This window comes from Clostridium algoriphilum, from assembly GCF_020443705.1.
In the GTDB taxonomy this organism is placed as follows: domain Bacteria; phylum Bacillota; class Clostridia; order Clostridiales; family Clostridiaceae; genus Clostridium_AD; species Clostridium_AD algoriphilum.
Map to the genome: position 1 here is coordinate 1 of NZ_JAIZZK010000008.1, position 57,671 is coordinate 57,671.

Annotated in this window: 62 protein-coding genes and 1 pseudogene (1 of these 63 running past the window's edge); 22 read left to right on the top strand and 41 right to left on the bottom strand. The window is 30.2% G+C overall.

Annotated features, from left to right (window positions below):
• Window positions 1-171 precede the first annotated feature (171 nt).
• The 3 genes from LGK95_RS08080 to LGK95_RS08090 form a co-directional block, all read right to left on the bottom strand.
• Entirely contained in the window at window positions 172-1,854 is a 1,683-nt protein-coding gene (locus LGK95_RS08080; protein WP_226123949.1) for a ribonuclease J, read from the bottom strand.
• A gap of 87 nt (window positions 1,855-1,941) precedes the next feature.
• Window positions 1,942-2,562, bottom strand: coding sequence for a GGDEF domain-containing protein (locus LGK95_RS08085; RefSeq protein ID WP_226123950.1), 621 nt, complete (start codon window positions 2,560-2,562; stop codon window positions 1,942-1,944).
• 21 nt (window positions 2,563-2,583) lie between these two features.
• Window positions 2,584-4,170, bottom strand: coding sequence for a ClC family H(+)/Cl(-) exchange transporter (locus LGK95_RS08090; RefSeq protein WP_226123951.1), 1,587 nt, complete (start codon window positions 4,168-4,170; stop codon window positions 2,584-2,586).
• Between the two features lie 168 nt (window positions 4,171-4,338).
• On the opposite strand from LGK95_RS08090, the gene LGK95_RS08095 reads away from it, so the two are divergent.
• Window positions 4,339-4,764 carry a hypothetical protein gene (locus tag LGK95_RS08095; RefSeq protein ID WP_226123952.1) on the top strand — a complete coding sequence of 142 codons (426 nt, stop codon included), beginning with the start codon at window positions 4,339-4,341 and terminating at the stop codon, window positions 4,762-4,764.
• Window positions 4,765-4,875: 111 nt separating this feature from the next.
• On the opposite strand, the gene LGK95_RS08100 is transcribed toward LGK95_RS08095, so the two are convergent.
• The 7 genes from LGK95_RS08100 to LGK95_RS08130 form a co-directional block, all read right to left on the bottom strand.
• Entirely contained in the window at window positions 4,876-5,304 is a 429-nt protein-coding gene (locus LGK95_RS08100) for an arsenate reductase/protein-tyrosine-phosphatase family protein (protein WP_226123954.1), read from the bottom strand.
• Window positions 5,305-5,336: 32 nt separating this feature from the next.
• Window positions 5,337-7,079: an arsenical pump-driving ATPase gene (arsA, locus tag LGK95_RS08105; RefSeq protein ID WP_226123956.1), complete on the bottom strand. Its 1,743-nt coding sequence runs from the start codon at window positions 7,077-7,079 to the stop codon at window positions 5,337-5,339.
• 78 nt (window positions 7,080-7,157) lie between these two features.
• A complete protein-coding gene (gene arsD / locus LGK95_RS08110; protein WP_226123958.1) occupies window positions 7,158-7,544 on the bottom strand; it encodes an arsenite efflux transporter metallochaperone ArsD in 387 nt (128 codons plus the stop codon).
• A 38-nt stretch (window positions 7,545-7,582) separates the two neighbouring features.
• Window positions 7,583-8,641 (bottom strand): ACR3 family arsenite efflux transporter, encoded by a 1,059-nt coding sequence (gene arsB, locus LGK95_RS08115; protein ID WP_319001909.1) that lies wholly within the window; start codon window positions 8,639-8,641, stop codon window positions 7,583-7,585.
• A 33-nt stretch (window positions 8,642-8,674) separates the two neighbouring features.
• Entirely contained in the window at window positions 8,675-8,998 is a 324-nt protein-coding gene (locus tag LGK95_RS08120) for an ArsR/SmtB family transcription factor (protein ID WP_226123960.1), read from the bottom strand.
• A gap of 218 nt (window positions 8,999-9,216) precedes the next feature.
• Window positions 9,217-9,714 (bottom strand): GNAT family N-acetyltransferase, encoded by a 498-nt coding sequence (locus tag LGK95_RS08125; RefSeq protein ID WP_226123962.1) that lies wholly within the window; start codon window positions 9,712-9,714, stop codon window positions 9,217-9,219.
• Window positions 9,715-9,729: 15 nt separating this feature from the next.
• On the bottom strand, window positions 9,730-10,185 hold the full coding sequence (locus LGK95_RS08130) for a MarR family winged helix-turn-helix transcriptional regulator (RefSeq protein ID WP_226123964.1): 456 nt from the start codon (window positions 10,183-10,185) through the stop codon (window positions 9,730-9,732).
• 326 nt (window positions 10,186-10,511) lie between these two features.
• Here LGK95_RS08130 and LGK95_RS08135 point away from each other — a divergent pair, with 326 nt between their 5' ends.
• Window positions 10,512-11,330 carry an EFR1 family ferrodoxin gene (locus LGK95_RS08135; RefSeq protein ID WP_226123965.1) on the top strand — a complete coding sequence of 273 codons (819 nt, stop codon included), beginning with the start codon at window positions 10,512-10,514 and terminating at the stop codon, window positions 11,328-11,330.
• Between the two features lie 154 nt (window positions 11,331-11,484).
• Window positions 11,485-11,913, top strand: a complete 429-nt coding sequence (locus LGK95_RS08140; RefSeq protein WP_226123966.1) for a hypothetical protein — start codon at window positions 11,485-11,487, stop codon at window positions 11,911-11,913.
• 66 nt (window positions 11,914-11,979) lie between these two features.
• Here LGK95_RS08140 and lgt read toward each other — a convergent pair whose 3' ends face one another.
• The 4 genes from lgt to LGK95_RS08160 form a co-directional block, all read right to left on the bottom strand.
• Window positions 11,980-12,759, bottom strand: a complete 780-nt coding sequence (lgt, locus tag LGK95_RS08145; RefSeq protein ID WP_226124148.1) for a prolipoprotein diacylglyceryl transferase — start codon at window positions 12,757-12,759, stop codon at window positions 11,980-11,982.
• Between the two features lie 147 nt (window positions 12,760-12,906).
• On the bottom strand, window positions 12,907-13,263 hold the full coding sequence (locus tag LGK95_RS08150) for a NifB/NifX family molybdenum-iron cluster-binding protein (protein ID WP_226123967.1): 357 nt from the start codon (window positions 13,261-13,263) through the stop codon (window positions 12,907-12,909).
• Between the two features lie 20 nt (window positions 13,264-13,283).
• Complete coding sequence (locus LGK95_RS08155; protein ID WP_226123968.1) at window positions 13,284-14,108, bottom strand: Mrp/NBP35 family ATP-binding protein; 825 nt, start codon at window positions 14,106-14,108, stop codon at window positions 13,284-13,286.
• Window positions 14,109-14,220: 112 nt separating this feature from the next.
• A complete protein-coding gene (locus LGK95_RS08160; protein ID WP_226123969.1) occupies window positions 14,221-14,673 on the bottom strand; it encodes a DUF134 domain-containing protein in 453 nt (150 codons plus the stop codon).
• 221 nt (window positions 14,674-14,894) lie between these two features.
• Between LGK95_RS08160 and LGK95_RS08165 the strand changes: the two genes are divergently transcribed.
• Complete coding sequence (locus LGK95_RS08165; protein ID WP_226123970.1) at window positions 14,895-15,533, top strand: histidine phosphatase family protein; 639 nt, start codon at window positions 14,895-14,897, stop codon at window positions 15,531-15,533.
• Between the two features lie 112 nt (window positions 15,534-15,645).
• Window positions 15,646-16,209 (top strand): class I SAM-dependent methyltransferase, encoded by a 564-nt coding sequence (locus LGK95_RS08170; RefSeq protein WP_226123971.1) that lies wholly within the window; start codon window positions 15,646-15,648, stop codon window positions 16,207-16,209.
• Between the two features lie 60 nt (window positions 16,210-16,269).
• On the opposite strand, the gene trxA is transcribed toward LGK95_RS08170, so the two are convergent.
• The 9 genes from trxA to LGK95_RS08215 all read right to left on the bottom strand — a co-directional run bounded on the left by trxA (window position 16,270) and on the right by LGK95_RS08215 (window position 26,004).
• Window positions 16,270-16,587: a thioredoxin gene (gene trxA / locus LGK95_RS08175; RefSeq protein ID WP_226123972.1), complete on the bottom strand. Its 318-nt coding sequence runs from the start codon at window positions 16,585-16,587 to the stop codon at window positions 16,270-16,272.
• A 22-nt stretch (window positions 16,588-16,609) separates the two neighbouring features.
• Complete coding sequence (locus tag LGK95_RS08180) at window positions 16,610-19,087, bottom strand: CoA-disulfide reductase (protein ID WP_226123973.1); 2,478 nt, start codon at window positions 19,085-19,087, stop codon at window positions 16,610-16,612.
• A 36-nt stretch (window positions 19,088-19,123) separates the two neighbouring features.
• The gene (locus LGK95_RS08185) at window positions 19,124-19,408 is read right to left on the bottom strand and encodes an ArsR/SmtB family transcription factor (RefSeq protein WP_226123974.1); all 285 of its coding nucleotides are present in this window, start codon (window positions 19,406-19,408) and stop codon (window positions 19,124-19,126) included.
• A gap of 328 nt (window positions 19,409-19,736) precedes the next feature.
• Complete coding sequence (locus tag LGK95_RS08190; protein WP_226123975.1) at window positions 19,737-21,698, bottom strand: CoA-disulfide reductase; 1,962 nt, start codon at window positions 21,696-21,698, stop codon at window positions 19,737-19,739.
• Between the two features lie 96 nt (window positions 21,699-21,794).
• Entirely contained in the window at window positions 21,795-22,118 is a 324-nt protein-coding gene (locus tag LGK95_RS08195) for a rhodanese-like domain-containing protein (RefSeq protein WP_226123977.1), read from the bottom strand.
• A 176-nt stretch (window positions 22,119-22,294) separates the two neighbouring features.
• Window positions 22,295-23,410, bottom strand: a complete 1,116-nt coding sequence (locus tag LGK95_RS08200; RefSeq protein WP_226123979.1) for a 4Fe-4S binding protein — start codon at window positions 23,408-23,410, stop codon at window positions 22,295-22,297.
• A gap of 23 nt (window positions 23,411-23,433) precedes the next feature.
• Entirely contained in the window at window positions 23,434-23,757 is a 324-nt protein-coding gene (locus LGK95_RS08205; protein ID WP_226123981.1) for an SHOCT domain-containing protein, read from the bottom strand.
• A gap of 119 nt (window positions 23,758-23,876) precedes the next feature.
• The gene (locus tag LGK95_RS08210) at window positions 23,877-25,319 is read right to left on the bottom strand and encodes a sensor histidine kinase (RefSeq protein ID WP_226123983.1); all 1,443 of its coding nucleotides are present in this window, start codon (window positions 25,317-25,319) and stop codon (window positions 23,877-23,879) included.
• On the bottom strand, window positions 25,312-26,004 hold the full coding sequence (locus LGK95_RS08215; RefSeq protein WP_226123985.1) for a response regulator transcription factor: 693 nt from the start codon (window positions 26,002-26,004) through the stop codon (window positions 25,312-25,314). Before LGK95_RS08215 ends, LGK95_RS08210 begins: the two co-directional genes overlap by 8 nt.
• 183 nt (window positions 26,005-26,187) lie before the next feature.
• Between LGK95_RS08215 and LGK95_RS08220 the strand changes: the two genes are divergently transcribed.
• Window positions 26,188-26,691 (top strand): hypothetical protein, encoded by a 504-nt coding sequence (locus tag LGK95_RS08220; RefSeq protein WP_226123987.1) that lies wholly within the window; start codon window positions 26,188-26,190, stop codon window positions 26,689-26,691.
• 371 nt (window positions 26,692-27,062) lie between these two features.
• Complete coding sequence (locus LGK95_RS08225; RefSeq protein ID WP_226123989.1) at window positions 27,063-27,674, top strand: HD-GYP domain-containing protein; 612 nt, start codon at window positions 27,063-27,065, stop codon at window positions 27,672-27,674.
• A gap of 116 nt (window positions 27,675-27,790) precedes the next feature.
• Here the strand turns inward: LGK95_RS08225 and LGK95_RS08230 are convergent, their stop codons facing one another.
• Together LGK95_RS08230 and LGK95_RS08235 are read right to left on the bottom strand one after the other, a co-directional pair.
• On the bottom strand, window positions 27,791-28,078 hold the full coding sequence (locus LGK95_RS08230) for an ArsR/SmtB family transcription factor (protein ID WP_226123991.1): 288 nt from the start codon (window positions 28,076-28,078) through the stop codon (window positions 27,791-27,793).
• A gap of 146 nt (window positions 28,079-28,224) precedes the next feature.
• On the bottom strand, window positions 28,225-28,746 hold the full coding sequence (locus LGK95_RS08235; protein ID WP_226123993.1) for a flavodoxin domain-containing protein: 522 nt from the start codon (window positions 28,744-28,746) through the stop codon (window positions 28,225-28,227).
• Window positions 28,747-28,995: 249 nt separating this feature from the next.
• On the opposite strand from LGK95_RS08235, the gene LGK95_RS08240 reads away from it, so the two are divergent.
• Both LGK95_RS08240 and LGK95_RS08245 read left to right on the top strand, forming a co-directional pair.
• The gene (locus LGK95_RS08240) at window positions 28,996-29,859 is read left to right on the top strand and encodes a cation diffusion facilitator family transporter (RefSeq protein ID WP_226123994.1); all 864 of its coding nucleotides are present in this window, start codon (window positions 28,996-28,998) and stop codon (window positions 29,857-29,859) included.
• A 144-nt stretch (window positions 29,860-30,003) separates the two neighbouring features.
• A complete protein-coding gene (locus LGK95_RS08245) occupies window positions 30,004-30,255 on the top strand; it encodes a hypothetical protein (RefSeq protein WP_226123996.1) in 252 nt (83 codons plus the stop codon).
• 56 nt (window positions 30,256-30,311) lie between these two features.
• Here the strand turns inward: LGK95_RS08245 and LGK95_RS08250 are convergent, their stop codons facing one another.
• Both LGK95_RS08250 and galE read right to left on the bottom strand, forming a co-directional pair.
• Window positions 30,312-31,505, bottom strand: a complete 1,194-nt coding sequence (locus LGK95_RS08250; RefSeq protein WP_226123998.1) for a C40 family peptidase — start codon at window positions 31,503-31,505, stop codon at window positions 30,312-30,314.
• 435 nt (window positions 31,506-31,940) lie between these two features.
• Window positions 31,941-32,927, bottom strand: a complete 987-nt coding sequence (galE, locus tag LGK95_RS08255; protein ID WP_226124000.1) for a UDP-glucose 4-epimerase GalE — start codon at window positions 32,925-32,927, stop codon at window positions 31,941-31,943.
• Between the two features lie 180 nt (window positions 32,928-33,107).
• Here galE and LGK95_RS08260 point away from each other — a divergent pair, with 180 nt between their 5' ends.
• The 4 genes from LGK95_RS08260 (at window position 33,108) to LGK95_RS08275 (ending at window position 35,385) form a co-directional block, all read left to right on the top strand.
• Window positions 33,108-33,245, top strand: coding sequence for a hypothetical protein (locus LGK95_RS08260; RefSeq protein ID WP_226124002.1), 138 nt, complete (start codon window positions 33,108-33,110; stop codon window positions 33,243-33,245).
• The gene (locus tag LGK95_RS08265) at window positions 33,229-33,471 is read left to right on the top strand and encodes a CBS domain-containing protein (RefSeq protein WP_226124003.1); all 243 of its coding nucleotides are present in this window, start codon (window positions 33,229-33,231) and stop codon (window positions 33,469-33,471) included. Before LGK95_RS08260 ends, LGK95_RS08265 begins: the two co-directional genes overlap by 17 nt.
• 404 nt (window positions 33,472-33,875) lie before the next feature.
• Window positions 33,876-34,733, top strand: a complete 858-nt coding sequence (locus LGK95_RS08270) for a MurR/RpiR family transcriptional regulator (RefSeq protein ID WP_226124004.1) — start codon at window positions 33,876-33,878, stop codon at window positions 34,731-34,733.
• Between the two features lie 463 nt (window positions 34,734-35,196).
• A complete protein-coding gene (locus LGK95_RS08275; protein WP_226124006.1) occupies window positions 35,197-35,385 on the top strand; it encodes a DUF1540 domain-containing protein in 189 nt (62 codons plus the stop codon).
• A 158-nt stretch (window positions 35,386-35,543) separates the two neighbouring features.
• Here LGK95_RS08275 and LGK95_RS08280 read toward each other — a convergent pair whose 3' ends face one another.
• Window positions 35,544-35,711, bottom strand: a complete 168-nt coding sequence (locus LGK95_RS08280; RefSeq protein WP_226124008.1) for a RepB family protein — start codon at window positions 35,709-35,711, stop codon at window positions 35,544-35,546.
• Window positions 35,708-35,893 (bottom strand): hypothetical protein, encoded by a 186-nt coding sequence (locus LGK95_RS08285; protein ID WP_226124010.1) that lies wholly within the window; start codon window positions 35,891-35,893, stop codon window positions 35,708-35,710. The genes LGK95_RS08280 and LGK95_RS08285 overlap by 4 nt, the downstream gene beginning before the upstream one ends.
• 232 nt (window positions 35,894-36,125) lie before the next feature.
• Here LGK95_RS08285 and LGK95_RS08290 point away from each other — a divergent pair, with 232 nt between their 5' ends.
• Entirely contained in the window at window positions 36,126-38,675 is a 2,550-nt protein-coding gene (locus LGK95_RS08290) for an FAD-dependent oxidoreductase (protein WP_226124012.1), read from the top strand.
• A 54-nt stretch (window positions 38,676-38,729) separates the two neighbouring features.
• A complete protein-coding gene (locus tag LGK95_RS08295; protein ID WP_226124014.1) occupies window positions 38,730-39,239 on the top strand; it encodes an acyl-CoA thioesterase in 510 nt (169 codons plus the stop codon).
• Window positions 39,240-39,443: 204 nt separating this feature from the next.
• Here LGK95_RS08295 and LGK95_RS08300 read toward each other — a convergent pair whose 3' ends face one another.
• Both LGK95_RS08300 and LGK95_RS22810 read right to left on the bottom strand, forming a co-directional pair.
• Window positions 39,444-39,917: a CBO0543 family protein gene (locus tag LGK95_RS08300; protein WP_226124016.1), complete on the bottom strand. Its 474-nt coding sequence runs from the start codon at window positions 39,915-39,917 to the stop codon at window positions 39,444-39,446.
• 108 nt (window positions 39,918-40,025) lie between these two features.
• The gene (locus LGK95_RS22810; RefSeq protein ID WP_404814413.1) at window positions 40,026-40,532 is read right to left on the bottom strand and encodes a CBO0543 family protein; all 507 of its coding nucleotides are present in this window, start codon (window positions 40,530-40,532) and stop codon (window positions 40,026-40,028) included.
• Window positions 40,533-40,867: 335 nt separating this feature from the next.
• Between LGK95_RS22810 and LGK95_RS08305 the strand changes: the two genes are divergently transcribed.
• The gene (locus LGK95_RS08305; protein ID WP_226124018.1) at window positions 40,868-41,383 is read left to right on the top strand and encodes a DUF2798 domain-containing protein; all 516 of its coding nucleotides are present in this window, start codon (window positions 40,868-40,870) and stop codon (window positions 41,381-41,383) included.
• A gap of 152 nt (window positions 41,384-41,535) precedes the next feature.
• On the opposite strand, the pseudogene LGK95_RS22655 reads toward LGK95_RS08305, so the two are convergent.
• From LGK95_RS22655 to LGK95_RS08325, 4 genes and pseudogenes are all read right to left on the bottom strand, one after another.
• Window positions 41,536-42,075 (bottom strand): annotated as a pseudogene (locus tag LGK95_RS22655) (methyl-accepting chemotaxis protein); the annotation flags it as partial.
• A gap of 109 nt (window positions 42,076-42,184) precedes the next feature.
• On the bottom strand, window positions 42,185-43,252 hold the full coding sequence (locus LGK95_RS08315) for a HAMP domain-containing methyl-accepting chemotaxis protein (RefSeq protein ID WP_226124019.1): 1,068 nt from the start codon (window positions 43,250-43,252) through the stop codon (window positions 42,185-42,187).
• A 201-nt stretch (window positions 43,253-43,453) separates the two neighbouring features.
• A complete protein-coding gene (locus LGK95_RS08320) occupies window positions 43,454-45,682 on the bottom strand; it encodes a HelD family protein (RefSeq protein ID WP_226124021.1) in 2,229 nt (742 codons plus the stop codon).
• Window positions 45,683-46,030: 348 nt separating this feature from the next.
• Window positions 46,031-46,792 (bottom strand): hypothetical protein, encoded by a 762-nt coding sequence (locus LGK95_RS08325; protein WP_226124023.1) that lies wholly within the window; start codon window positions 46,790-46,792, stop codon window positions 46,031-46,033.
• 208 nt (window positions 46,793-47,000) lie between these two features.
• Here LGK95_RS08325 and LGK95_RS08330 point away from each other — a divergent pair, with 208 nt between their 5' ends.
• Both LGK95_RS08330 and LGK95_RS08335 read left to right on the top strand, forming a co-directional pair.
• Window positions 47,001-48,137 carry an SLC13 family permease gene (locus LGK95_RS08330; protein ID WP_226124025.1) on the top strand — a complete coding sequence of 379 codons (1,137 nt, stop codon included), beginning with the start codon at window positions 47,001-47,003 and terminating at the stop codon, window positions 48,135-48,137.
• A 177-nt stretch (window positions 48,138-48,314) separates the two neighbouring features.
• Entirely contained in the window at window positions 48,315-48,953 is a 639-nt protein-coding gene (locus tag LGK95_RS08335; protein ID WP_226124150.1) for a GntR family transcriptional regulator, read from the top strand.
• A gap of 13 nt (window positions 48,954-48,966) precedes the next feature.
• Here the strand turns inward: LGK95_RS08335 and LGK95_RS08340 are convergent, their stop codons facing one another.
• The 5 genes from LGK95_RS08340 to LGK95_RS08360 all read right to left on the bottom strand — a co-directional run bounded on the left by LGK95_RS08340 (window position 48,967) and on the right by LGK95_RS08360 (window position 52,683).
• Window positions 48,967-49,803, bottom strand: coding sequence for a hypothetical protein (locus tag LGK95_RS08340; protein WP_226124027.1), 837 nt, complete (start codon window positions 49,801-49,803; stop codon window positions 48,967-48,969).
• Between the two features lie 30 nt (window positions 49,804-49,833).
• Window positions 49,834-50,463 carry a hypothetical protein gene (locus LGK95_RS08345; protein WP_226124029.1) on the bottom strand — a complete coding sequence of 210 codons (630 nt, stop codon included), beginning with the start codon at window positions 50,461-50,463 and terminating at the stop codon, window positions 49,834-49,836.
• Window positions 50,464-50,645: 182 nt separating this feature from the next.
• Window positions 50,646-51,473 carry a hypothetical protein gene (locus tag LGK95_RS08350; RefSeq protein ID WP_226124031.1) on the bottom strand — a complete coding sequence of 276 codons (828 nt, stop codon included), beginning with the start codon at window positions 51,471-51,473 and terminating at the stop codon, window positions 50,646-50,648.
• On the bottom strand, window positions 51,470-52,150 hold the full coding sequence (locus LGK95_RS08355) for an ABC transporter ATP-binding protein (protein ID WP_226124033.1): 681 nt from the start codon (window positions 52,148-52,150) through the stop codon (window positions 51,470-51,472). Before LGK95_RS08355 ends, LGK95_RS08350 begins: the two co-directional genes overlap by 4 nt.
• Window positions 52,151-52,320: 170 nt before the next feature.
• Window positions 52,321-52,683 carry a hypothetical protein gene (locus LGK95_RS08360; RefSeq protein WP_226124035.1) on the bottom strand — a complete coding sequence of 121 codons (363 nt, stop codon included), beginning with the start codon at window positions 52,681-52,683 and terminating at the stop codon, window positions 52,321-52,323.
• A 421-nt stretch (window positions 52,684-53,104) separates the two neighbouring features.
• On the opposite strand from LGK95_RS08360, the gene LGK95_RS08365 reads away from it, so the two are divergent.
• The 3 genes from LGK95_RS08365 (at window position 53,105) to LGK95_RS08375 (ending at window position 56,424) form a co-directional block, all read left to right on the top strand.
• Window positions 53,105-54,250, top strand: coding sequence for an ABC transporter ATP-binding protein (locus LGK95_RS08365; RefSeq protein ID WP_226124037.1), 1,146 nt, complete (start codon window positions 53,105-53,107; stop codon window positions 54,248-54,250).
• A complete protein-coding gene (locus tag LGK95_RS08370) occupies window positions 54,243-55,823 on the top strand; it encodes an ABC transporter permease/substrate-binding protein (protein WP_226124039.1) in 1,581 nt (526 codons plus the stop codon). Before LGK95_RS08365 ends, LGK95_RS08370 begins: the two co-directional genes overlap by 8 nt.
• A 166-nt stretch (window positions 55,824-55,989) precedes the next feature.
• Window positions 55,990-56,424: a hypothetical protein gene (locus tag LGK95_RS08375; protein ID WP_226124040.1), complete on the top strand. Its 435-nt coding sequence runs from the start codon at window positions 55,990-55,992 to the stop codon at window positions 56,422-56,424.
• Window positions 56,425-56,445: 21 nt separating this feature from the next.
• Here LGK95_RS08375 and LGK95_RS08380 read toward each other — a convergent pair whose 3' ends face one another.
• Entirely contained in the window at window positions 56,446-56,961 is a 516-nt protein-coding gene (locus tag LGK95_RS08380) for a DUF6241 domain-containing protein (RefSeq protein WP_226124042.1), read from the bottom strand.
• A gap of 334 nt (window positions 56,962-57,295) precedes the next feature.
• On the opposite strand from LGK95_RS08380, the gene LGK95_RS08385 reads away from it, so the two are divergent.
• Window positions 57,296-57,671 carry the 5' end (the start) of an ATP-binding protein gene (locus LGK95_RS08385; protein WP_226124044.1) on the top strand. It continues 2,363 nt past the right edge of the window, so only the first 376 of its 2,739 coding nucleotides appear in the window; its start codon is at window positions 57,296-57,298; the stop codon falls past the right edge of the window.

The following is a 57,671-nucleotide window of genomic DNA, read 5'->3' on the forward strand; positions in this document are numbered from 1 at the left end:
CCAAACTGTTTTTTGCCTTTTACTGCTGACATAACAATACCCCCAATCATAGTTTTATTATCCTACAAATGGGGGTGTTTTTGCAATGTCCGTTTTTAGTGGTTCAGTTCACTATTAGGTTGAGGGAACATAAAAACATAATTCAATTTTACTTGAATTATCTAATCCTTTTCAAATTTCCATTATTATTGGTATAATTATAGGTCTTCTCTTAGTCTTTATATATATAAACTGACCTAAAGCATTTCTGATATTCGATTTTATTACTGACCACTCTTTAATTTTATTATTTAAACACCGTTCTAACTCTTTTCTTACAATGTCCCTGGCTTCATAAATAAGTTCATTAGATTCTTTCATATAAATAAAACCTCTAGTTATTATATCTGGCCCTGCTAATATACTATAAGTCTCCCTTTGTATAGTAACTACAACAGTAAGTATTCCCTCTTCAGCTAAGTGTTTTCTATCTTTGAGTACAATGTTTCCGACATCTCCTATGCCAAGTCCGTCTACCATTATAGCTCCCGTTTTCACTCTACCAGCTAATTTACATTCGTTTTGTGATACTTCTAATATTTGTCCGGTATCTCCAATAAAAATATTTTCACAATTCATTCCTAATTCTTCTGCGAGTTGAGCATGTTGTTTTAAATGTCTATATTCACCATGTACTGGCATAAAATATTTAGGACGAACTAGCGTATGCATTAATTTTAATTCCTCTTGACACGCATGCCCAGAAACGTGAATATCATCTGTAGTATTATATATTACATTGACTCCCTTTTTAAATAATTCATTTATAACATGGTATATGAGTTTCTCGTTTCCTGGAATTGGAGATGAAGATAGAATAATCAAATCTCCCTCTTGTAGTTGAATACTTCTATGAGTCGATGATGCCATTCTTGTTAATGCAGCTAGCGGCTCACCTTGACTACCTGTAGTTATTATTGTTACCTTATCATCAGGGTAATTATGAAGTTCTGCCACAGTAATTATATCATCCTCTGGTATATTCAGATATCCTAGTTCAATAGCCACTTCAGAAATTCTATCCATGCTTCTTCCACTGAAGGCTACTTTTCTTCCATTGCGAATTGAAGCATTCGCAATTAGTTGTAATCTATGAATATTCGATGCGAAGGAAGCTACTATTATTCTACCCTTCACTTTGTAAAAAAGTTTATTTAAAGATTCTCCAACTGCTTTCTCAGATATATTAAATCCAGGCCGTTCTACGTTAGTGCTATCAGCCATTAGTAGAAGCACACCTTGATTGCCTAATTTTGCAAATCTCTCTAAATCTATAATTTTCCCATCAACTGGAGTATAGTCTATTTTAAAGTCACCCGTATGTACAATTCTACCAATAGGAGTATGTATAGCAATTGCGCAGGCATCAGCTATACTATGGTTAACTCTTATAAACTCTACGCTAAGTTTATCTAGTTTTATAACATCACCAGGATTTACTACGTTCAGTGTACATTCTTCTAATATTCCATGTTCTTGTAGCTTTTTTTCTACAAGTCCTAAGGTTAGTTGTGCACCATACACTGGAACATTAATTTGTTTTAAAATATAGGGCAATGCCCCTATGTGATCTTCATGACCGTGGGTTAAAAAAATTCCTTTTACCTTATCCTTATTCTCTATTAAATAAGTTACATCAGGAATGACTAAATCTACTCCATACATATCTGAGTCTGGAAAGCTAATTCCACAATCTATAACAACAATTTCATCTTTGTATTCTATTACAGTAATATTTTTTCCGATTTCTCCAAGCCCACCTATAGGAATAATTTTAATTTTATTTTTACCTTTTCTTTTATTGTTGTTATTCAATATTTCCCTCCTTATGCATCTATGCTTTTTTCTATCCCCTCATCTACAGTTTGAACATATTGCTTAATTCTATACTTTTTTCAAAGTTTATTTGTTGTACTTTTTAAATAAACCATCCAATGCTTCTCTAAGAAGAAATGCTTCTGTTTTATCATTAGCCTTAGAAAGCTCTGATAGCCTATCAAGTTGAGTCTTAGTAAAATAACTTGATTTAAGAACCATACTTTCTGCTTCTGAGAGACAAATTCTGTTTTTGCCTTCTTTTTTAGCTCTAAAAAGGCCACTATCTGCAACCCTAAGAAGATCTATAACATTCTTAGAATCGCGAGGATAGCTTGCGACTCCAAAACTTAGAGTAATGTTTATATTTTCTGTTTTAGTTGAGTTTTTCAAATCAAAAGTATTATCAGATAAATATCTTCTTATTTCTTCTAAATCCATAAAGCTTCTCTCTGCACCTTTTTTCACAAGTAATAAAGTAAATTCATCTCCACTTCTATTTATTAAGTCAGTTTTAGATAAATTATTGTTAAATATAGATATAACCTTATTAACTACTGCATCACCTATGACATCTCCATGAATTGTATTAATGTTTTTTAAATTATCAATATCACATGTGACTACACTAAAAGGCCCTTCATTATTTTTAATTAACTCTTTAACTCTTGATGTTATTTCCTCTATAGAAATTAGTGCCTTATCCATCATAAATTCTCCTTACAATATTTATTTTAATATTTCACAACTTGCAGTCATTATAATCAAAGTATCATTAATTTTAGATACGCTATCCTCATTGGTGAGTACAATTAAATAGTCTCCTGGAAAAATAACAGTGTTTCCCTTAGGAATTATTTCATTTTCTCCTCGCTTAACTGCTACTAATAAACAATTAGATGGCCATTTGACTTCTTTAATTTGCTTTCCATCTAAATCTGATCCCATACAAACTGCGAACTCCAATATCGCCTTGTTTTTCCTGTTTCCAAAAGATATTTTTTCCCCTTGACCATGTAAAAATTTTCCTAGTAACGATTCATAAATAGGCTTTGATGCTAAAATATCTGCAACAATATATGCAACTATAGATATAACAGCTAAAGATAGTAACTGACTAAAGGAACCTGTCATTTCAGTAATTAGAATAGTTCCAGTTATAGGTGCTCTAACTACAGCTGTAAAATATCCTGCCATTGCAAGTATTATAAAATTATTAATATACATGCTATCAAAATTCAGTAGATTTACAAGTGCTATTCCATAAACATTTCCTATTAGAGCCCCTATAGCAAGTAGTGGAAGAAAGATTCCTCCTGGTGCACCAGATCCATAACTTGCCATTGTGAATAAAAACTTTACAATAACTAAAATCACTAAAATTGTTAAAGAAAAATGCCCTGCCATTAACGATGTTATAAGTTCATGCCCTCCACCTAAAACTTTTGGTAATAAAACCCCAAGAATAACTGAAATTAATAATGGGATTACAATTCTCATTTCTTTTGGAAGCCATGATTGCTTTACATATATGTCCTGAGTTTTTAAAAGAATATTATTAAAGAGTACCCCTAAAACTCCAACAAAAATCCCTAATAAAACTATATATAAATAGAGTTTTATTGGTAATATGGTTAGATTACTAATGTTAAAAACTGGTTTCAATCCAAAGAACCCACTAGTTACAATGTCTGCAGATATTGCTGCAGATAAAGCTGAAAGTAGAACTAAGGGAGAAAAGTTTTTATGAACTTCCTCTAATGCAAACATTACTCCGGCAAGTGGCGCACCAAAGGCAGCAGATAGTCCTGCGCTCGCTCCACTTGTAATAAGATATTTTTCTTCAATTTTCACTCTTTTAAACACATCACTAACCCCTTGACCTACTGCAGCCCCTATTTGAACCGATGGACCTTCGCGTCCTAAGGAAAGACCTGCTCCGATTGAAAGCACACCTCCAATAAATTTACCAAGTATGACTTTAAGCCAATTCATATGAAGTTTTCTAAGCAAGACCCCTTCTACCTGAGGGATCCCGCTTCCGCTAATCATGGGTTCATGTTTAACCATTAATCCTACAATATATCCTACAATTATTAAGACCCCAATCCAGGGTACCAACAGTAAGGGTTTTATAGATATAGCTTTATAGATATAAGTTAAAAAAACTCCTGACCTTTCAAGTGTATAGCGATACGACACGATTAATAAACCAGTAATAATGCCTACCCCTATTCCCTCAAACACAAGCTTTAATCTAAAGCTATTCCAGTGGAATAAGGTATTATAAGTACTTTGTTTGTTCTTTACTTCCATTTTTCTTCCTCCATTATTACATAATGACTATTATTTATACCTGCTTTTTCAAAGTATGTAATTTAATTATTTCATCATATATATAATAACATACATACCTATATATATGTTATTATATATATACGTTATAATATATATACACGCAAAAAATGGAGGTGGATATTTTCAATGTTTACTATAAAAGATATTAGAAATACAAAAAATGCAGATGAGACAGATCCTCTTCATAGCCAATCAGATTGGTTTGTAATTATTCATTACTTTGAAAGTTTTTTGGAGAAACAATATAAGAGAAGATATACTATCGATGGCTATCTTAATGATGTAAAACAATATATTGATTGGTATTTCTCAAACAATATTGACAAATGTTTTATATTAAACAAAGAAGATTTTAATAAATATGAATTTTATCTTCGCTGTATAAAAAACTATAAAGAAAGTACCATAACATATAAAAAAGTGGCTTTACGTAAAGTAGACAAATTTTTAATGGAATTTAATAAACAAAATGGTAATGATGAATTGCTTAATCATCCTAGGACAAATAGAAATCAATATAATTATTTAACAGAATCATATATAAAACTGTAATTTTAAAGATAGGATAACTAATTCTTAGTCCTTAATATGAAGAGTATAATATTCAACTAAAATAAGACTACATTCCTTTAAATTATTAAAAGGAATATAGCCTTAATATCACTACAATGACATTTCATTATCTAAATTAATTTCATTATTTTCTAGTCTTTTCTTTAAATCTTTAACTTTTTCTTCAATTAGCTTAGCTGTTTTTATAAATTCTTCATCAGATTTCCCAGTAGGATCGTCCAATCCCCAATCTTCCTCATACCTGTGTACAACAATTGGGCAAACTACATTACAGCCCATTTTTATTACAATATCACATTCTGGTATGTCATCAATTAATTTTGATGAGTGCATTTCATTCATATCTAGCTTATATAAATCCTTTATTATTCTAACTGCATCTTGGTTAATTTGAGGTTTAGTTTCTGTACCTGCTGAATAAGATTCAAACACTTCTGACCCAAACATCTTTCCAAGAGCCTCTGCCATCTGAGATCTACAAGAATTGTGAACACATATAAATGCTACCTTAGGTTTCATAACATCATTCTCCTTTATATTAACCTTATTTATTATACTAACAACTCATTTAACTTATCACCCTTAATTTCATCAGGGCTCCAAGGAATAACTGCAAATTTACCGTCTGCATGTGCATCAACTTTGTTAATCCACTCGATTTCATTACTTGCTTTTGCGGCTAGCAGCTTATTGGTTGTACCTGTCTTATATAGTGATGAGTTAATGACCCACCACTTTGTTGAAATGGTGGCACGTTTTAAATCTTCTTCTAAACGCATTGCTTCATATACTGGTGTAGCTTCAGCAAGAGTCACAATTATAACTTCAGTTTCATCCGCATTTCGAAGCCTTGGCAATAACTTTTTCACTGATTCTGGTATATCACCCTGTGAGCGTTTGATTTCTTGGTTATAACTTTGGGTAGAGTCAAGTAACAATAGAGTATGACCTGTTGGAGCAGTATCTATAACAACAATTTGATCTTCTGCCTTATCAACTATTTCCGCAAAAGCTCTAAACACTGCAATTTCCTGTGTACATGGAGAGCGCAAATCCTCTTCTACATAAGCAATGTCCTCCTCAGCCATTGTTTCTCTAGCTTTTGAAAGCACTTCATTCTGATATTTTAAAAGTTCAGCATGTTCATCAATGTGACTCATAGTTATGTTGCTACTTTCTTTAATAACAAATTTAAGATGTGCTGCAGGATCAGTTGTGGTAAGATGAACCTTTTTGCCCTTTGCTGCAAGTCCTAAAGCAATAGCCGCTGCAATTGTAGTTTTACCTACGCCGCCCTTACCCATAGTAAAAATTACTTTTTTATTACTATTGCTTAAATCTTCAATAACATCTTTTAATGCAGGAATACTTTTAGCGTTTATTTTCTCATTTCTTATACTATAATTATCTTTGGTAAGAAGTGCTCGCACATTATCCATGCCTGTTATATTGTATGCTCTCAGTGGTACCATATAGGTAGTAATTCCTTTTAACCCTTTTGGAATATCTGTAAGTGATTTTTGCTGTTTTTGATACAGACTTTCTGAAACACTGTCATCATAAGTACTCATTACACCATTTATAATCATTGTTTGATTATTTACGCCGATGCCCGCAAGTTCTTTTGATGCTCTTTCTGCTTCTTTAAGTGGTGTCATTTCCGGCCTGGAAATAAGAACAAGCGTTGTTAATTCTCCATCCGATAATGTTTCTACTGCCTTTTTATAAATTTCTCTTTTACTCTCAAGTCCTGAAAGCTGACCTAAACACGAGGCACCATGTGTGCTTTCGCTAATAAAACTACTCCACGCTGATGGCAATTGAAGCATTCTAAGTGTATGACCAGTTGGTGCAGTATCAAATATAATATGATCATATTCTTTCTGAACTTTTTCATCTGTTATAAATTTTGAAAATTCATTGAATGCAGCAATCTCTACAGTACATGAGCCGGATAGTTGTTCTTCCATATTTTTAAGCACAGCATCAGGTAATTTGCCACGGTAAGGTTCAATAACACTTTCTCTATGCTCAGCCGCTGCCTTAATTGGGTCAAGATTAGCAACAACAAGATTTGGTACTTCCTTAATTGGAACACCCTTATTTGTCAATTCAGTATTAAAAACATCTTGAAGATTTGAAGCAGGGTCCGTACTGATAAGAAGCACTTTTTTTCCTCGATCAGCAAGGTTAACAGCTGTAGCGCAAGCGGTTGAAGTTTTGCCTACGCCGCCTTTTCCTGTATAAAATAAATATTTTGTAAGTTTAATATTTTGCGGATTAAAAATTTCCATGTTCTTAATTACCTCCTGTTTCATTATTAAGATATTTCTATAGTTCCTTTTGTGTTTTATTATTTATAAATTACAATATTAGCAGCATCCACCCTCACAACCACAATCTTTTGATGCTTTTTTAATAGATGGTTTCTTTATAACTGATTTTAGAGAACTTACTGGCACGTCTAATAAACTAGAGAATTCTTCATCTGTTGGATATGTCTTTGTTTTAACAACAACGTCATCAACTATTGCAACTGGAAGCACATCCACTCCTTGTTCATTTAACATTTCATTTATTGTTTTGTTATCAACAAACATTTGTGGATTACTTGATACGTTATACCTCTTAACTAAAATACCATTCTTGTTTAAGTTGTTTATTACTGTAGAAACTCTTAATAGTTGTCTATCAACTCCTGGACCACAAACTCCTGTCGAACAACACATAGCTGGTTCAAATATTATCATTTTTTTCATATTTAACACTCCCTTTTTATTTACTTTTAGATTTAGTTTTATTTGGTCTGTCTTTTAGGAAACCATCCAGTTGTTTTGTTTGCTATTCTTACAAGTATTAACATAACTGGTACTTCAACTAATACTCCTACAACTGTAGCGAGAGCTGCAGGAGAGTCCATACCGAATAGCGAAATAGCAACTGCAACTGAGAGTTCAAAAAAGTTTGATGCTCCAATCATTCCTGCAGGTGCAGCTATATCATATGGTAATTTAAGCTTTCTAGCTGCTAAATAAGCAATGAAGAAAATTAAAAATGTTTGGATAGTTAGTGGTACAGCAATTAGTAAAATGTGTAGTGGATTATTTATAATAGTTTCACCTTGGAATGAGAATAATAATACCAACATAAGTAATAACCCGACAGTAGTTGCATTATTAAACTTACTTAGAAAGGTATTTTCAAAATACTCTATTCCCTTTTTCTTTGTTACCGTTATCCTAGTCAAAATGCCAGCAACTAGAGGAATAACAACAAATAAAACAACCGATAAAATGAGAGTATCCCAAGGAACAGCAATGTTGCTGACGCCTAAAAGAAATTTCACGATAGGTATAAATGCAACCAGTATAATTAAATCATTTGTAGCTACTTGCACAACGGTATAGGCTGGATTACCTTTAGTAAGTGAACTCCATACAAATACCATAGCAGTACATGGCGCAGCTCCTAATAATATTGTTCCTGCAAGGTATTGCGTAGCAAGTTCTGGCGTAATAAATGCTTTAAATACTACGTAAAAGAAAAATGACGATATTGCATACATACTAAATGGTTTTATAAGCCAATTCACTATCCATGTTACATACAAACCCTTTGGTTCCTTGCCAACATTTTTAACACTTTGGAAGTCTACCTTCATCATCATAGGATAAATCATTACCCAAATAAGTATAGCGGTCGGTATTGAAACCTTCGCATACTCAAACTGATTAAAGAAATCTGGAATTCCTGGAATAAACTTTCCAATTAGCACTCCCAATATCATACAAATAGCTACCCAGACTGTTAAGTATTTTTGAAAAAATCCAATTCGTGGTGCTTTAACTTCATTCACTAAAATCACTCCTTGTTTCTTATATTATAATTTTTATTCACATTTACATTTAGTTTTGTCCTCACATATACATTCATCTTTATCTGTAACAAGATTCATAAGAAATAATATAAGTTTATTGCAGTTGTTATTATTAAGTGAATAATAACTCCATAGGCCATCTTTTCTGCATTTTACAACACCAGTGTCCATTAATACCTTCATATGATGTGAAAGCGTTGGCTGTGTAAACTCAAAATGTTCTAATATATCACAAGCACACCTTTCTCCGCAGGACAAAATATCAATTATTTTAAGTCTACTTGCATCAGAAAGTGCTTTAATGATTTTTGCATTTTCATCATAATTCTGTTTCATTTCATCGCCCCTTACATTTACGTTCGTCTATATATAATATATACCATTATCTATATTGTGTCAATGTATATGCTCATAAATCAATATAACATTGGTTTATACATTTACATTTCCCTATATATAGTATTATATCCATTACATCTTTAAGTGTTCCGATAATTCTTCACTAATAACTATTAAAAGCAGACCATATTTCATAAAGAAATATAGTCTGCTTTTTACATTCCAACTTCCTTGCTTCTACGCTCCATAAAAACTACGTCGTGCCATCTTCCATTGTTCATTTTAGCAACTTTTTCTCTTACTCCAACTTCTCTAAACCCACACTTTTTATGTAATTTTATACTTGGTATGTTTTCTCTTATAATTCCAGACTGCAAAGTCCAAAACCCATTTTCCTCTGATAATTTAACTAAATTATTTAAAATGATTTCACCTAATCCTTGTCCTCTATAGTTACCCCCAATATATATGCTAACTTCTGCTACCCCTGAGTAAACACATCTACTTGAGGTTGGGCTCAAAGCTCCCCATCCCAAAATATTATTGTCTAAGCGAGCTACTACTCTACATAAATTTACATGTCCACTGTTCCACTCTTCCCACGTAGGAACTTCTGTTTGGAATGTTGCTTTACCTGTCTTTATGCCTTCTAAATATATATGAGCTACCTGCTCCCAATCTGTTTTTACCATTTTATCAATTATGTAGTCCATAATCTCCCCCCTATTTTACTCTCCTTTAAGATCAATAAATTTATTTGTCTTCACTATATCAACTAATATTTGTAAACTCTCCAAAACTTGATCTTTCTTATCTCCAGAGACTAAAGAAATTATATTGCTATAATAACCTTCCATACTCTTTTCAATTTGTTTATATATTTCGTATCCTTTTTCAGTAAGTAATATTCTTATATACCTTCTGTTCTCAGTATGAACCTCTCTAATCACTAGGTTTTGCTTTACAAGATTATCTATTGCTCTACTCATAGTGCTTTTATTTAAATTAAGCAGTTCTGCCAAACTATTTAAATTTATCTCTTCTGATCTTCCAATTTCAACTATTGCATGACATTGAGTAAGTGTTACTCCAGAGCAGCAAGCTTCATTTCTCTCAAGTAGTCCAAGATTTCTAACCAATACTCTTACAATTTCTCTTAAGTCGCTTCCATTAACATTATTCATTTTATTCACCTCTCTTATATTGTATATCACAACAGTTGTGTTATGCAACATAAATAATTATCTTTTATTCGACTTAAATTTCATATTTTCATTTTTTAATATTTGCACTTTAAATAAATCATGTAACAATCCAATTTGAATGTGATAGTTGTAGAGATGTAGGAATAATAAAAAAGAAAGACTCAAGAGAAAAACTCTAGTACAATATTAAGTGACAAAACAAATATTTCAAATGGATTTTTCTTTAGTTAAGATACAAAAATATATCAGAGTGAATTCGGAAACTTAAAAATGTGCATCACTAAATTTATTAGAGGGGGCTTATTATGAATAAGAAAATTAATACAATGTATTTTAGTGCCACAGATACAACTAAAAAAGTGGTATGCGGCATAGGAAAGAAAATTTTAGAAAATATTGATAGGAAAATAACTATAAATAACATTGATTTTACATTACCGGGAGTTAGGGAGAAAATAGTATCATTTACAGAACAAGATGTCGTCATTATAGGAGTTCCAGTTTATGCAGGAAGAGTTCCAAATATATTGTTAAAATATTTAAACTCTATTACTGGCAATGGTGCACTAGCAATTCCTGTAGTTGTTTATGGTAATAGAAATTATGATGATGCTTTAATAGAATTGAAAGACATACTTGAACTAAACGGTTTCAAAGTTATTGGAGGAGGTGCATTTATAGGAGAACACGCATTTTCTAAAATTCTTGCTAAAAACAGGCCTGATGAAGAAGATATGGATATAGTAAGTGACTTTGCAAATCAAATATATACAAAATTAATAACTCAAGATAAAATTCAAACTGTAGTTATAACTGGAAACAATCCTTATAGAAAACATTATATTCCTAAAAACAAAGATGGTATTGCTGTTGATCTTAGAAAGGTTACTCCAAAAACAAATAGCAATTGTAACTTTTGTAAAATATGTGCAAATATATGTCCTATGGGTTCCATTGATTTTGAAGATGTATCTAAATTAAATGGTATTTGTATTAAATGCGGGGCTTGTATTAAAAAATGTCCAATGAATGCAAAGTATTATGATAATGAAAATTATTTAATACATAAGCAAGAATTAGAAGTTGATTATGTTTATCGAAGACAACCAGAATTATTTATATAACTGGATTAATTGCAGTAGTGAAAAGAATATTTATGTTGGTAAGTATGAAAGGAAAATAAATTTCTTAAAATTAATTAAACCGGAATATCTAATAGAAAAAGCCATAACATTATATATAAATAAACTATTACGATAAAAATAGGAGGTTTTTATAATGTTAGCAACGATGAGTGTTATTTGTTATGGTGTTATAGGTTTTGGGATAGGTGGAATAAGTGGAATTACATTTATGAATAAGGATGCAAAGAACACAATTAAATTGTTTGGGAACTCTAGAATAGACAACGAAGATGAACTATCACAGGTAAATCGGATTAAAGAAAAACAACAATTTAGAGTGCAGCAGCTAACTAAAGAAAATACAAAATTACAAAAACAATATGATAATGTAAAAAAGGATATGGAATTATTACAAATGAAGTCTACTGAAGAACAAATAAAAATTTACGGTTCAATGGACAATGAAATAGAAGAGATTTTAAATCCACATGAAATGAAGAATGATGGACAAATTGAATTGTTTAACCTTAAGAATAACAAACCACTAAAAATACATAAAAGACTAATTAAGAACTATGATTAATTTCATAAATCTTAATTAATTCATTTAAATATTATGTTAGATAAGTTTAAATATTTTTCACACATATCAATGCTGTGTTTTTTTGTACTTAGAAAATATTAAGAATGCTACCCAAATTACTATGCCAGATAGACTTATTAGTTGAGCAATTCTAAAAGATCCAAACATTAAGCTATCTGTTCTTAGACCCTCTATGAAAAATCTACCAATTGAATATAGCCCAATATACGTGAAAAATACAATTCCAACTTTTTTACTTTTTCTTAAAATAATAATTAGTATTACAAATACAGCGAAATCCCACAAAGATTCGTATAAAAAGGTAGGATGATAATAAATTCCATCTATATGCATACCTTGTTGTATGAAGACTGGGAAATGTTTAATAAAGTTATAAGATACAGGTCCACCATGAGCTTCTGAATTGAAAAAATTCCCCCATCGCCCGATAGCTTGAGCAATGATAATTGTGGGCACCGTAACATCTGCCATTTTAAAGAAATTCATCTTCTTACGCCTTGCAATTATATATGCAGATATTAAGGCAAATAGAATTCCACCATGAATTGCAAGTCCGCCTCCTCTAATATCAAATACTTCTAATAAATTATCTTTATAATTATTGAACTCAAAAGCAACATAATATAGCCTTGCACCTATAATTCCAATTGGTAGAGAGATAATCACTACATCTAAAAGAGAGTCATAATCTACATCTCTACATTTACATGTATATTGTAACAATGTTATAGCAATTGCCATTCCTATCGCTATAAATATTCCATACCACCGTACACTTAATCCAAATACATAAAACGCTACTGGGTTCATACTATCACTCCTAATATTAGTTTCAACTAAATACCTTTAATAAACTTTCATGGAATAGTTTGCCCTTATTATACTATATTAATTAAAATAATGGCAATTCCTAAAAAAATTATATTTATCGGTAATATAAAAAAGATAGGAGCACATTATGCTCCTATCTCTTTATTGGTGGTGGTGTTCGCCAGTATGATTACATGTTACGTGTTTATCTGTAAGAGTTCCATTGATATATTCTTCAATAACTTGTTTATATTCTCCAGATGCTCCTGTTATTACTTCAAGGCCATTCTGCTTTAGACCACTAATTGCGCCTCCACCAATTCCTCCAGTAATAACTACTGTTGCTCCGTTCTTTGCAAGTAAGTTTGCTAATCCTTCATGTTGATGTGCAAGCTCTACTGCGGATACCTCTTCAATGTTTACAATTTTTTTGTCCTCTATAGTTGCAATTACAAAACTTTTGCTCATTCCAAAATGTTGATTCACCATATTACCATTATTAGGTATTGCTATTTTCATAAATTCTACCTCCACTTTTATTATTTTGTCTTATCTATAATTTTATTAACAATACTCGAAACAATCTCAGTTACTTCTGTATTAAGTTTATATTCTCCCTTATTAGAAATATTAACTATTTCTTTACACATTGGAAGTTCTCCAAGCATATCCAAATCATTTTTAATTAAGAATTCATCTATGTTATCTGATTCAAATATTCTTATTTTCTCTTTGCATCCAGGACAAACTAAATAGCTCATATTCTCTATAAGTCCTACTATGTCTATATTAAGCTTGCGTGCCATATTTACTGCTTTACCAACAATCATAGATACTAAGTCCTGTGGTGTTGAAACCATTACTATACCTGTAATTGGTATTGACTGCATTACTGTTAAGGCAACATCCCCTGTACCAGGAGGCATATCTATAATTAAATAATCAAGCTCTCCCCATAAAACATCAGTCCAAAACTGCTCTACAAGTCCAGAAACTGCTGGTCCTCTCCAAATAACAGGATCCTCTTCATTTTCCACAAGAAAATTCATTGAGATAACATCAATACCTTCAGTACTTTTAACTGGTACAATAAACTTTTCACTCATTGTAGGTTTAACATCCTTAATACCAAATAACCTTGGTATACTTGGACCTGTAATATCTGAATCCATAATACCAACCTTAAAACCTTTTTTATTAAGTTCATGTGCAATAAGAGCAGATATCGTCGATTTACCTACGCCACCTTTACCACTCATGACACCAATTATATTCTTAACTTTATTTAATGGATTATTTTTCATGCCACACGTGTCTTTATTATCACACTTACCATCTGATGGACAACTACCGCATTCAGCCATACACTAACCCCTCTTTTCTTTATTTGTCATATGTTACTTACAGTATAACTCCATTATTTGTTATTGTCAAATGCCAATAATAATTAAATGTATTTAATTATTTATATATTTATTATTCACCGTCTACTCTCTGTTTATTACATCGCCTTTGACAAAAACTATTTCGTTTATTACAAGTTACTTGTTCCGAACCACATGATGGACAAACTTTTCTATCTTCTTCGTATTTTATTTCATATGTGTTATCACAAGAAACGCACTTAAATTGACATACATTTCTTGTATAGTTTCCACCACTTATATTTATTGCTTTCCCCTCTATTAGAGCTATTGCAATTTTCTTCCTTGCACTATCAATTATATTTTGAAAAGTTTGCCTTGAAACCAACATTCGCTGGGCACATTCTTCTTGATTTAATTCTTCAACATCCTTAAGCCTCATAGCCTCAAATTCTTCAACCTTTATGAGTATTTCTTCAATTTCACATTTTCTTCTACCTGCGGGTACAAAATATGTGTACTTCGGTAAATTTTCTACACGTCTATTTTTCACTGGTCTTGCCATATATATATCCTCACTCCCACATACTCATTAAAATTCATAAGTGTTACTTTTCAGTGGCATATGCTAATAAAATTTTACAACGTATTAACACTAATGTCAAATAACAATAACTAATATAGTATATATAATAATTACTTTATCTGTTTGACATGAACTTTATAATATATTATAATATTATAAATATTGGCATAGGCTAATAATTTAATAGGATGTGAATAATAATGAATACAACGATAACATTAGTAAGACATGGTGAAACCTCTTGGAATGTACTTGGTAAATTTCAAGGATGCCAAGATATAATTTTATCAACTGAAGGTATTAAGCAAGCTGAATATCTAAGTAAAAGATTTGTTAATAAATTTGATTGCATTTACACAAGTCCACTAAAGAGAGCAAAGCAAACAGCAGAAATCATCTCTCAAAACAGTAATATTACACCTATGGTTGAGGAAGGCTTAACAGAAATAGATTTTGGTGAATGGGAAGGCCTTACCGTAAAAGAAGTTGTAACAAATTTCCCCGAAAAATATATTGAATGGAAAAATGATGAACTTGATGGGCCTATGTGTGGTGGCGAGATAAGTCTCAAAATTGCAAGTAATCGCGCTAAGGAAGCAATTTTAAAAATTGCAGAAAAACATCAAGGAGAGAATGTTATTATAGTCGCTCATGGTGGAATTATTAAAGCCGGTTTAGTAGGTGTTTTTGATTGGAAAATGAATATGTATCATAAAATGATTTTAGGTAATACGTCTGTTTCTAAAATTATATTTGATGATAATTTGAGTCCTAAAATAATTACTTTGAATGATACAAGCCATCTTCCTGATAACTATGTTATAAAATCTTATGTTTAAAGTAGAGGAAAAATTTAATCTACAGTAATACATAATATATAAACTTTAAAAGTCTTATGGTATAATATCTTTATATTTGAATTTAGTGATATATATAAAGGAGAGTGTTTATATGCATAAATTTAACATTAAAAACATAGAAAAATTAGATAATTTAAAAAGAAGACAAAGTCTTCCACCACTTGAAACATTAAAGAAATTTCATATTGATAATAAATCTACCTTGCTTGATATAGGTTGCGGTATAGGGTATTTCACCATCCCTGCAGCTACTATTGTAAATCAAGGCAAAGCAATTGGATTAGATATAATGGCTGAAATAATTGATATTGCAAAAGAGAAGGCAACGAATATTTCTAATATAGAATTTATAAAAAGTGAAGAATATTCCTTCCCAATTCAGGATGCTTCAGTTGACTATGTTTTTATAAGTAATGTTATTCATGAAATTGAAGATAAATCTAGATATTTTAAAGAAATAAAAAGAGTGCTAAAAACTAATGGATTTCTTGGTATTATTGACTGGGAGAAAAAAGAAACTGAAATGGGTCCCTCTATTAATGAACGAATATCAAAAGAGGAAATGATTAAAATTTATGAAGATGCTAATTTTACACATGTTGAAGATATAACTATAAATATGGATCAATATGGGTTGAAATTTAAATTAGTGTAATTAAAAAAAGTATGGATTAATAATCCATACTTTTTTGTATACTATAAAATTACTAGCATCTTATACATACTTCTTAAGCTTATCTTCTAAAACCTTTTTAGGCGAGAATCCTACAAGTTTATCTTCTACTATTTCTTTATTAAATACCATAACTGTAGGTATGCTTGAAATATTATATTTTGATGATATCTCAGGGTTTTTATCTACATCTACCTTTACAAATTTTATTTTATGTCCATATTCCTTATCAAGTTGTTCCATAACAGGGGCTAACATTTTACATGGTCCGCACCAAGGTGCCCAAAAATCCACAACTACTGCTATATCTGAACTATACACTTCATTATTAAAACTTTTATCATTTATTTCTTTTATCATTTTAAATCCTCACCCTTCCTTATTAAATAAATAGATTTACATTTGAATCTTCAGTTTGACCTAGATAATAACCAACTCCGCCAATTTTTACTCCATCAATTAGTTCTTCTTGTTTAATTCCCATAACATCCATAGACATTGAGCAAGCAACCACTTCTACACCACTATCCATTGCTGATTTAATTAAGTCTTCAAGAGAGTTTATATTTTTATTTTTCATTACTGAGCGGATCATTTTAGCTCCAAGCCCCATCATGTTCATTTGGGAAAGTTTAAGCTTTTTACTTCCTCTTGGCATCATAAATCCAAACATTGAATCAATTAAACCTTTTTTAACAGATACTTTTTCAGGTTTGCGTATGATATTAAGACCCCAGAAGGTAAACAATATAGTAACTTTACTTTCCATTGCAACTGCGCCATTTGCAATAATAAATGCCGCGATAGCTTTATCTAAATCACCACTAAAAACTACCATTGTCTTATTGTTTTTTTGCAACTCAGTCGATGGACATGAATTATCAACTTTTATAGGATTATTGATGCCTTTTTTTATAAACGCATAAATCATACCTTTTTCTTTTTTTAAATCCATTAATTCATTTTTTGTTTTATTACACCAAGCTCTAATATCCTCATAAAAACCAATGTCAGAAGCTATTACTTTTAATATTTGACCTTCACTTAATTCGTCAATACTCGCTTTAACTTTAATTAATGGTCCAGGACAACACATACCACAAGCATCTAGTACTTTATCAAATTTAATAACGCCTTTATCTACTGCTTCCCCTGCAACTTGAGTAACTGAGTCTAAACTCTGAGTTTTAGCTTTATTACTAATATCAAGTTCCTTTGGCTTAAAATTTAGAACTGAAGCTGATTTATAACCTCCAGTTAAGTTTTTAACTTTGTATCCTTTTGGAGCGAGCATTCTTGAAGCTATATATCCTTTAAGACCTATTGAACAGTATTCAAGGATTTCTTTATCAGCATCGAGTTCGCCTATTCTTTCTCTTAAACTATCTATAGGAATATTTACAGCATTCTCAAGATGTCCATTACCGAATTCCATTTCAGTACGTAGATCTAAAAGTGTAACATTTTCTTTATCATAGGCCATAAATTGATCTGGTGTTAATACGTCCATTCTTCCTGCTAGTACATTTTCCGCAACATATCCCGCCATATTCACTGGATCCTTAGCTGATGAGAAAGGTGGTGCGTATGAAAGCTCAAGTTCTGTTAAATCATAAATCGTTCCTCCGAATCTAATAGCTGTTGCTATTACGTCAATTCTCTTATCCACTCCATCATAACCAACACCTTGAGCTCCAAGAATTTTACCTTCATCGTTAAATATAAGTTTTAATGTCATTGAAAGAGCTGCAGGGTAATAAGAAGCATGAGCCACGGGGTGAATGAATATAACTTTATAAGGGATATTAAGTCTTCTTAAAGTTCGCTCATTATTGCCTGTACTTCCAGCTGTTAAGTCGAAAACTTTAATAATTGAAGTTCCTTGGGTCCCCTTATAAGTAGTTTTAAGGCCTGCTATATTATCAGCTGCAATTCTACCTTGCTTATTTGCAGGACCAGCAAGTGGTATTGCAGTTTTTGTTTTATTCACAAAATCTACAACTTCAATAGCATCACCAACTGCAAATATTCCAGAAACACATGTTTCCAATTTTTCATTTACTAATATATGTCCCTTAGGTCCAAATTCTATTCCACTATCCTTCAAGAATCGAGTATCAGGAATTACTCCTATTGCGAGTATTACCATATCGGTCTTTAATTTTTTACCACTACTTAAAGTTATTTCGACGCTATCGTCTATATCTTTAAAAGATTTTACTCCATCGTTTAAAATCATCGAAACACCATTATCTTGAATTTCCTTTTCAATGTTTAAAACGATATCTGTATCAAACGGAGCCATTACATGAGGAGCTGCTTCTACCAAAGTAACATCAAGGCCTCTTTCTTTTAAATTTTCAGCCATTTCCACTCCAACAAAACCACCGCCAATAATTACAGCACTATTAATACCTTTTTTGTCTACATATGCTTTTATATTATCAGTATCTGGTATGTTTCTTAAAGTGAATATTCTTTTACTGTTAATCCCTTCTATATTAGGTCTAATTGCTTTTGCTCCTGGTGATAATACTATATAATCATAGCTTTCTTCATAAGTGCCACGAGTCTTACTTTTCACTGTTACTGTCTTTTTACTCGAGTCAATTTTAGTTACTTCGCTGTTATTTCTTACATCTATATTAAATCTAGTCTTGATACTCTCAGGTGTTTGTACTACAAGCTTCTCTCTTTCCTTTATAACTTCACCTATATAATAAGGAAGTCCACAATTTGCAAAGGAAATGTATTCATCTCTTTCAAACATAATTATTTCTGCCTCTTCATCGAGTCGTCTAATTCTAACTGCTGCTGTAGCTCCACCAGCTACTCCACCTACAACTAATATTTTTTTCATTACAAATATTCCCCCTTGTATTCTTATAATTATTTACTAACTCAATATTAAAATTGAATTTATTAACTTTATTATTCTTTCATCTGTGATTTTATAGTTTACTTCAAGTCCTTTTCGATTGCCCTCTATTACACCAGCATATCTTAACTTCTGTAGATGTTGTGAGACAGTAGATTGAGGAATCTTTAGACAAGTCTGCATGTGACTAACATTGCATTGACCTTGATCTAATATGCCTTTTACTATGCATAATCTAATAGGATGTGCTAATACTTTTAAGATTTCTGTAATTTCACTATATTTTATATAATCTGCATCCATAGATTCCCTTCTCTCCTGAATTTTATTCTAAGCGATATTTAGTTCAAATGTATATCAAGAACATACTTCAATTCTTAGATGGTAATCTTTCATAACCATTGTTATATCTTAATATTACGATATAACAATATAATAACACATATAAAATAAAAAGCAATAGAAATATCAATAATAATTAAATATTTATTTATAACTTATTGATAAAAAAGATGCACGAAAATTTAAAATAGTTCTATGTAATAGACTTCTTAAATTTATCTATTACATAGAACCTAATTAAAAATTCGTGCTTTTTTATTTATTACAAAATAACTAGTATTTTATTCCTTTATTGTTTTTTTATTAATGCTATAACCTTACCTTTTTCTTTTCTTAAATCAATTAATTCATTGTTTGTTTTATTACACCAAGATTTGATATCCTCATAAAAGCCATTATCTGTCGCTGTTACTTTTAATATTTGGTCTACATCTAATTCATTAATATTATTTTCAACCTCAACAAATGGTCCAGGACAACACAACCCACAAGCATCCAGTGCTCTATCATATTTATCAATGTCTTTTTCTGCTTTTTCTTTCAAAACTTGAGTATCAGGATCTAAACTGCTTATCTTTTCTTTATCACCACTATAAGCATCTTTTAGCTTAAAATTTGAATTCGAAACTGACTTATAGCCTCCAGTTAAGTTTTTAACTTTGAATCCATTTTGAGTTAAAATTCTAGACGCTACATACCCTCTTAGACCTACTTGGCAGTATTCAAGTATTACTTTATCTTTGTCTAGTTCACCTATTTTTTCTCTTAAATCGTCTACTGGTATATTTATGGCATCTTTAATATGCCCATTATTGAATTCTATTTCAGTACGTACATCAAGAAGTATTGTATTTTCTTTCTCATAAGCCATAAACTGATTCGAGGTAAGTACATCAACTCTTCCTGCGAGCAGGTTTTCAGCAACATAGCCTGCCATATTTACTGGATCCTTAGCTGATGAGTAAGGTGGCGCATAACAAAGCTCAAGTTCTGTTAAATCGGTAACCGTTCCTCCCAGCCTTATAACTGTAGCAATTACATCTATTCTCTTGTCTACTCCATCATAACCCACACCTTGGGCTCCAAGGATTTTGCCATCGAGATTAAAAATAAGTTTTAGCGTCATTGAAAGAGCATCAGGGTAATAGGAAGCATGGGATACGGGATGAACAAATATAACTTTATAAGGAATATTAAGCCTTGTTAAAGTTTTTTCATTATTACCTGTACTTGCAGCAGTTAAACCAAATACCTTTATAATTGAGGTACCTTGAGTTCCCTTATACGTAGTTCCAAGACCAGCTATATTGTCTGCTGCGATTCTACCTTGCTTATTTGCAGGTCCTGCCAATGGAATTGCCGATTTTTGCTTATTTACAAAATCAACTATTTCTATAGCATCACCTACTGCAAATACGTTAGATGCAGATGTTTCCATTTTATCATTTACTAATATATGACCTTTAGGTCCAAATTCTATCCCACTATCCTTTAAAAATCTAGTATCCGGAGTTACCCCTATTGCAAATATAACCATATCAGCCTTTAATTTCGAACCACTTCTTAATGTTATTTCGACGCCTTCGTCTATGTCTTTAAAAGCTTTTGCTCCATCGTTTAAGATAATCTCCACACCGTTGTCTGAGAGTTCTTTTTCAATTGATACAACAATATCAGTATCAAAAGGAGGCATTAAATGACGAGGTGATTGTACTATAGTGACCTTAAGGCCTCTTTCTCTTAAGTTTTCAGCCATTTCCACACCAATATAACCTCCGCCAATAACTACAACAGAATTAATGTCCTCTCTATCAACATATGCTTTTATATTATCAGTATCTGGAATATTTCTTAAGGTAAATATTTTTTTACTCTTTATGCCTTCTATATCAGATTTTTTTGCTTTCGCTCCCGGTGATAACACTAAATAATCATAGCTTTCCTCGTAAGTTCCAAGGACTTTACTATTAACTGTTACAACTTTTTTGACAGTATCAACAGAAATTACTTCACTGTTATTTCTTACATCTACATTAAACCTAGCCTTCATACTCTCAGGTGTTTGTACTAAAAGCTTATCTCTTTCTTTTATTACATCACCAATATAATAAGGTAATCCGCAATTTGCAAAAGAAATGTATTCATCTCTTTCAAACATAATTATTTCTGCATTTTCATCTAGTCGTCGTAGTCTGGCCGCTGCTGTTGCCCCTCCAGCTACCCCACCAACAATTAGTACTTTTTTTATCATAAATATTCCCCCTCGTATTATTCTAGTTGATTTACTATTTATTATTTCTCTATATTTAATTTTATACTTAACATAATGTGAATTTCTATTTAAGCATTACCTAGTTAAATTGTATTTCCAAGAAGATATTCCACGACTTAGATGGTAAATATTTTTAAATCCATTGTTTTTCAAAATAGTCACTGCTCTAGGACTTCTTCCACCTGATGCGCAATATACAAGTATTGCCTTATTTTTGTATTTATCAAGTTCATTAACCTTTGTAGGAAGAAGCTGAACCGGAACAAGCTTTGCTCCTGGAATGTGACCATTATCATATTCTTCTTTAGTTCTTACATCTAAAATAAAAAATTCACTATCATTACTTAAAAGCTTATATGCCTCTTCTGAACTTACATTTTTGACCAATGAATTAAACATAATTTTGCCTCCTAAAATATAGTCTATATTTGTACTATTATTATTATTATTATTGTTATTGTTATTGTTATTGTTATCGTTGCAATTAATTGTTATATCTTAATATTAAGATATAACAATATAATAACACATATAAAATAAAAAGCAATATAATATCATATTTTATAAAATATTTATTATTTTAAATTTTCTTTAGCAACTTCTATTTCAAATCCATCTACAAAATTTTTTACATCCTTTAATTTAGTATTCTCTGAAACAGAATCTGGAATACCTAATTTCTCGTATACTTTTTCAATCTCAATTTTAGTTCCAATTGAAACCTCTTTTATTGTCATATATCCTTTAATTTCATCCACATTCAATTTTGATTCTGCTGTTATTTGCTTTGGAATTACTTCAAATACTCCAACTGTTCTACTTATAAATACGCCTGTAAAAAATAATACTACCACTAGTATAATTACAAATAAAGGTTTTAATGTCTTTTTTCCTATTTTATATTTTAAAGCGCCCTTCAATGGACAAGAAATTACACATATTTGACACCCGATACATTCTGTTGATGTTACCTTATCAGCGTTTGCTACATCAATGTTCATTGGGCAACTTTTACTACATAAATTACAATTAATGCATATATCTTTATTTCTAACAATTTTACTTGGACTAATTTTTGAAATAATACCGTATATCGCCCCCATAGGGCAAAGGTATTTACAAAAGAATCTATCATAAAACATAGAACCCACCAAAATAATGACTAGTGTTATTGTTCCAATTAAATATTCAGTAGTTAAACTTGCAAATCCGGCTGATATATGTCCATAAGCTGCCCATGGATCATATGGATCCATCCAAAGTCCTGCTGTTTTCCATGCAAAATATATAGTAACTACTAAAATAATATACTTTAAATATCTTAGAGGTTTGTCTATTACAAGCGGCATAATCAATCTCTTATGAAATATCTTTTTCCCAATTATTCCAAAGAATTCTTGAAGCGCTCCAAATGGACATATTAAACCACAAAAACTTCTTCTAAAGATTACTGAGAGTACTAAAGTAATACCAAAAAGTATCATGGTACCCAAAAATATCTTTTGCAGAAAAGTCCCTCCGAATACCAGACTATAAAAAGTTTCCAATGCTCCATATGGACACAATGCATGTATTGAAGGAGCTACCCCTCCGCCTTGGGCCTGATGTAAATAAGCCTCTCTTGTAACCATAATGAGAAAAAATCCTAATAATACCCACCTTAAATACTTTACATACTTATTACTTTTCATAATACTCCCCCTACCACCATAATTTATTCTCTTTTTATTTCTTCTAGAATTTTAAAATAATCCTTTGAATTAATTTCACCTTTTACATATCTATCTACTAGTGTTATTACTGACGAATTTGTTACTTCTAATCCTTCAATTACAGATTTTTTTTCGCTAAATTCATCAAAACTTATCTCTTCCCTAACATACCTTTTTTTCAATAGTTCCATACTTTTCTCAATAGAATGATTTTCCTTTTGTTTATATAAGAGAAAAACTATTAAACAAATTACTATCAATATAACTAAAATAGATAATATATAAGAACCATAAAAACCATATCCCATATAACGCCCATGCCTCATAAAATTACTCCTTTCCTGCTTGCTTTATACATATAGTAGCACTTTAAAAAAATTGAAATGTGGAATAATTGTGACAAAACAAAAAAAGAAATCCACCTAATTTATAAGTGGACTTCTTCTTAAAAATTTAAAAAAGTTATTTTGATTTTTGTTCCAACATTTACTTCACTTTCTATTCCTAGTTCACAGTTTAAAAGCTTAACTAAATGTTTAGCAATAGAAATCCCTAGACCCGTACCTTTATCTGAGTATTCCCTAGCCTTGTCTGCCTTATAAAATCTTTCCCCGATAAAAGGAATATCCTCTTTGGAAATACCTATACCATAATCAGTTATTGTTATTGATAGAGTTCCCCCGAAATTTATAGCAAGCTTTATTTTACTGTTTTCAGTAGAAAACTTAATTGCATTATCTATAAAAATAATTAACAGTTGCTTAAGTTTATAGTAGTCACTCCAAACTGGAGGCAAATTATCTTCAGATGTTAATTCTAGTTCTATATTTTTTTCTTTAGTTATAGGTCTTAATACTCGTATTATATCTCGAAGTAAGGCTTTAATATCTAGCTTTTGAAAATCCATTGCTACTTTACCAGCTTCTAGTTTACTTAAATTCAGCAAATCTGCTACCATTGCCTCAAGTCTTTTTGTCTCTTGAAGTAATCTAAAATAATTTTCGCGGACTTCTTTTGCAGGGATTATCTCGTCATAGAGTCCCTCAAGGTTTCCCCTTATTATAGTTAGTGGTGTTCTAAATTCATGAGACACATTTGCTACGAAGTCCTTTCTCATTTGCTCAAGTTTCTCTTGCTGCCTAATATTATATTCGAGCCTTGATGATAATATATCGAAGGATGTTGATAACTCTCCAATCTCATCATTTTGGTATATGTTTGTCTTAGTCCTAAAATTCCCATTCGTCATTTGCTGAGCTGCTTCATTAATTATTTTAATAGGTTTTGTTATATTTTTAGAAAAATAGAAGCCTAATAAACCAGCTATAAATACTTCTCCTAAAAGTGCAGCAATTAAATATATAAAAAATTCATTCATAGAATTAGATAAATCAAAAGTAGAAGAGTGAACAATAATAACTCCTATTATGCTTTTATTACTATTTCTAATTGGAACTGCCGCACTCATCATGTTCTCGTCATAGTAAGCATTGTATCCTTGCATTGTTTTTGAGTTACCTTTTAAAGAGCTTGTAATAATTCCTGAGTAGACCTTTTTAAGCTCAATGTTTCCCTTTAAAATATTATCACCATTTTCATAAATTGTTCTGATCTCACCCTTTAAGTTAATTATCCATACTTTTGTATTATCGAATGAACTAACTCCCTTTAAGATATCTTTATACTCCTTTGATTCCATATCCTTTTCAATGAACGGTTCTAATACATTCTGTAGTTTTTGTGCATGTAGAGTAATATTTTTTTCTTTCATCTGAAATATATTATTTTTAAATATATTTATTGCAATTATACCTATACATAGGGTGGATATTAATATTATTAGTACAAACCCTATTGTTAGTTTAGTCGTTATACTTCTCTTAATCATAATTAACCTCAAATTTATACCCAAGCGACCATACAGTTTTAATATTAAAGTTATATTGATCACCAAGTTTTAACTTTGCCCTAAGCCTTTTTATATGAGTATCAACAGTTCTTGGATCTCCAAAATACTCAGTTCCCCATATGTTATCAAGCAGATCATCCCTTGAAAGAATCTTATTAGGTGAATTTGCTAGCATCCATAATACCTCTATCTCTTTTTTAGTTAGATTAACAGTATTATCGTTTATCTTAACAGAATAATTCCCTATGTCGATTTTGAGAGAATTGTATTTAATTACGGTTAGCTTTTCGACTTCACTTGTAACAATTCTTCTAAGAACAGCTTTAACTCTTGCAACAACTTCTCCAGGACTAAAAGGTTTTACTATATAATCATCCGCTCCAGTATCTAAAGCCATTATCTTATCCCCATCATCACTTCTTGCAGTAATCATTATAATAGGTACATTTGATGTTTTTCTTATCTCAACGCAAACCTCTAAACCATTTTTACGCGGCATCATAATATCTAAAAGAATAAGTGCAGGCATATATTCTATATTCTTAATTAAAGCTTCATTTCCATCATTGGCTGTTATTACCTCAAAACCTTCCTTGATAAGGTAAGGTTTTAGAATTTTTATAATCTCTTCATTATCATCTGCAACTAGTATCTTCTTTCCCATAGAATCCCCTCCAGTAAACATTTCTTAAATTATACCATTTTTCAAGCATTGAATTGTGTACTAATTGTGGCAAAAATATAAAGTTTATTTTGTAAAAATGACACAAAAATAACACTTTCTAATACTTTAATTTAGTTATTATATAATCATACCAAATAAAAATCAATTGGAGGATGAATAAATATGAAAAGCAAAAAAATAGCAATTGCATTAACTTTAACTTTAATATTAGGAGTTACCGGATCAGTACTCGCCGCAGAAACTTCTGCTAATACTAAAGCAAACACAACAACTCACCAATCTTTGGGAATGGCTAGAGCCACAGGACTTAGAGGATATGACTTCGTAACCTCTGTGCTTAAAAATAAGCTAGGTTTAACAGACAAACAGATAACCGATGGGCTTAATTCTGGGAAAACAGTATATACGCTTGCTAAAGAAAAAGGAATGACACAAGAAACATTTCAAGCTGCTCTACTCGCAGAAAAATCTAAAGCGGTAGATACCGCTATAACAAAGGGTACTATAACAAAAGAGGACGGAGCTACTTTAAAGACTAATATAAAAACTAACCAATCCTCTTGCACAGGTAATTTCGGCGAAGGAAATAACAAATCTAATGGGACAGGTGATGCCCATGGAAATGGTGGTGGAATGATGGGCAGTAGGAGAGGCATTACTAAATAAAAGCACAAATAATATGATATAATTTAAATATAAAACATGCTAACTTTATTGTTAGCATGTTTTTTTATAGAGAGGAGTGAATATATTGAAAAAATATAAAGTAATATTTCATATCACTTCTATGTTGTTGAATTCATACATTATGATATAGTAATAAATAGTACTTTTATATATTGTAAAATTTGGAGGTAATTATGAATAATGATTTTTTCAAAATATTGGGCATCTTCATTATCTCACTAAATATAATAATATTTTTGATATTTACCTATTATCTGCTTTATGTATTACAAAGCAATATGTTATTGCCCTTAGTCACCCAAATATTCTTTATTTCAAACATATTTTTTTCAATAGGTGTTTACTTTAAAATGAACAAAACCTATAACAATATAGAAATAAAACTTGAAAATGCATATTTATCTGGTTTTGAAGCAATGGCAGCCTTAGTAGATGCTAAAGATTTCTATACAGGAGAACATTCAAAAAATGTTTCAAAATATGTGTCTATTATTTGTAATAATTTAAGTTGTAGTAAAAACAAAGAAGATAGCAAAAATAAAGTTAAAATTGCAGCTACTTTTCATGATCTCGGAAAAATTGGTGTTCCTGACAACATTCTAAAAAATCCTGGCAAATTATCTAATTCAGATTATGAGATAATGAAGACACATCCAATTATAGGTGCAAATGTTATAGATAAAATAGAAGGATTTTCAGAAATCAGCACTATAATTCGGCATCATCATGAAAGGTGGGACGGGGCTGGTTATCCTGATGGGTTAAAAGGAAATGAAATACCTTTTGGATCTCAAATAATTTCTATAGCTGATACCTTTGATGCTATTACGTCAGATAGAGTGTATAGAAAAGGACGAAGCGAAGATATTGCAATAAAAATATTAACGAATGAGAAGGGAAAACAATTCAATCCTGAATTAGTAGATATTTTTATTAAAAGTATTAGTATTCCTAGATATTAAACATATAAAAAAGAATGAAATTAAACATGCTATCTTTACTGATAGCATGTTTTTTATAGTTAAGATTTAATTTAATTTTGCATTGTTGTTCCTTCTAGAGTGGCGAATTAGTTATATTAAACCTTAGTTTTAAAAAGAAATTCAACTAATTCTCGAGCCCTCTCATCACAAATACTATAATTAATCTCTAGCCCATTTCTTTCGCCTTTAATTAATTTTGCCATTCTTAATTTCTGCAGATGTTGAGATAAAGTAGACTGGGGGATTTCTAGACAGTCTTGCATGTGGCTTACATTACATGACCCTTCCTCAAGTAATCCTTTAATAATACATAACCTTACGGGATGAGCTAATATTTTAAGCAATTCTGCGGTTTCATTATATTCCATATAATTCTTGTTCATAACCTGTACCTCTTTCTAAAAATAATTTTGTATTCGTATATTGTTGTATTAATATATTATGATACAAATATTAAATAATATCAATATTTTTATACGTTAACAAATTTCGAGGTACTTATCAATATTTAAAATTTAATTTATGAATATTATAAATTAACATAATTTATTAATTTATCTATATTTTTCTTTTTCGTAAAATCTACTGGCTTGTCGTAACTAGCAAGCATACCTCTTTCATCAGGTGTTAATTCCTTTTTCATTTTTAACTTCCATTGTAATAATGTCATAATCACTTTATTAAAAGGATTTAGCCTACTATAATTAAAGCCTCCCCTTAAATAAAAGAACTGTATATATTTCTGTTCCTCAGGTGAAAAGTTTTTATCTCTCACTTCACTTAACACCTCTTCTCTAAAGGGTGACGCTCCCGTTGCAAAAATAGCAATTTTTTTATCTTTGAGTTTGTCGAGATTTTGTATTATATACTTTATTCCATTTATACCACCAGCATACAACCCAGCGCCATAAATTATAGTGTCATAGGTCATCAGCATATTTAGATTAACCTTTGAAACATCAAAAATATCTGAAGATAACTCCTCTGCAATCCACTCTGCATATTTTTTTGAGAAACCTGTTTTTGATTTGTATATTACTACAGTTTTCATTATTTTCACCTCTTCATATTATTAGACTCTTGAATTCTCACCTACTTTAAACTGTAATCTGTAAAATAAATTATATGCTTATATTAATAGAAAAATTACTTTAGTGTAACATTTTTAAAAATTAATACATATTTTATATTAGAAAAATAAATGTAGTCCCAACTAAAAAAGTTAACTGTTATTAACTTTTTTACCTATAATAAAATTTTAACATTATTAATTTAATTAATTTGAAAGGGAAGAATAATATTGAATAAGCAAAAAGCAGCTTTATTATCTATATTTTCAAATACTGTTTTAATATTTTTTAAAGTTATAGCTGGTATATCAATGGGCTCAGTTAGTGTTATTTCTGAAGCAATCCATTCTTCTATAGATCTTTTGGCAAGTATTATTGCCTTTTTCTCCATTAAAATATCCTCCAAAGCCGAGGATAATGATCACCCATTTGGACATGGTAAGTATGAAAACGTATCTGGTTTTGTTGAGGCTTTATTGATTCTACTTGCTGCCGCTCTCATAGTCTATCAATCCATAAAAAGAATGTTTGAAGGTGGTACTGTTGAGAATGTAAGTGCGGGCATTTTAGTTATGTTAATAGCAGCTGCAATTAACTTTGTTATATCAATGATATTATTAAAAGCGGCAAAAAGAACAGACTCTATTGCCCTAGAGGCTGACGCTATGCATCTTCTAACAGATGTATATACATCCATTGGAGTGTTTATTGGGCTTATATTATTAAAGATAACGAACATACCAATTATTGATCCAATTACAGCTTTACTTGTTGCTACACTAATAGTTAAAACTTCTATAACTTTAATTAAAAAATCTTTAAATGATTTAGTAGATTCTAAGCTTCCGGATGATGATATTTCAAAAATACTAAACGTACTTGACTCGCATTTAGAAATCACTATGTATCATAGCTTAAGAACTAGAAAAAGTGGCGCCACACGAGAAATTAATGTGAACGTCCATGTTTTCGAAAACGTCTCACTAGTTGATGCCCATAGACTCTCTGATAAAATCGAAGAGGAACTAAACAATGTTTTCCCTGAAGAGTCCTATGTAATGATTCATCTAGAACCAGAAACCTCTATTAAGTAAGTTGACTGTAACATACATATAATTGAGTTACAGTCAAAGATTACAATAAAGAATGTAACAAAACTATAGCTAAATCATATTATTAAAAGAGAAAATCAATAGAAGTTGCGTAAAGTAAAATAACTATAAACAAAGGAGGATATAATGGATAATGAATTATTTCAGATTCTAAGTCAGATATACTATGAAAAGTTAGAACGTCTTCAGGATGATATTAAAGATATAAAAAATAATCAGGTAAGGATTGAAAAAAAGTTGAATTTAATGATAGCGAAACTCACAGAATTATTAGAGGTCAAAATTGAAACGAATAGCCAATCAGAAGATTTTAAAAATGTAGATGCCATAACACCAATTGATTTAAGCGACATTACAAAATTTAAAACAGCTAAATAATATTATATAACAAAAAGAAAAATGAGGACCAAATATTTATTTGATCCTCACTTTCTTTATCTAACTCTACGTCCATAAGTAAAATCACCATTTAGTGATTGAATTCTAAGTACAGCACCTGTGTGAGGTGCATTTATCATATTACCATTTCCAACATATATACCTACATGATGAGCAGGTGTTCCGAAGAATACCAAATCTCCTGGTTGAAGATTAGCTCTAGATACAAGTGTCCCTACATTTTGTTGAGCTTCTGAAACTCTTGGTAAATTTACCCCAAAATGTGCAAATACATATTGTGTAAAACCTGAGCAGTCAAAGCCTGATGGGCTTGTACCACCCCACACATAAGGAGTGCCAAGAAATTGTGAAGCATATGCTAAAAGTGAACTTGAAGAATTTGTAGCTCCACCTCTTGAAGGAGTTATGCTAGGAGACTCACTTTTTATATTTCCAAGTGCAACTTGGTTTGCTGCACTAGCTTGGCTTGCGGCTGCATCAGCTTCTGTTGCAGCTACCCTAGCCTGTCTTGCTACATCAGCTTTTTTTGATTCCACTGCAGCTTGTCTTGCAATAGCTGCTTTTTGGGCTGCTTCTTCAGCTTTTTTTGCTGCAATAGCCTGGTCTGTTACAAGTTGTGCAACATATTGTTTTTCTTTAGCTTCTAATTGTGCTACCAATACAGTTTGGTCCGATTTTTGTTTAGTTAAAGCAGATAAATTCTTTTTATTGTCATTTCTTAAAGATAGCAATTTTGTATTTTCTTTATCTAGCGCTACCTTTTTTGAATCAATTGCTGCTTTTTTTGTTTGTAAATCATCAATAACCTTTTGATCAAAGGTGACTATCTTTTTAATATTTTCTAATCTAGATATAAAATCATCTACACCCTCTGAGCCTAATAAAATATCTAAATAGCTTGATGGCCCGTTCATATACATTACTCTCATTCTTTTATCAAAAAGTATCTGTTCTTCTTTAATATCATTCTCTGCTTTTGCGATATTTATTTTAGCTTGTTTAATATCTTTTTGTGTTTTAGTTATATCATTTTCATTACTATCAATTTTAGACATGATTTTTTCAATTTGATTATCCATCATCTGGACTTTACTTTCTAAATTGCTTTTTTGAGTTTGAACCTGTTGAATTTTAACCTTATCTGACGCAGTATCTGCGTATACTGTAGTAAACCCAACGCTCATAGTCACACTAATTGCCATTATGGCTAAAATAATTCTTTTATTCAATTTTCTATCCCCCAACATATAATTTATCTTTAAACATATTATTCACAAATGTTTTTGTTTTCTAAACATAAATACTATGATACACAAAAATTGAAAAAAAGTAAAGCAAATAACTACAAATGTGGTATATATTCGGTATGTATTTTGTGTATTTAGTTAATTATACTCATTTATATCTAAAATTAAGAGCGCAACTCAAAAACAGCCTTATAAAAATATTTGTATGAGAACTAAATATCTTTTACATACGCATTAATCCTCCAAAACTTATATAATTCGTCAATTGAGCTTATTCCTAAAGAATACTCTATTAAAAATGCAGGAGTTCATCTCCTTATTTAAAACAAATTAAGGGAAGCCATTTTTTTGGCTTCCCTTAAAATCTCTACGATCGGAACATCTTACATGATGAACCTTCATATATAAACATACCTCTTATTTTTTATATCCTTGTGGATGACCTTTATGCCAATTCCATGCAGATTCTATAATAGTTTCTAAAGAAGCATACTTAGGTTCCCATCCAAGAGTTTCCTTCGCCTTATCACTCGATGCTATAAGTACTGCAGGGTCTCCTGCACGTCTAGGAGCCATCTCAGCCTTTATATCTTTTCCTGTAACTTTTCTAGTTACATCAATTACTTGTTGAACAGAAAAACCTAGTCCATTTCCAAGATTACAAGTTGTGCTATTCTCACCTCTTCTAAGTCTTTTTACTGCAAGTAAATGAGCAGAAGCAAGATCAGTTACATGAACATAATCTCTAACGCAAGTACCATCCTCTGTCTTGTAATCATCTCCAAATATCATAATCTTTTCTCTTTGACCAAGTGCTACTTGAAGTATAATAGGAATCAAATGTGATTCCGGTCTATGATCTTCTCCTATTTTTGAACTTATATGTGCTCCTGCTGCATTAAAATATCTTAAAGCAGTGTATTTTATGCCATAAGCGCCATCACACCATTTTAATATTTTCTCAACGCAAAGTTTTGACTCTCCATAAGGATTTGTAGGAAAAGTCTTATCATCTTCAAGTATAGGAATATTATCTGGCTCGCCGTAAGTTGCTGCAGTTGATGAGAAAACTATGTACTTAACTTTATGATCGCGCATAGCCTTAAGTAAATTTACAGTAGAACCAATGTTGTTTTCAAAATACTTTAAAGGTTCTACAACACTCTCCCCTACTAGTGAATCTGCTGCAAAATCTATAACTGCATCTATCGTATTCTCAGTAAAAACTTTATTAAGTATAACATCGTCTCTTAAATCTCCGATGTAAAGTTTTCCACCTAATAATGAATCACGATGCCCCTTTTGTAAATTATCTAAAATAACAACTTCTTCCCCTTTTTCTAGAAGTTCAGCCACCATATGACTTCCAATGTAACCTGCTCCACCACATACTAAAATAGCCATTAATTAAACACCCCTCTCATACCGTTTTATTACCAAATGTATTCATATCCATTTTAACACAATTTTTGTATTACTCACAAGTTTGTTACAACATAAAATAACATATCTTCAATTGACACTATATAAGTGCAAGGCATATAATAAAAGGATTATTCCTTAATAACAATTAGGAGGTGTATTATGTTCAATGGATTAAATGAAAAAGAACTAACCGAATTTTTGCTAACTGAGACTATAGATGAAATAAACAAACTTATTCAATTCATTCATCCTGCAGATATTTTAATGGCTATCAGGCAATATGAAGGTAATAGATGAGACTTCTCTTTTAAAAGGAGTTATTTCCCTTAGAGATATAGTAGTTAACAGCTTTGATGTTAAAATCGCTGATATCATGAATAGAAGTGCTATGAGCATACCGGTTGACATGGATAAAGAAGAAGTTGGACATATATTTGAAAAGTATGGATATTTAACTATGCCAGTAATTAAAATAATTTTCAATTGTTTTCTGACTCTATTCTTATTAGAACTTTTCAATTGAAAATATATTAGTACAAGACCTGCAATAGCCAAAACTGCAACATATGTACTATAAACAATACCAATAGTTGTAGTAGTATATAATATATCTACAAAACCATAAACTTCACTACTTATATTATTTATGGTGAATATTACATTTTCCCCTATGATCTTAAAACTTAAATATAATTCACATTCATAATAATTTACGAATGCCCTTCTATAATAGTATATCAAACCTGAATTTTATGATCTATCTAAAATAATAAGTCAAATTAAAATATTCAGTAATTGTATAAAATGAATAATTAGTTGAAACTATGTTCAATAGATGATAAACTGAAATAAAAAATTCATTTTATCATCTATTGAACATTTTTATTTCATTTAGTTGGAATTAATATAGAAAGGATTGAGTTAATTATGGAAAATAACAAACAAGATTTGATGAGATCTATTCAAATAAAATTTCCACGTTTAAGTAAAGGTCAAAAACTGATAGCTGAATATATTCTAAAACACTATGATAAAGCAGCGTTTATGACAGCAGCTAAATTAGCTATTAGTGTAGGAGTAAGTGAATCAACTGTAGTAAGATTTGCCGATGAGTTAGGATTTAGTGGTTATCCAAAACTTCAAAAATCTCTTCAAGAATTAATTAGAAATAAATTAACAACTGTGCAAAGAATTGAATTATCTAATGACTATATGACTCAAGAAAATGCACTAAAGAGTGTATTAAAAGCTGATATGGAAAATATTAAAGCTACTTTAGAAAAAATAAATTATCAAACTTTTGAAGATATAGTTAATTCGTTATTTAAAGCTAGAAAAATATACATAATTGGACTGAGAGACTCAGCTGCACTAGCTGAATTTTTAGCTTTCTATTTAAATCTTATTTTAGATAATGTTAAGGTAGTTGCCTATGGCGTGAGTGATATATTCGAGCAGATGCTTAATGTTGATGAACAAGACATAGTGATTGGGATAGGGTTTCCTAGGTATACTACAAGAACAATTGAAGCTCTAGCATTCGCTAGAAGCAAAAATGCTAAAATCGTAGTAATTACAGATAGTTTATTATCTCCATTAGCAACAAATGCTGACTATACATTAATAGCGCAAAGTAATATGACTTCTTTTGTTGATTCCTTAGTAGCACCACTTAGTGTAATAAATGCATTAATCATAGCTGTGGGATTAAGAGAAAAAGAAAAAATAACAAGTACATTTTCTACTTTGGAGAACATATGGGAAAAATATAAAGTTTATCTTTAAAGTAATTGTGAATAACATCACTCATTAACATAATATATATTCAATCTTACATACTTGTTTATAAACAAAGCATACCATTAATAAGTCTACACTCCTTTAAAAAGATAATAAAAGGAGTGTAGACTTATTATATTGCTCGATCTACTAATATTTTTACTACACATATGTTCCTATTTGATAAGTAATTCCTACCCGTTTTTTCTTAGGCTACCTAAAAATGCATAATTTTACGAATAGATCTTTCTGGAGTGACTGGCACGTTACACCAGAAATTAATACTCTAAATAATTTGCCTCTATGGAATGCTGAATAATAATTAAGTCCAGTGGAAAAGATAACCCGCTGGATTAATTATTATTCAGGATCTTCTGCATACCGAAAGTTGCATCTTAAAATTTTAACTTGAATAAAATATGATTATATTGGCAATATTAATAATTAGAAGTATTGTGAGGTGATAATAATGAATGAACATAACATGCATGCAATGCACCAGGGTCATAATGATAGTATAGGTTGCTCTGTTAATGAATGTAAATTCCATGACGGTGGAGTAAATTACTGTACACTAAAAGAAATTCAAGTGGTGAAACATGAACCCGAAGCAAAAACAGTAGAATGTACAGATTGTGGAAGCTTTGCAAAGCAGTAAAACTATATACTGTTTAAAAGGGGCACCTCCTTATAGTGGAGGTGCCCCTTTTATAGGTAAATAACAAATATTCAATTAATAAAAACGGTGTTCTTCATAAACTGGTACCTATAGACTAAACACTTATAAAAAAAGTGTTTAGTCTATAGGTGCTTTTTTTAACAATGTCCTTGACATAAGTACCAGTTTAATCTGCTACTCTTCTTATATTTTTCTTTAATTAATTGTTCAATCTCTTTTGTCATTGTTCTGCCTTCATCCTCACATAATTTCTGGAGCATATCTTTAATAGTTTGAGATGTTCTTATATTTATCCTAGTTATCATAACTTACCAATTAATTCATCGTTAAATCCTTCTATCGCTTTTTGTGATTCCCTAAATCCGAATATCACACCTATTTTAAAGTCTTCACTCATATCAAGCGATGGTGCAACTTCATTAAAGGATTCTATTTGTTTCTCCAACAACTGAACACATTCTATTATTTTAATGTCTATATCAACCACTCCTTTTTATTGTACTTATAGTGTGTATTAGTGCCACACAATATACATCAGATTAAAGGGGTAAGAAGTGAGTGGAAATCTATCAATTAGTTAGTATTCGTTAGAAAATGTCCGGAATAAGGGGAGCAGTCCGTAATTATATGGTAAATTGCTATTGCATTTTAACTATTCTTACACTATACTATTAACTAATAACTGTTATTTACAAATAATCATTAAAGGAGAGATATAAATGAAAGCATTAGAAGTGAAGAAAGATATATACTGGGTAGGTGCACTAGACCCTAATCTTAGAATTTTTGATATAATTATGTATACCCCTTTTGGTACTACTTATAACTCATATGTAGTTAAAGGTAGTAAAAAAACTGCAGTGTTTGAAACCGTAAAAGAGAGATTTTTTGATGAATACTTAGAAAGATTAATTTCTTTAAACATTAAAGTAGAAGACATTGACTATATAGTAGTAGATCATACTGAGCCAGACCATGCAGGTTCAGTAGGAAAACTCTTAGAAATTGCTAAAAACGCTAAAGTTGTAGGTTCACCTGCAGCCATCCAATTCCTTAAGGAAATCATAAATAGAGACTTTGAATACATAACTGTAGGAGATGGAGATACTCTAGATCTTGGAAATAAAACATTATCCTTTATTTCAGCGCCTTTTCTTCATTGGCCAGATTCAATTTATACATATGTTGTTGAAGACAAGCTTCTTATAACTTGTGATTCCTTTGGAAGTCATTACGCAAGTGAGGCAGTATTTAATGATTTAAACGAGAGTGAGGAAAATTACAGAGAAGCCTTAAAATATTACTTTGATGCTATTATGGGACCCTTTAAGCCTTATGTTTTACAAGCTATAGAGAAAATTAAAGATCTTCCAATAGACGTAATTTGTCCAGGTCATGGACCTGTTTTAAGAGATAATCCTTTAAACATAGTAAATCAATACAAACAGTGGAGCCTTCCAGAAAAAGCTACTGAAGTACCAGAAGTTACTCTATGCTATGTCTCAGCTTATGGCTATACGGAATCTATAGCTAAGAAAATAGAAGAGGGAATAAACTCTAATTCTAATTACAAAGTTAATATGTATGATGTTATTCATCATGACATGAATGATATTTTAGCAAGTATAGGTAAATCTGAGGGAATCTTATTTGGTACGCCTACAATAAACGGAGACGCTTTAAAACCAATATGGGATATTTTAATAAATCTAAATCCTATAGTTCATGGTGGAAAAGTAGCTTCTGCATTTGGTTCTTATGGTTGGAGTGGAGAAGGTGTTCCTAATGTAGTAGATAGATTGAAGCAAATCAATCTTGATTTATATCCTTCAATGATGACTAACTTTAAGCCTTCTGAAAAAGATTTAAACTTTGCTTATAAATTTGGTGAAAGTTTTGCTGCGAAGATAGCTGAAAATATAAAAATAAGAAACACTCCGGTTAAACCTTCTACAGAAAAAAGATGGAAATGCGTAGTTTGTGGAGAAGAATTTGATGGACAAAGACCACCTGAAATATGTCCTGCTTGTGGCGCAAGTGCAGATCAATTTATTGAGGTATCAGAAGAAGTGATAACTTTTAGCTCCGATAAAAAAGAGAAATTTTTAATTATTGGTAACGGAGCTGCTGGATATTATGCTGCTGATGCTATAAGAAAAAGAAATAAACAATGTGCTATAGAAATAATATCTAATGAAGAACAATTAACTTACTACAGACCTTCTATTTCTGATGGTATAAGTGAAGATCTTAAAGATGATACTTTCTACCTCTCTCCAAAAGAGTGGTATGAAGAAAATAACATAACTCTTAACTTAGGAGTACAAGTTGAAAGCATAAACACTAAGGAAAAACAAGTACTACTAAAGGATGGTATATCTATAAATTTTGATAAATTAATTTTAGCAAACGGAAGTCAAAACCGCATGATTCCGACTGATGGAATAGATAAACAAGGAGTATTTACTTTAAGAGATCTAAAGAACTTAAAAGCAATTAAAGATAAGATGAAAACTGCTAAGAGTGCGGTAATTGTAGGTGGTGGACTTTTAGGACTTGAAGCAGCATATGAAATAAAAAAGGCTGGTATTAAAGTTTCTGTAGTTGAATTCAGTGACTCCTTGCTTGGTAAACAGTTAGATAATGAAGGCAGCCTTACACTTAAAGCTGCAGTTGAAAATGAAGATATACAAGTTGTATTAGGTGACTCAGTAACCGTTATTAACGGTGAAAACTCTGTTACATCAGTCACTCTCAAAAGCGGAAAAACAATTGATGCAAGTATGGTCCTATTCTCAACAGGAATTGCACCAAACAAAAATATAGCTGATGAAACCAATATAGACACTAACCGCGGTATATTAGTTAATGAAAAGATGGAGACAAATGTTAAAGATATATATGCATGTGGTGATATTGCAGAATACGCAGGCACAGTATATGGTAACTGGCCTGCCGCTGTAGATATGGGGAAAATTGCAGGTACAAATGCAGTAGGAGACCACAAAGACTACGTGCACGCAACAGGTGTCATATCATTTAATGCTATGGGACTTGAGCTCTTATCTGTAGGTGAAATATCTAAAGAACAATTTAAAGCTGTCAGCTCGAAGGATAGCGAAAACAATGTATACAAAAAACTATTCTTTAATAAAAATGTTTTAACCGGTGGAATTATAATTGGAGACAACAAATCCTCCGCTAATTTAATAACTGACATTGAAGGCTCGAAAACACTTGAAGAAGTACTAAAAGGCAATTTAATTTAGTCACAGAGGGCTACTTCAGCTAAAGCGAATAATACAAATATAAGGAGGCAATAAATGGAAAAATCATCAAGAGACTCTGAACTAACACTCGGCCAGGTAATGCTTCCAAGCCATTCTAATGTAGCAGGTAATGTATTTGGTGGAGAAATCTTAAAAATTATGGATTCGGTTGCTTATGCAGTTGCAATGAAGCATTCAGAGGGTAATGTGGTTACTGCAAGAATTGATGAAATTATGTTTCATCAACCAATCTTTATAGGTTCGGTAGTAAAGTGTAACGGAAAAGTTGTATTTACGGGTAAAAGCTCTATCGAAGTTTGTATTACTGTAGACGTGGATGATATACAAAACAGAAAAATATGTTATAGGGTTCTTACTGCTTACTTTACTATGGTAGCAGTTGATGAGAATAATAAACCGAAAACTATACCACAGTTAGAGTTAATTGATGAAGAAGAAATAATAGAATTTAGTAAAGGCAAAGAGCGATATGAAAAAAGAAAATTAAAGAATAAACAAAATGGAAATCAAAAACCGACTGCTTGTTTCGCCTATGTTAAGTGAATACGCAGATGAAGATGCTAACCTTACAGAAAGATAGATAATAAGATATTATGAAGAGAAAGAAGAGTATCCTATTTAATTAATATACTTCTTTATTTTAATGAACACTTCCTTTAAAATTTTATTGTACAAATAAAAAAATAAGGAAGTGTTATTAAACGTACTATTTACATAAGTTGATTTTCACCTGTAGGAATTTGTTAGTTAATTATTTTGTTTTAGTTTAAAGAACCATTCATAATATTTTCTAGTGCAGTAAAAAGTAATAAAAAGTGAACTCCATGTTATATACCAAGTCCAGTGTATGTATTTCAAAAGATCCGTATTCTTTTCTACAAATATTTCTATAGCTGTCATTGTAGTACAGAAATAGAAGTAGTACATAAACTGACCGAAGGCGCTTTTCTTTTTGGGATAGTGAATATTGAATATTGCACTAAGAGAAGGATATACAAAATATTCAAAGGTAAAATTTGATTTGGTGGCATAGGAAAATAGCCTAACTGGATATTCTATAAGTTTAAATTGTACTACAATTAAACCAAGTATCCATGCGAGAAATTGTTTGAAGGAAAATGCTACACTCGCTTCTCTAATTTTGTTTTTAGGGATAAACTTCACTAACAAACCTATTGTTACAATACATCCAATGACTATAAGTATATAATTTCTATTCATAGTAATTCCTCCGATTAAGTTACTCGTATTCTTGCTTAGGTTGTAATCTAAAACCATTCTTTTACTATCATTACTGATGATCTATATAATATAAAGCTTTAATTCATTTTATTTTATGCTATTATATGGTATTCTCATTAAAAAAAATAAAATATGAGGACTCAAGAGTGCAATAATCCAAGCATATAACGGTTTTTTATAATGAAGATATACTATTGAGAATAATGTATAATTAAATATGATAGAAAGCCATATACTCCAACCGTTATGGTGAGTGAAATAACCAAATTTGAGACCAATAAATTCTGCCATAGTGAAAATAGCAACATAAAATGAAATATGAGTAATGATTTTTGTTATTTTCTTTGGAAAATTAGGGATAAATAGCATTACTATACTTGGATATACTGTTATACAAATAAATAAATCACCAAACGTATGATTTAATATTTTTGTTTCATGCAACCATAATATATGATTATATGTTAAAAGAATACAGACAACATTACTCAAAATAAGAAATAAAATTGTTGAATAATATTTTCTCCAATTTCTCCAATCCCCTAACTTGTAGCAGATAACAATAGATACAACTGCAAGAAATATATGATACATAGAAACACCTACCTAACCAACATTAATGATAGTTAATAGTAATTAACTCATATTATTATTAATACCCTAATTTATTAGAAGTATAATATTAATTTTTATAATATACCATAAATAAAAAACAAGTATTAATACTTAAAGTTTGATAATGAAACTTTTAAAGAGGAAGAATTTATTTTAACAAGTGCTGGCATTATCGATATAACTAAAAAATAAAATTAGGGTATTACATGAATGAAAATATTATGTTATACTACTCAAAGCGCTGTACCTGACGGTCATATCAATATCGTCGATACAGCGCTTTTTTTGATTTAAATAAAAGCAAGGAGGAAATTATGGAAAAATGTATGCCTAGAAATGGAAAAGAAGGGTTGGTCTATGGGGGTGTTATATGTGCATTGACTTGCACATTCATGGCAACCATGAATATTTGTATCAGTATGGGTGGAGTATCAAAGGTAGCTCTAATTACATCAATAAAGTTATTTCCGGTGCTTTTTATAGCCGCTATGCTTATTGAGACATTCATTGTAGGAAAGATAGCGGGTAAACTAACAGGCGTTTTTTGTGCACCAAAAGATAGTTTGAATGCTCATATTCTGTTTAGGACATTCTTTACTGTTATTGGTATGTCCATGATTATGACAAATGTAGGAGCAGGTATAGGAACCGGGTTCAGTATGGAACTTTTTAAAAATTTTCCAATCGCTTGGCCACGTAACTTTTGTATAGTTATATTTTTGGAACTGCTTATTGTGCAGCCTATTGCAAGAAACATGATGAGAATGATACACAAGAACCAAGAGAATCGTCAAGCTAATGAAGATGATTTAGATAAGATGATAGTTTAAGTGCATAGAAACAAAAATGTTAATGATAAGAACGCTGACTTAAGTGGCCTGTATATATAGTTCTTCTAGACATAAAAATACTTCCATTAAAATAGATAGATTTTTATTATTTAATCTATCTACTTTAAGGGGAGTTTATCACGTTATTTATTTTATAATTTGAATTTTTGAACCATAACATTTAGTTTCTCGGCGAGTATAGCTTGATTTTGGGAAGCTTTTGATATTTCTTGGATTGCCATAACAGATTCATTAACACTTGCGAGTATTTCCTCAGAACTTGCAACTGATTCCTCAGCTGTAGCTGACACATTTTCAATTGCTTCATTAATTTCTGATATGGTTTCATTCACTATATTCATTGAAGCGCCAATATCGGAGGATAGCTTATTGAATAAGGTAGCATCATCACCATATTGCTTACTTGTATCTACAAATGATTCATAATCATGCTTAACTTTATTCATTACAAAACTCATTATATCCTGAGTATTAATAGAAAGATTATGGAATGCTTTTTCAACGCTCGAGTTTACTTCTTGAATCCTTTTAACTGCAGTTGCTGACGCTTCAGCTAACTTTCTAACTTCATCAGCAACCACGGCAAAGCCCTTACCTTGTTCTCCAGCTCTTGCTGCCTCAATAGCTGCATTAAGTGCAAGAAGATTTGTCTGACTAGCTATATTCCCTATTTCATCTGCCATTATCTTAACTTCACTTACAACTGCGCCTTCTTTAATTGCTTTTAATATATTTGCTTGCTTCTCCATATATATTTTCTCTGTGACACTAATGTTATCTTCAGTAACTTTTCTTTCTAACTCCATTTGCTTTTACTTCTATACCTTTTGCAATCTCAGTCCCTTTATTTGCACGTCCTGTAACATCAGCTACATTAACTGCAATAGTTTCAGTGGTTGCATTTACCTCTTCTGTTGTAGCACTTAACTGTTCTGCGCTTATAGACACCTGCTTTACTGCTTCATTAACAATATCCATTTTTGATGATATTTCTTCTGTAGTAGCAGATAATTCTTCACTGGCGGCGCTAATATCAGTAGCACTTTCTGAAATTTCAGAAATTAACGTTTTTAAGTTCATTATAGCTTTGTTTATTGCTTTTGCTAAACTTCCAAATTCACTCTTATTATCAATATCAACAATTTGTGATAAATCATTTTCCGAAAGTGCATCCGCTACAGTTACAACCTTCTTTATCTGCCTTGAAATCGAAATAGCAATTATTAAACCAAGTGTAATAGCAACAACTAACCCTAAAACAATTATTAATATAATTTGACTATGAGCACTATTATATGATGATTGACTATTAACATAATCAACTTTCGCTGCTTCTGAAGTTAATTTTATCTCTTTATCTAGAATTAAATACATATTAGTTCTAATCGTAGAAAGACTTGGATATAATTCATTTGCTTTGACATAGTTACCTTCATAAACTTGATTAAGTATGTTATCTCTAACTATACGATAATTTACAAGCATTTTCTCAAATTCTTCAAATCGTTGTCTGTCTATATCGTTTGTAATCGTAGGTTTGTAGGCCACAATAAGTGCATCATCTTTAATTTTCATATTTGACATATCATCTTTTAAATTTTGTAAATTACTTTTATTTTTAGGATCAATAGCTAGGTATGTATCTACTCTAACCTGGAATAAATTTATTTTAAGATTATCAAGAGACTTAAGACCTACTAAATCTAAATTATAAATATTATAAATATTTTTATTAATATTCTTCATATTGTAGATTCCTATAACCCCAACAATACCTATAAGCATTGAAACTAGAACAAATGCTGACACTAGTTTCTGAATCATTTTTAAATTATTAAACCATTTCATTAACATACACTCCTTTAATAAAATATTATACTGATTTCTCTATAATTAACTTAATATTGTTCCAAGAATAACAATTGAACATATATTTTTTTTGTGATTATATGATACTTATTATCATAATGTAATAATATATATCTAAATAATATTAAAGACCATCTGAAGATTAGCTCAGATGATCTTTTTTTAAAGGTGAAGATGAAATTAAATAAATTCACTTTTTTCTCCAGTATAATAAATAACAAGCTGATGAAGCGCTCTTGTGCAAGCCACATATAAAAGATTCCTATCAAACTCACTTTTATAATTGTCCTTTGAAACGTTGCATACAAGTACTACATCAAATTCTAGACCCTTTGATATATAAGAAGGAATAGCAATGGTACCCTTTATACTTTCAGTGTCATCTATATTCAATAATTTAATGTTAGTTAAATTGGATAGTTTTTTTTGAACCATTAGTGTTTCTTGCTCCGTTTTGCAAATAACTGCAATAGACTCATAACCACGACTTTCATAGTTATGAATATCTTGGATTATAGCATCACAAAGCAACTCTTCACTGTCTTTAAATATGATTCGTGGTTCTGATTCATGTCTCTCAAATGAAACAAACTCTTCTTTGCTATTTAATATTTTCTGAGTAAATGAATTGATTTCTACAGAAGATCTAAAACTCTTATTCATAAACAGCTTTATACTTTTTTTCTTGTGTAGAATTTTCTCTATATCATCATATATAGATTTATCACCGTGCTTTTCAAGAGTTTGATTAAAATCACCTAATACTGTAAACTTAGCCTTAGAAAACAAAAGATTAAAAACCTCATATTGAAGTGGATAATAATCTTGGGCTTCATCAATGACAACTTGCTGAATATCCGAAAACTCGTGACTCCCGTTAAGTTTTAGTTTTATATATAAAAGTGGTGCACAATCTTCATAATTAATATAGTCTTTATGGAGACTTTCGATGGTTTCTAATACCATTTGGTTAATATTTTTGGGTAGTTTAAGCCCTTTTGAAAGTTTTAAAAGAAGTCCTGTTTTATTAAAAAGTAATTTATACAAATCCGCATAATCAACCTGCGTAAACTTATGAATATGCTTCATTAATACTTTAGCTTCTTTAATTGCCATTAATCTGCTAAAAGATTTTATCTCTAGTTCATGCCCAACGCCATTTAGAACAATTTTCTGGATTTTTTCAAGCCTTGCTTTCCTTAATGGATGAATCTTATTAAGCATTATACTTTCTATTCTTTTAAGTTTTTTTGTTATTGGCATATCCATTTTACCGTTTAGGAAAAGATTGTTTAGCTGTTGCCTTGTTTCAATAATTTTTCCATCATAATATAAGTCTTCAAAATGTGTTAAATTATGTTCATAATATTTTATTAACCTATCCAAAATTTTTACAAATGTTTTCGAGCCTTTAAATTTAGTGTTTTCCATTTTTATATTTAAATTTTGATGATCATCGTTAATAATTAAAAATTCAAGTTGCTGTTTCCTACTTTCAAATATAAATTTATCATCTAAAAAATCTACTACAATATTGTCAAAAGTAGTTTCCTCTACGTTTTCCTCACCCAATTCAGGTAAAACTCCGGAAATATATTTGCTAAAAATAGAACTGGGAGAAATTATAATGATATTATTCGAATGCAATTTTGATCCCATACCAACATAAAGTAAATATGCAATTCTATGTAGTGCTATAGATGTTTTACCGCTTCCAGCGACGCCTTGTACAATCAAAAGCTCATTTTCAATATCTCTAATAACTATATCCTGTTCCTTTTGAATGGTTTCAACAATGTTTTTCATATTTGAGGAAGAATTATGACTTAACACTTCTTGCAGTATTTCGTCATTAATTCTTATACTGCTATCGAAAAAATATTTAAGCTCAGAATTTTGAATTTTATATTGCCTCTTCATAAAAATATCGCCTGCAATTATACCACAGGGTGCATTATATGAGCCTTTACCAATTTCACATTGATAAAACATACTTGAAATAGGTGACCGCCAATCATATACTAAAATTGAGCTTGTATCTTTATCTATTAAATTATAAAGACCAATATAAATCTGCTCTATATCATCATAATTATCTTCTTTAAAATCAAATCTTCCAAAATACGGTGAGTTTAAAATTCGTGTGTATTTTTTTATTCGTTCTAGTGTTTTCTCGTAATTATAGTTTTGACTATCAACTTCGCAGAGATGTTGAAGCATTTCCGGAATCCTATCAACATCATTTGAAAAATGAACAGTTTCCTGCCACATATCTCTTCTTGAAGCAATAAGATCTCTTTTCCTAAAATTTATATCGTATCTGTCTTTCTCCAATTCTTTTTTGAGGAAGTTAAGCGTATTATCAAGATATAGAATTTCCTCTTGCCTATTTAGTTCATAATCATTCATCTTCTCACACTCCTATGTTTTTTTAAAACCATTGACATTAGCATTCATTATGTGATATAATAAAAGTGATATATAAGATATACTTAATTCAAGTATATCCACATTTAATTATAACTAAAAATCATATTTAAGTAAAGCTTATATGTGATTTTATTTGGATTTTAATTTTATAATATAATTTTAATTACAAAGATATAGAGGGAATTAAATACCTTCTTTTTTTATTCCCTCTAATCAAAAATATTTATAGTTTCATTATAACTACTAAAAAAGAAAAGATGACTCCTGTTTACAACACAGAAGTCATCTCATTAACTTAATATATTTTTTTAGTTTGTTTGTTACGTTCTATTGGGGGCCATTAGGACCATGTGGACCATGATTATGTTGTGGTAATACTTTTTGTATTTCAAGTTCTTGTTCTTTTGTTATAGTACCATTATCGATAAGTTTTTTCATCGGACTAATTTTAGTCTTCTCCATTTTTTCCATGTAGATTTTTCTTTCATTTTCGCTCATATTCTTCATTTTCTTAAACATTTTTTTCTTTTGTACCTGTGCTGATGTTATAGCGCCACTAACTTTATTGCTTTGCTCTACTGTTAATACTTTTTTAACTACAAGTGAATTCAAGCCATTCTTTAATTCCACAGTTCTTATTTCTGTAATTTTAACATACATACTTTTTCTAAGTGCATCTGATTTTTTCTGAGTCAAAATACCCTCAGTAACTAAATCATTAAATAATCCGCCTTTTGGACCATCATGTTTTCCATCTTCGCTTTTGTTGTCTTTCTTAACATCTCCACGGTTTTTCATTGATTTTGAATTTACATACTCTAAGACCTTATCACCTTCAGTTTTTGTGATAATCTTTGAGGATACACTTTCCTTAACTACCGTTTTTAACGTCTTTTTCATTTCAGCATGATGTGACTTATACGACTGTTTGCCGCTGGCAGGAGCTTTTATATTCATACTAGTTGCAGTATTTTCCTTCGCATTGTCACCACTTATAACCGAGGCAAAAGTAAGACTTGCAGGCGTTAATGCTAACCCTGTACATAGCAACCCGCTCAATATTTTCATTCTTAAAGATGTGTTTATCAAATTTATTCCTCCCTAAAGCATTTTTTGTATCAATCTATTATTACTGTATCAGGGCAATAATATGCATTACTATAATTTGAGTTTGCATGTAAACTTTAATTAAAATCATTATTATTAAACTATCAAAACAAAACTTTAAATGGATTAAAAATTTAAATAATGCTACAATATTGTAGTTTTAATTATTAAATACGAAGTGAGGATAAAAATGTTAAACCTGGATTATACTAAGAATAAAATATTACAAATATTAAACTTACTTAAAAATGAAGTAGTTTTTTCTGTAGCTTTATTTCTCGCTATTGTTTCTTCATTTTTATCCATTCCCAAAGTAGAATACATTGATTTCAAAGTTTTAATTACACTATTTAATCTTATGATTATTGTAAGTGCTTTAAAGCATATGAAAATACTGGATAAAATAGCTATAAGCTTACTTACTAAATTCGATAATTATAAAAAGATTTCATTTATATTAATATACATAACTTTTTTTAGTTCGATGCTTATAACAAATGACGTAGCTCTCATAACCTTTATACCCTTAACCCTTATAATAAGTAAAAGAGCAAGCATTAGTCCTATGAAATTAGTAATATTTCAAACACTCGCCGCTAATATCGGTTGTGGCCTTACACCTATGGGAAGTCCTCAGAATTTATTTATTTTTTCATACTATAATTTAGGCGCCTTTGAATTCTTTAAAGTAATGCTTCCCTTTACACTTTTAGGTGTCCTTTGGCTTTTCATCTTAAATATAGTAGAAAAGAATAAGAAACTCCAGTTTGAATTAGAAGACATAATTATCGAAAATAAATTTCAAGTTTTAATCTTTTTTGTTTTGTTCCTATTCATTATATTATCTGTGTTCAATATAATAAATTATAAATTAGCCTTTATAATTACACTCTTAGTTGTATTAGTATTAAATAAAAAATTATTAGCAAACGTAGATTATATTTTACTGCTTACTTTTGTATGTTTTTTTATATTTATTGGAAATTTATCAAGTTTACCTTTTATAGCGTTGTTTGCAAAAGCTTTCTTGTATAATAAAACTACAACTTATTTTTCTTCAATTTTCTTAAGTCAATTTATTAGTAACGTGCCTTGTTCAATCTTCCTAGCTAACTTTACTTCAAACTGGAAAGAACTTTTGCTGGGAGTTAATATAGGTGGACTTGGAACCATAATTGCGTCTTTAGCAAGTGTTATCTCACATAAACTCTATATGAACGATCGAACCTCAAATGCACAAAGTAACTACATTATTTTGTTCTCTTTTTATAACATAATTAGTTTACTAGTATTCACAATTATAAACTATTTTATTTTCATATTTTAGATCTCAAAATTTCTTTTAACTAAATTTTCAAATAACTACTATATACAATATAACCATAATAATTTATAATTGATTTATTAAAACAATAATGTTTACATAAATTATCCATAAAAATTATTATACATCCGAAGGGGGGAATTTATCAAAGGCTTAGGATTGCTTTTGATAAAATCAAAAATGCCAAAGGACTCAATTTTAAAACCTATTTATAAAAAAATAGCAATTGATCTTAGTAATAGAATATTATCTGGAGATTTCTCTATAGGCGATAAGTTATATGGAAGATCTTCTCTTGCAAGTGAGTATAATGTATCCCCAGAAACTATAAGAAGAGCTATAACTCTTCTAAGTGACATGGACATAGTCAAAGTAACAAAAGGCAGTGGGATAGTCATAAACTCAGTAGATAACTGTTTGAATTTTATTGAAAAATTCAAAGATATAGATTGTATAAGTTCTCTCAAAAATAATATTGTTGATTTACTCCAAAGAAAAAAAGAATTAGACAAAAATATAGATGATTCAATTGATGAACTAATAGATTATTCTAGTAGATTCAGAAATAGCAATCCATTTATTCCATTTGAATTTGAAATACATAATGAAATGTGTGTTTTAGATAAAAGTATATCTGAAACTAAATTCTGGCAAAACACAGGAGCAACAATAATAGGAGTAAGAAGAAATGGTAAGTTAATTCTTTCTCCAGGGCCATGCACTACATTTAAAGAGAATGATATATTTGTAGTTATTTGTGACCAAAATAGTTATTATAAAATTAAAACTTTTCTTTATGGAAAGAATAGTTCATTGTGATTGAGTTTTACTTCTATAAACTCAATCTAAATTTTCTCATAAATAGTTTATATGTGCCGAAACATGATACACTCCAAAGTACAATCCAATATAGAAAAACTTGTATAAAATTATAATTTTCTTTAAATAAACAAGGTCCAAGCATTTGAATTGGGCTAATACGAAATAAAATACTATTTCCCGTTCCCACACTCATTAATAATTGCCCAATAATTATATACATAATCCAAGGGATACTCACGACTGCAAATACATTCTTTAATAAATTTGATGTTAGAAGACCTAAAACTGCTATAGTCATTGAAATAACACTAAAAAGTATCATTATGATAAATATATAAACAAATGGTTTGCTTACATATATACCCATTTGAACATTATGTATTATGTTATTTTCTGCACCTGCTTTTGTAGGCAAGTAATATGGGCTTGTAAAAATACTATACAAAAATGCAACTAGTTGAAATATTAAAGTAACTATAAATATTACTAAAGATATAGCTATAGTTTTATATTTAATGAATTGTTTATGAGTTATTCTTGAAATTGAAAATTGAAAATTGCCTGTTTTATAATCTAAAAATAATGAGTCACCAATAATCAATAAAATAATTAAAGGAAAAATTAAAGGCATGTAACTATGAATTGGTCCGAATAAAGCTTTAAGATAACTAATAAAAAAATTACTCTGTTCTAATCTTGAAATTGCAGGATATCCAACTTGAGAAGGTATATCCATTTTATCCATAATTGATATATTAACAAAAGCTCCTATGAACACTATAAAAGCTGCTAATGTCTGCCATCGACATATTCTTTTAAATTCTATTTTAAAAAACCTTTTAATCATATTAAATGCTCCTCAATTCTTTTAATTTTTTTAAACCGTATAATCTCTATTTGTTACTGCTATAAGCGAAATAAATATATTTATTGAAAATAATACAATATTCATTCCAATGTTTTTTAGATATGCTTCAATATTTGCTTCTATATCTAGGGTTGATGGATAATTTATCGGGGATAATACTCTAGGTATTACTCCCTGACTATATAATAGTCCAAGAATTATACATAATATTAATATAACTATATAACTATTAGGAAAATTATTGAAAATCAAGTTTATTGTTTGAAATAATGTTGTTAGGGCAATAAATCCAGTGATTAGAATACAGAAAATGATAAGTTCCATTTTATTAGGGTCAATACTTGAAGCATAAATATTAGGATAATATAAGCGGGTACATGCACTCCATTTGTTAATGTCTGGGAAAACTACATACGATATAATTTTAGTTATAAGCATTAACATTATAGTAAAAATAAAATTTATTAATACTAGAGATACCACTTTCGCCATCCACCATTTTAACTTTGAACCAGATCTTGTCAATAACAATACGTCAAACCCACCAATTATACTTGTGCTAAATTGAACTAGCAAGAGTAAAATACTAATTAACAACATCCATTGAAATAGATTTAGTAAAAAATATTTCTTCTCCAATCCCCCACACACATTTAAAACGCCATCGGTGGTTATAGCTGTAACGTTCGCTATATTTTTATTACATATAAGTATATATACTTGTAATAATATATTTAAGCATAAGAGTACTAATATATAAGCATTCCTTTTTTTATAACATGAATAAAGTTGATTTAAAATTAATCGTTTCATTAATTATCTTAATCCTTCCTAGCTATATTCATATTTCTAATCCTAAAACAACCTATGACAAACAACAATAATAACATTACCCACAAATACTTCATTGAATAACTCACTGTAAAATTTTCAAAATTCGCATCTATCTTATTAGAAGACCCATAAAAATAGAATGGAGAATGTAGTGATAAGATTCCTTGAGCTATCGGCGAGAAAAACATCTTAGAATGATCATCAAAAACAGAATTACGTCCTTGTAACACAAGGAGTATCACACCTATAAAACTATACACTGAATTATTAAATATCAAAGATATAATTAATATAAAAAGTCCTAATGCACTAAATGTTATAATAAATAATCCATATTGCTGTATTAAAGTGGTAATAATAGAACCTCCCGATTTAATTGAGCATGTTACAACCTCGTAATAACATTTTCCTTTGAATGGTATCTTATATAAAAATGAAACGATAATTATATTAACTAAACAACATAAAAACAACAAATTTGATGTTATATATACAATTGCAACTTTAGATATAAAATATGTTATTCTATTAGATATTCTGGGTAACAAAAGCTCTATGTAACCACTTTTAAAATCCCTTGTAATTATATCACCAATTAAATAGCAATAAATTATAGGTAAAACTAGAATTATAACTAATGGAAATGACAAGTAAATAAATAGATAATCGAAAAAAACTAATGTTGTTCCTTTAGGAAGATAAATCCCTGGAGCAATATATTTTATCACAATGCCTAAAATATGTAACGCAACAAAAGTATAAATCCATTTTTTATAATTTAAACAAAAATAGTGCTTAATCATGTAATTAATCATTGTACGCCCTCATTGTTATGTAAATCTCTCAATATTGTTAAACTCCCATTCTCTATTTCATATATGCTATCACTCAATTCATCAATTTCCTCTCTTCTATGTGATACAATAATAAAACTTGAGCCAGCACTCTTCATGTTCTTAACAATTTTTTTAAATATTTCTACACCGTTTGAATCTAGTCCATTAGTTGGCTCATCAAAAAGTATAAGTGATGGCTTTTCCATTATTGCTTGTGCAATTCCTAACCTTTGTCTCATACCTAAAGAATACTTTTCAACAGTTTTTTTATTATTAATATCTAACCCTACTAGTTTAATAACCGATTTTATATCATCATCATTAATAACATTACGGATAGACGCAAGCATACGTAAATTTGTATATCCAGTAAACTGTGGCAAAAATATTGGATTTTCTATTAAAGCACCTACACTAGTTGGTAATCCAGCTAAAAGTCCTGGCAAAACCTTATTCCCGTCAACCTTAACTACTCCTTCATTAGGATAAATAAGTCCCATTATTATTCTAAGTAATGTTGTTTTTCCAGAACCATTACTTCCGACGATTCCAACTACCTCGCCCTTATTCATATTTAAATTTATATTTTTTAATACTTCTATACCTTTGAATTTTTTGGAAATTCCTTTTAAACATAATATTTTTTCATTCTCCAATATTTTCATCCTCTTTTCTATACAACTTATTTTATTTAACTTTATTCACAATGTATTTATATGCAGTATAGTATTTATTTTTTATTGTAGCAATGTAATAAAACCCACAATCTCTTAACAAATCAAGAATATTGTGGGTTTTATTACTACAATCATTTACAAAGATACTTTTATGGCTGCCAACGTATTAAACCATCGGTTGGTCTGATTTGATTATATTCTGCCTTAAACTCTGCCTTAATAAGTTTACCCGCTGAATCAGTTGTATGCGTTCTTACAAGAGGATCTCCAGCCGGATTAAGAACAAATGAACTCCATGCCACTCCTGCGCTACTATCTATTCGGGAGTATACATTATAAACATTTCTTTGAACCTGTGTATAGTTAAACCTAGATGTTGATGTTCTTGCAGTAGTTGTCATACCCTTTTCAGGTATCGTTACGATATCTTGATACCATGTAGCAAAAACTGGTGCAGAAATAGATACAGCTACTAATCCAGTCACTAAAAACCTAATCACTTGTTTTTTCATAAATTTCCCTCCTAATACCAATTAAAGAATAATCGTTAAATAAAGCTTGTACGACATATAGTTAAATACTATATGCCATATAGTTACTATAATTAGCTAATTTATTCTTATTTAACAACATATTACTATGTTGTTCAACAAAAAGCAACGTTTAATTCATTAGTTGTTTACATATTTCCTCTATAAGTGATTAAATATAGCTTTCCATATATATTTGATCACTTACTGTATGTATCCTCATAAAGTAAGTTTTACACAATTTTCAATATAAAACAATACAAGTAAATTATTAAGGCCATACTTCTAAAAAAGTACATAAATAACCTGTTAATCGCTAAAGATAATTATGTGTTATTTACAAAGTAACAACCTAATGATATAATATAGGTTGTTACTTTGTAATAAATTAGGAGGGCTAATTATGATCGAATTTAAAAATGTGAGCAAGAGTTTTAATGGTAGAAAAATATTAAATGATATAAATATCACTATACAAGACAAAGAATTAGTTGTTTTTATAGGACCTAGTGGTTGTGGAAAAACTACTACGTTAAAAATGATAAATAAATTACTAACACCAACTTCAGGTGAAATTGTAATTAACGGCGAAAAAATCGGAGATAAAAATACCATAAAGCTAAGACGTAATATGGGTTATGTTATACAACAAGCAGGTCTTCTTCCACATTTAACTATAGGTGATAATATTGCACTAATACCTTCTATAGAAAAAATGGATAAAGATAAACTACATACTAAAGTAATTGAGTTATTAAAACTCGTAGGACTAGACCCTGATCTATATATAGATAAATATCCTAATCAGTTAAGTGGTGGTGAGCAACAAAGAGTAGGCGTTGCAAGGGCTTTTGTAATGGATCCTGATGTAATACTTATGGACGAACCCTTTAGTGCGCTAGATCCAATAACTAAAACACAGCTTCAAGATGAAATATTTAATATACAACAAAATTACAAAAAAACAATTATATTTGTAACACATGATATGGACGAGGCATTGAAACTCGGAGATAAAATTTGTATTATGAATGGTGGAGATGTTGTTCAGTTTGATACTCCAGAAGAAATTCTAAAGAATCCTATTAATGACTTTGTTCGCGACTTTGTAGGCATAAACAGAATATGGAATCAGCCTGAATTAATTAAGGCAAAAGATATTATGATAGCAAAACCTATAAAATCAGTTGGAGAGCGAACAATATTCCAAGCAATTGAAATAATGAAGACAAGTAATGTAGATAGTTTACTTATAGTAGAAAAAGATAACATTTTAACTGGACTTATTACATTAAAACAAATTAGAACAACTCTTAGAAAAAATCCAGATAAAACTGTAAAAATCAAAGATATAATGCAAAGGGATCTTATAACAGTAAATCAAGAAGATTCAATCATAAATATATTAGAAGTTATAAAAAAGGAAGATATAAATTTTGTTCCTGTAGTGGATGATAACAACAAGCTATCTGGTCTTCTTACGAAGAGTAGCCTTTTATCTATACTAAGTGATCAATTTATAGATATGGAGGTCGATGTTAATGAATAGTTTAAATTCTTTTATAAGTTTTGTAATCGAAAGGAAAGCTCAAATATTTGATTACTTTATCCAACATATTCAACTAACTTTATTTTCAATTTTAATAGCTGTTGTAATTGCTATCCCACTAGGAATACTTATAGTTAGGTATAGAAAACTTTCTGCTCCCGTTATTGGATTTACAAATATAGTTCAATCTGTTCCCAGTCTTGCTTTGCTTGGATTTTTAATACCGTTGCTAGGAATTGGTAGCAAACCTGCAATTATTATGGTAGTTATGTATTCACTTCTACCAATTTTAAAAAACACATTTACAGGACTAACTAACATAGATCCTTCACTTATTGAGGCCGCAGATGGTATGGGACTTACCAATACTCAGACACTACTTAAAGTTCGTTTCCCACTAGCTATGCCTATTATAATGTCAGGTATTAGAATATCTTCAGTTACAGCTATAGGACTTATGACCATAGCTGCTTTCATAGGTGCTGGTGGTTTGGGTTATTTAGTCTTCCAGGGTGTTTCAACTGTTGATAATAATATGATCCTCGCTGGGGCTATTCCTGCTTCTCTTCTTGCTATTGTTCTAGACTTCATTTTAGGCAAGGTAGAAGACATAGTAGTTCCGGAAGGTATAAAAACTAATCATACCAACAAAACTAGAGGAAAAAATATTTTTTTTAGTAGCAAAAAATTCAAACTTGGAGTTTCAGCCTTAGTTCTTGTAATTATTTTATCCACAATAGTTGCAAGTTTTATTTCAAGTAGTAATACAATAGTCGTAGGTTCTAAAAACTTTAGTGAACAATTAATACTTGGAGATATGGTATCCTCTTTAATAGAGGATAAAACGAAATATAAAGTTGATAGAAAATTAAATTTGGGCGCAACTAATGTAGTATTTACAGCTATGAAATCAAAAGACGTAGATCTGTATGTAGAATATACTGGAACAGCTCTTGTGAATATACTAAAACAACCTACTATGACCGATCCAAAAAAGGTTTATGAAGCTTCTAAAGCAGGTTTGGCTAAAAAGTATGGTATAGAAATGCTTAATCCAATCGGATTTAACAATACTTACGTAATGGCAGTAAAAAAAGATTTTGCAAAAAAGAATAACTTAGAAACTATATCTGATTTATCGAAAATAAGTCCAAAAGTTATTGCTGGCGTTACTATGGATTTTTCTAATAGACCAGATGGTTTTCTTGGACTTAAGGAAAAATATAATTTAAAATTCAAAAGTGTAAAAGGTATAGATGGCGGACTTAGATATACAGCACTTAACAGTAATGAAACCCAGGTTTTAGATGCATTCTCCACTGATGGGTTACTTAAAAAGTTTGATTTAAAGCTTTTAAAAGATGATAAAGCTTTCTTCCCACCATATTATGCAGTTTCATTAGTTAATGCAGATACGCTTAAAAAATATCCTGAATTAAAGGGTGTATTATCACTCTTAGACGGAAAAATAAACGATGCTGAAATGAGAGCTATGAACTTAAAAGTAGATACCGGTGCACAATCTAAAACAGTAGCCGATGACTTTTTAAGATCTAAGGGTTTAATAAAATAAAATTTTAAAAAAGGCTTGATATATTATTTAATATATCAAGCCTTTTTTTTATTTCTCTACAATTAACATATGCTTATACAATTAATGTATGCATACATTAGTGTATTTATTACCATACTAAAACTACTATTGGAAATAAATCATGAAAATTTGTGGAGATGTTGTTATGGATCATAAAAGAGTTTCATTGAAAATATTAATATTACCTCTTATAATATTAGTTTGTATGTCTTTTATACCTTCAGCTTTAATACCTCTAGTCAATAAACCAAAGGATTCAATATCAATTACGACCCTATCCAAACGTTTACAGAATGAGAAACGAGGAATACCTCATTATGATTATATAATTGGAAAAGATAATTGGCCTCATTTTAGAGTATTCTTCTGGGTTCCTGAAAATGCCATTCACTATAAACCGTATGCTGACAGTGGAGTTAACACCGATGTTTCAGAGCATGGTCCTGTATCAAAGTGGAGTGTAGTTACTACTAAGCAAACAAAAGATAATGAAAAATTAGTATTTATATATGTACCTAAGAGTTTTGTTATTCTCTACGGCAATGGCTTTGCTAATGTCATACATTTAGAATACCACTAGTTACCTAGTTTCTAGGCGCTTCTATGGTCTAAGAGATTTCGCCTTACCTATCGTTCCATTAAGTTCATCCCATAGGTAATTATGCTCATTAACACCACTAGCAAAATTATTATCTTTCCACCTAGAAAGAAATTGTAACAAAGTAACCTTGTCAGGATATGCACTATCTGTAATTTCATTAACTAGTTCATTACACTTATCAGTGGTTATTACATCTTCCCCCCATATTTTTCCGTCTTCTGCTACAATTTTAGTATTTATCATTTTATGCATTGTATTATAAACAGCTAGTTCTGAATCGCTAATTCCTTCTGTAGAAGAATTTTGTTTTATCGCAACCACTTTTTTAGTTGAATCTTTTTTAACCGAATCTTTTATAACTGGATCTTTTTTAATCTGAACAGCTTGTACAACCTTTGGGCTTCCCTGCTTATCTAATTTATGTTGTGAATAATATCCGCCTGCTCCCATTATTGCAATAACTAATGCTATACTACTTACTACAAGCCACTTTCCTTGTAATCTATACTTTATCATTCGATTCTCCCCCTTTAAATATATGAGCTATTATATGGTTCAACCTCTTCCATTTGTTATAATATGGAATATTAATATTATAACATAAATGTTATAATATTCCAATATTTATTTTGTAAAGGTTAATATTTATGAATTGAGTTGTTTCTCATAAGTTTAGTATATAACAGCATAAAAGTTCATAAAATACTAACAACTTAGCATTAATTATACTATTGTAATGTAAATTATGGTAAGATGTAAAAATAAGCACACTTTACATCTATTTTGTATTGTGCTTATTTTATAACGGTTATATTTAAACATGTACTTGTTAAAAAACGGGGGTAATTTAATGTCTAATACAATAAACAACAGGATCATAGAACCATATTTTTGTTCATGTGCTAACATTATATCAGAGGTTAGTAATGAATTTCTTGATTTTACAGGGTATGTAATAGATGACTTATTAGGAAAATCACTCTACGAATTAGGACAAGCTCTAAAAATCAATTCGCAATTCTCCCTTGATAATATAAGTGGCAATTGCTCAGGATATATATTTACCAAATCCCTTGAAGTTATAGAAGTGGATATATCACTTGTAAATAATAATAAAACAGATGAAAAAAAATATACTTTTGTAGAAAAATTAAATTCTAGACTTAGTGACAAACTCACTTTTATAAATGAAGCATTTTTAAATAACAAATCTGGTGTAGCTATTT

Coding starts and splice junctions, on each gene's coding strand:
- LGK95_RS22810 (WP_404814413.1), bottom strand. CDS start 40,532: ATGTATCATATATTTCTTGCAGTTGTATCTATTGTTATCTGCTACAAG.
- LGK95_RS08265 (WP_226124003.1), top strand. CDS start 33,229: ATGAAGGTAATAGATGAGACTTCTCTTTTAAAAGGAGTTATTTCCCTT.
- LGK95_RS08370 (WP_226124039.1), top strand. CDS start 54,243: ATGAATAGTTTAAATTCTTTTATAAGTTTTGTAATCGAAAGGAAAGCT.
- LGK95_RS08180 (WP_226123973.1), bottom strand. CDS start 19,087: ATGAAAAAAATATTAGTTGTAGGTGGAGTAGCTGGTGGAGCTACAGCA.
- LGK95_RS08235 (WP_226123993.1), bottom strand. CDS start 28,746: ATGAAAACTGTAGTAATATACAAATCAAAAACAGGTTTCTCAAAAAAA.
- LGK95_RS08165 (WP_226123970.1), top strand. CDS start 14,895: ATGAATACAACGATAACATTAGTAAGACATGGTGAAACCTCTTGGAAT.
- LGK95_RS08190 (WP_226123975.1), bottom strand. CDS start 21,698: ATGATAAAAAAAGTACTAATTGTTGGTGGGGTAGCTGGAGGGGCAACA.
- LGK95_RS08280 (WP_226124008.1), bottom strand. CDS start 35,711: ATGATAACTAGGATAAATATAAGAACATCTCAAACTATTAAAGATATG.
- LGK95_RS08205 (WP_226123981.1), bottom strand. CDS start 23,757: ATGAGGCATGGGCGTTATATGGGATATGGTTTTTATGGTTCTTATATA.
- LGK95_RS08170 (WP_226123971.1), top strand. CDS start 15,646: ATGCATAAATTTAACATTAAAAACATAGAAAAATTAGATAATTTAAAA.
- arsA (WP_226123956.1), bottom strand. CDS start 7,079: ATGGAAATTTTTAATCCGCAAAATATTAAACTTACAAAATATTTATTT.
- LGK95_RS08295 (WP_226124014.1), top strand. CDS start 38,730: ATGGAAAAATCATCAAGAGACTCTGAACTAACACTCGGCCAGGTAATG.
- galE (WP_226124000.1), bottom strand. CDS start 32,927: ATGGCTATTTTAGTATGTGGTGGAGCAGGTTACATTGGAAGTCATATG.
- LGK95_RS08335 (WP_226124150.1), top strand. CDS start 48,315: ATGCCAAAGGACTCAATTTTAAAACCTATTTATAAAAAAATAGCAATT.
- LGK95_RS08315 (WP_226124019.1), bottom strand. CDS start 43,252: ATGAAATGGTTTAATAATTTAAAAATGATTCAGAAACTAGTGTCAGCA.
- LGK95_RS08305 (WP_226124018.1), top strand. CDS start 40,868: ATGGAAAAATGTATGCCTAGAAATGGAAAAGAAGGGTTGGTCTATGGG.
- LGK95_RS08135 (WP_226123965.1), top strand. CDS start 10,512: ATGAATAAGAAAATTAATACAATGTATTTTAGTGCCACAGATACAACT.
- LGK95_RS08300 (WP_226124016.1), bottom strand. CDS start 39,917: ATGAATAGAAATTATATACTTATAGTCATTGGATGTATTGTAACAATA.
- LGK95_RS08220 (WP_226123987.1), top strand. CDS start 26,188: ATGAAAAGCAAAAAAATAGCAATTGCATTAACTTTAACTTTAATATTA.
- LGK95_RS08130 (WP_226123964.1), bottom strand. CDS start 10,185: ATGAATAATGTTAATGGAAGCGACTTAAGAGAAATTGTAAGAGTATTG.
- LGK95_RS08275 (WP_226124006.1), top strand. CDS start 35,197: ATGAATGAACATAACATGCATGCAATGCACCAGGGTCATAATGATAGT.
- LGK95_RS08375 (WP_226124040.1), top strand. CDS start 55,990: ATGGATCATAAAAGAGTTTCATTGAAAATATTAATATTACCTCTTATA.
- LGK95_RS08270 (WP_226124004.1), top strand. CDS start 33,876: ATGGAAAATAACAAACAAGATTTGATGAGATCTATTCAAATAAAATTT.
- LGK95_RS08185 (WP_226123974.1), bottom strand. CDS start 19,408: ATGGATGCAGATTATATAAAATATAGTGAAATTACAGAAATCTTAAAA.
- trxA (WP_226123972.1), bottom strand. CDS start 16,587: ATGATAAAAGAAATAAATGATAAAAGTTTTAATAATGAAGTGTATAGT.
- LGK95_RS08350 (WP_226124031.1), bottom strand. CDS start 51,473: ATGATTAATTACATGATTAAGCACTATTTTTGTTTAAATTATAAAAAA.
- LGK95_RS08095 (WP_226123952.1), top strand. CDS start 4,339: ATGTTTACTATAAAAGATATTAGAAATACAAAAAATGCAGATGAGACA.
- LGK95_RS08155 (WP_226123968.1), bottom strand. CDS start 14,108: ATGGCTGAATGCGGTAGTTGTCCATCAGATGGTAAGTGTGATAATAAA.
- LGK95_RS08150 (WP_226123967.1), bottom strand. CDS start 13,263: ATGAAAATAGCAATACCTAATAATGGTAATATGGTGAATCAACATTTT.
- LGK95_RS08330 (WP_226124025.1), top strand. CDS start 47,001: ATGTTAAACCTGGATTATACTAAGAATAAAATATTACAAATATTAAAC.
- LGK95_RS08195 (WP_226123977.1), bottom strand. CDS start 22,118: ATGTTTAATTCATTGGTCAAAAATGTAAGTTCAGAAGAGGCATATAAG.
- LGK95_RS08245 (WP_226123996.1), top strand. CDS start 30,004: ATGGATAATGAATTATTTCAGATTCTAAGTCAGATATACTATGAAAAG.
- LGK95_RS08215 (WP_226123985.1), bottom strand. CDS start 26,004: ATGGGAAAGAAGATACTAGTTGCAGATGATAATGAAGAGATTATAAAA.
- LGK95_RS08090 (WP_226123951.1), bottom strand. CDS start 4,170: ATGGAAGTAAAGAACAAACAAAGTACTTATAATACCTTATTCCACTGG.
- LGK95_RS08260 (WP_226124002.1), top strand. CDS start 33,108: ATGTTCAATGGATTAAATGAAAAAGAACTAACCGAATTTTTGCTAACT.
- LGK95_RS08100 (WP_226123954.1), bottom strand. CDS start 5,304: ATGAAACCTAAGGTAGCATTTATATGTGTTCACAATTCTTGTAGATCT.
- LGK95_RS08230 (WP_226123991.1), bottom strand. CDS start 28,078: ATGAACAAGAATTATATGGAATATAATGAAACCGCAGAATTGCTTAAA.
- LGK95_RS08200 (WP_226123979.1), bottom strand. CDS start 23,410: ATGAAAAGTAATAAGTATGTAAAGTATTTAAGGTGGGTATTATTAGGA.
- LGK95_RS08320 (WP_226124021.1), bottom strand. CDS start 45,682: ATGAATGATTATGAACTAAATAGGCAAGAGGAAATTCTATATCTTGAT.
- LGK95_RS08360 (WP_226124035.1), bottom strand. CDS start 52,683: ATGAAAAAACAAGTGATTAGGTTTTTAGTGACTGGATTAGTAGCTGTA.
- LGK95_RS08340 (WP_226124027.1), bottom strand. CDS start 49,803: ATGATTAAAAGGTTTTTTAAAATAGAATTTAAAAGAATATGTCGATGG.
- LGK95_RS08120 (WP_226123960.1), bottom strand. CDS start 8,998: ATGAAACAGAATTATGATGAAAATGCAAAAATCATTAAAGCACTTTCT.
- arsD (WP_226123958.1), bottom strand. CDS start 7,544: ATGAAAAAAATGATAATATTTGAACCAGCTATGTGTTGTTCGACAGGA.
- LGK95_RS08085 (WP_226123950.1), bottom strand. CDS start 2,562: ATGGATAAGGCACTAATTTCTATAGAGGAAATAACATCAAGAGTTAAA.
- LGK95_RS08210 (WP_226123983.1), bottom strand. CDS start 25,319: ATGATTAAGAGAAGTATAACGACTAAACTAACAATAGGGTTTGTACTA.
- LGK95_RS08140 (WP_226123966.1), top strand. CDS start 11,485: ATGTTAGCAACGATGAGTGTTATTTGTTATGGTGTTATAGGTTTTGGG.
- LGK95_RS08160 (WP_226123969.1), bottom strand. CDS start 14,673: ATGGCAAGACCAGTGAAAAATAGACGTGTAGAAAATTTACCGAAGTAC.
- LGK95_RS08225 (WP_226123989.1), top strand. CDS start 27,063: ATGAACAAAACCTATAACAATATAGAAATAAAACTTGAAAATGCATAT.
- LGK95_RS08125 (WP_226123962.1), bottom strand. CDS start 9,714: ATGGACTACATAATTGATAAAATGGTAAAAACAGATTGGGAGCAGGTA.
- LGK95_RS08380 (WP_226124042.1), bottom strand. CDS start 56,961: ATGATAAAGTATAGATTACAAGGAAAGTGGCTTGTAGTAAGTAGTATA.
- LGK95_RS08290 (WP_226124012.1), top strand. CDS start 36,126: ATGAAAGCATTAGAAGTGAAGAAAGATATATACTGGGTAGGTGCACTA.
- LGK95_RS08365 (WP_226124037.1), top strand. CDS start 53,105: ATGATCGAATTTAAAAATGTGAGCAAGAGTTTTAATGGTAGAAAAATA.